We start from the raw sequence: 55,452 nt of genomic DNA on the forward strand, positions 1-55,452 counted from the left end.
GCGCGGCGGGCGGTAACGCTCCATTCCGTAGCCATCTACAAACTCAAGGCGGAGCGCCACGGCGCCCGCCGCGCCTCGGCTTCGCCTGGCGGAGCTGGAAGATGGATACCCGGATGGCGAGCGCCAGTCCGGCTTTGGGTGCTGAAACGAGAATCCACTCGGAGGAGACCTGTCGATGCCAAGACGTAAAGCCCGCCACCGCAACACGTTCCGTCGGAAATTCCAGCCGACCTATAATTTGCAAAGTCACCGGACCATCGTGAAGTATCTGCGGCGCATCACGAAAGACCGGGACTATCTGCACGCTGACGTGGATGCCTTCGAACAACGTCCTTTGGACAATCTCTATGGCCCCATACAGATCATGCACGCCCTCAGCCCTGAAGTGCTGGCAGCGCAAGAGGCGGAAACCATGCGGAGGCTCAACGCCCTGTCCGAGGAGTTCCGGGCACGCCGGCCCGCCGGAGAAACAGGTAAAACGCCCCCGAGCCCCCATGACGCGCATGCGCCTCTGAATAGCCCGACACAAGATGACTGGCCGACGGTCCCTGAACCCAATCCAGGAAATTCCGACGCAGAACCCCCTCGCCCCCGCGCCCTTTACCTGTAATCACCAACACACAGCGTGCGCCCTCGGCCCGGCTGCGCTGCAGGAAACTTCCCAGCATCGCTTCGGCAGACGCCTGAGTATGGCCGTGCAGGTCGATCTTTCCGGCAAGTTCCAGCCGCCCGCGTTTGACGCGTTTCTCGCCTTTTCGGTCGGCAGCCCGCGCCGTGACCTTGGATTTCTCGGGGGCCCGGCCCGCCGCAGCGATCAATCCGGCAGCGGAAGACTTGCGGGCGCGGTTTGGCGATACCGGCTCGCCGGCTTCCAGTGCGCGCTCGAACTCTTCAAGATTGTCTTTTGCCGGGCCTATCGGCTTGATCGTGCTGGCCACGCGCGACCATGCACGGGATTCTTCCGGGGTCAGGCGGCGTTTCGTCATGACCGCACTCTTACGGCGCGCCCGCATGGAACCCAAGCGTTGCCATGTCAGACGTGTGGATTCGCGCTGCCACGCCTTTGGGCAGGAACACCCACAACCGGCCCGGCGCATTCATCGTGCCGGCGCGCTCGCCCGCCTCCGGGCCCGTGCCGAAATAGAGGTCGCCGCGCACTGCGCCCTTGATCGCGCCGCCCGTATCCTGCGCAACCAGCATGCCTGCCCAGTCTCCGCCAAGGCCCGGCGCGGTTGTCTGCACATACATCGGCACGCCCAGCGGATGGATATCGGTATCCACAGCCATCGACGACAAAGGCGTCAGCGGCACGGCTTGCGCCCCTTCCGGTCCGAGCGCCGCATCCCCTTCCGGCAGGGCGCGGAAGAACACGAAGCGCGGATTCTGGTTCATTGCCATACGTGTCTCAACCGGCCCGGCCCGGTCCATCCAGGCACGTATGCCCTGCATGCTGGCCTCGCCCGCCGTGATCCGGCCGGTTTCCATCAGCCAGTTGGCTGTCGACCGGAACGGGTGGCCATTATGCGCCGCATAGGCTGCGCGCACGGTACGCCCGTCAGGGAACTGCAACCGGCCCGAGCCCTGAATCTGCAGGAAGAACACATCGGCCGGGTGGGCATAGGCAATCGCGCTGACGCCCGACGTCGTGATTTCAGCGCGGGAAGGATACGGCCTCAGCGCGCCATTGCGCAGGCGCTGTTTTGGACTTGCGCCATTCGGCACGAGATCGGCGGGCAGCGCAGGCACAGGCTCGGTAAAGGGCGGCGTCGGCGTGTAGCGCGCCTCGTAAAGCGGCTCGAAATAGCCCGTGAAACGGCTCTTGCCGGACGGATCGGAAATTTCGACCGGGGTAAACAGGGATTCCAGGATGCGCCTTGCACTCTCATCATCCTGCGCATCATTCACCGCATCACAGGCAGGCAGCCACTCGGCAACGTATCCGGCCCAGGGGGCGACATTGGCCATGAAGTCCCCGGCCGACCGGTCCTGCAGCTTCACGCACGACCGTTTGAACGCACTCAGCGGCAATTCGATGGGTGCCACATCCCAGTTCGGCAACTCCCGGAAGCTCGCCGGACGCTCAATCGCAGCTGGCGGCAACGGGCCAACATCCACAGGCCGGGTCGGCGACGGCTTGGGCGACGGAGCCGGCGGTGGCGGCGCAGACTGGCACGAGGCCAGAACAAGCGCGCTGGCAAACAGAAGGATACGGCGAAGCATGGCGCCATTTATGGAATGCTTTCGGGCGGGCTGTCACGCCCCGGATGCGCGCTTTGTGGTGGAAGACTGCCTATTTGGCTTCTTCGACATCATCGAGGATCCAATTGGGATCGTTTGCGGTCACATCATGCATGTAAGCCCACAGCTCACGCGCCGTGCGGGTCGTCTCACCATCGCCCAGTTCGGCTTCATAGCGCACCCAGATGCGCGCCATATTACCGTCCATCTCAGCGCTTTCGATTTCGGCTCGACGAATGCGCAGGAGGTCAAACGCCGAGGCGCCGGTCTTTTCGCGTTCCGCAATCGCGTGGTCCCAGGCCTCATAGACGTCATCATCCAGCAGAGGCCGCAGCGTATCTCGGTCACCTGCCGCAAAAGCGGTCACGATCATCGTGTAGGCCGCCTTCGCGCCACGCATGAACGTTGCCTCATTGAAGCTGTTGTCAGCATTGTAGATGTCTTCCAACCCGCCTGCTGCCGGGCCGGTAAAGATCGGACGGTCATTGTCGGCATTGGGCAATGGCAAGTCATTTGCGCCAGGATCAACCTGGCGTGGCTTGGCCGGCTGAGTGCGTTGCACAGGAGAATTGTCCTCACCGCGTCCGAGCACCGTATAGAGGCGGAACAGGACAAACAGCGCGATGGCCGCAAGGATCACAACTTGGATCACAGGATCAAACATGGACGCGTAACTTCCTCCGATGGATTGCGTAACACCATAAATAGGGCGAACAGCCCAATGATGCCAGTGATACGTTGCGCCTTAGGGGGCCACATGCTAGGCGCGCGGCTTCAGATTCAGGGAGGATCAGCATGACAGATGCCAGCGCACCGCAAAACCCCCAACCGCAGGGCACGCCGCCTCAGGCGCCCGCCATGCGCGTTCTTGGACAGTATATCAAGGACCTGTCATTCGAGAATCCCGGCGTCGGCCCGGTGCAAGCCCAGCCGAATATAGACCTCGGCATTGATGTCGGCGCGACCCCGCACGCCGACGGCAATGGCCTTTACGAAGTCTCGCTGAAGCTCTCTGCCAAGGCGACCGCTGAACAGGCTGTCCTGTTCATTTGCGAACTCGATTATGCCGGCCTCTTCCAGATCCAGAACGCCCAACAGGGCCAGATGGAACCGATGCTGCTGATCGAGTGCCCACGCCTGCTCTTCCCATTCGCGCGGCGCATCATTGCTGAAATCACCCGCGAAGGTGGTTTCCCACCGCTCCTGATCGATCCGGTCGACTTTGTGCAACTCTACCAGTCGCAATACCAGCGGGCCGCAGCCGAAGGCGGTCAGACGCCGCCTGCTGCGCCGACCGGCCAGGCCTGATCAGCCAAACTTTTTCCAGATTGAGTCTTCGCCCAGACTGTCGACAAAGGCAGAATGGGCGGCGCGCTCGTCGTCGGAAATCAAAGATTCCAGTGGCACTGGCCGTTGCCGGGCGGAACGTTTGCGCTCACCGCGGGTGAGTTCTTCTTCGCTCTCGAACGTGAAGGCATGCGCCCGCCCGCCAAGCAGCTCCAGATAGACACTGGCCAGCAATTGGCTATCCAACAGCGCGCCATGAAAGGTCCGGCTTTCCAGCGAGATTTCAAACCGGCGACATAGCGCATCCAGATTTGCCGGCGCGCCCGGATACTTTTTCCTGGCCATCTGCGCCGTATCGATCCAGCGAGGTTCAGGGATTGGTGGACGTCCGCATTTTTCCAGTTCCATGTTCAGGAAGTTCCGGTCAAATCCGGCATTGTGCGCCACTAGCGTGGCGTCGCCCAAGAATTCAAGGAACGCGTCTACAACCGACGGATGCTCAAAGAATGGGGCATCTCTCAGATCGTCATCCGTGATGCCTGTAATGCGCACCGTATCCTCTGATACAGAACGTTTTGGATTGATCAGGGTCCGGAACGTGCGACCTGTCGGGATGTGATTGATCATCTCGACTGCCCCGATCTCGATCACCCTGTCCCCTTCAAGGTGGTGCAAGCCGGTCGTCTCAGTATCGAATGCCAGTTCGCGAATGTCTTCACTCATGAATTTGCCTCTTCAACCAAACGATTCATCAGGGATACTATGGCGCGAACACAATCGGCAGCAAATTCGAAACCATGCGCTGTGGAGATGATGAAATCCGCCTTTGCACGCTTTTCTGCATCGGGCATCTGACGTGCCAGGATGGACTCGAATGTTTCCTCCGTCATGCCCGGTCGCGACAATACCCGTTCGCGCTGGACTTCCGCAGGCGCAGTCACCACCGCAACATAGTCGCAATACGCATAGCCGCCAGCCTCATACAGAAGAGGAATATCCAGCACGACGAAACGTGCGCCATCCTCGCGCGCCTTGTCCCGAAATTGCTTCTGGGCATCACCAGCAAGGGGGTGCACAATGGCCTCAAGCTTCCGCATCGCCTCGGCATCATCCAGCACATGTGTGCGCAAAGCCATCCGGTCGATCGCACCGTCGACCATCACCCCCGGAAAAGCCGCCTCGACCGGTGCAACGGCAGCCCCACCCTTGGCATAAAGTGCGTGAACAGCCGCGTCGGCATCGTAGACCGGAACACCCTCCTCGCGAAACAAATCCGCTGTTGCAGACTTACCCATGCCGATGGATCCTGTCAGCCCAAGGACGATCATGTGGTTGCCTCCACCAGTTTATGACAGCGAGCCATCGCAGACTCCATATCCGGCAGAACTCCGAACCAGAGTTCGAAACTGAATGCCGCTTGCGCGACCAGCATGCTCAGCCCATCCATTGGCTTCCACCCGGCCGTATCCGCCTGCGCCAATATCGCCTTGGCAGGCTTGCCATAAGAAATATCGTAAAACGTCCGAAGCTTACCTTCCGGTAGGTCAAGAGACTGGCCCGTCTGGCCAAGACTCAGCGTGTTGATCACCACGTCTGCCTTGCCCATCTCTGCTTCGGCATGCTCCAAGTCTCGGATATCAGCATCAATGTTCAAATGTTTCACAAGATCCTCTGCGCGGGATCGCGTTCGATTACAGATCGTCAGAGTTGCCCGCATGTCTGATAGTGCCAGCGCAACCGCTCGAGCGGCCCCCCCTGCTCCCAGCAGGCAGACATTCTGATCAGCTATTTCAATGTTCGCCTGGGCGAGGGATTCAGTAAAACCAGGGGCATCTGTGTTCTCCGCTAGCCAGCCACCAGACTTCAGCCGAACCAGAGTGTTCGCTGCTCCAATGCGGCGCGCAACGTCGCTTGTGCCTTCTGCCCGCGCTATGGCATCTTCCTTGTGAGGAGAGGTCACGTTCAGACCCATCGCCATCCGTTCTTCCAGAGACGACAGGCCATCCACAAACCCACCCTTCGGAATATGCATCGCCTCATAGGTCGCATCGATACCGTGCTCGCGTATCCACGCATTATGAATCACAGGTGACAGGGAATGACTGACTGGGTCGCCGACGACCCCATAGAGTTTGGTCATGACAACAACACTCCACGTGTCCGCAAATAGTCCAGCAACGGAAGAAGAGGCAATCCCAGGATTGAGAAGTAATCACCGTCGATCCGTGTGAACAATTGCGCGCCAAGCCCTTCAAGCTGGTAGGCACCGACCGTCGACAAGAGCGGTTCTCCGACCGCTTCAACATAGGTGTCGATGAAGGCATCACTCAGTGGGCGAACAGTCAATTTCGGCCTCGCCAGATAACGCCAGACAGGTTTCCCTTCTTCGCTGATAACAATCGCCGTTTCCAATGTGTGCGCCTTGCCGGACAGCTTCACCAGATGGTTCCGGGCATCGGCAAGGTCAACCGGCTTGTCGAACGCCTCTCCATCGAGTGAGAGCATCTGGTCACAACCGATCACCAGGCCCGGTTCGCGCATCGAAATCTTCACCGATTTCAGTTCGGCAAGTTGCATCGCCTGGTCGCGCACTTTCATGTCGCTCGCGCGGAAAGAGGCTTTGGCTGCGTCTTCGTCCACATTCGGCTTGATCGTGTCTGCCTCGATGCCGGCAGCGGTCAGCACGGCTCGCCGACTTTGACTGCCGGATGCTAGAATGATGCGCTGGCTCATAGTTGGGCGTTCCGCTCATTCAGCAAGTTCAGGATAGCGGCAGCAGTTTCCTCGACAGACCGGCGGGACACATCGATTGTCTTCCACTTGTTGCGCTGGAACAGGCGGTTGGCTTGGGTCACCTCATCACGCACGGCCGCTTCATCCGCATAGATTGTGTGTTCGTCTTCCTGCAGGGAAATCAATCTCTGGCGCCGAATCTGGACGAGCCGCTCAGCGCTGATTTTCAGACCGACGATCAGTGGGCCTTTCGGACCAAGTTCTTCCACGAATCCTGGAAGCGGAACACCGGGAACCAGCGGAATATTACCAGCCTTTACCTTGCGGTTCGCAAGATAGACACTGGTCGGCGTCTTGGACGTACGACTGACACCAAGCAGGATCACATCAGCATTCCGTAGCCCATCGACATTCTGGCCATCATCATGCGCGAGCGTGAAATTGATCGCTTCCATCCGCTCGAAATAGTCATCATCCAATGCGTGCTGTCCCGCGACGATCCGATTCGCCGACACACCGAGATGTCGGCCCAGCATGGCAACGGAGGCATCCAGTACGGGCAAAGTGGATACGCCCTTTTCGCGACAAAACGCTTCGAGTTTTGATCGCAGTGTCTCGTCGGAGATTGTGTACCAGACCACACCCGGTGCAGCTTCGATCTCCCTCATCACGCGCTCTAGCTGGCGTTCTGAGCGGACCAGATAATAGTTGTGCTCGAGGGGCTGAACATTCTTGAACTGCGCACAGGCAGCGCGCTGGATGGCATTCAGGGTTTCACCGGTACTGTCAGAGACCAGGTGAACATTGAAGTATATGCTTAGGCGGGCGAGTGGCTTGTTCATGGCCCCTGTGTTGCCGAGGTTGGCAAAACACACAAGACCTGTGAGTCCTCTGTGGATAGAGGATCTTCCCCAAATGGATTCACAATCGAGTCACAGCCTGCGAATTCGACTCCGGCAGAATCCCCTTTCGTTCGCACCTGTGACTCCAACTGGGGTGTTAACCCATCGTTAACCTCGGTAAAATCGACAGTTAACGAAACCTTACCGGGGTGCGACACCCTGTGACTCGCCTGTGGATTTAGCTGGACAATTCCTGTGTGTGGCCTTTCTCCACGAATTACACGGTCTAATAGTTATAAGCGCCCTGACGGGCTTTGTTTGATTTTGGGATGGAAGGGGGCCTGAGGCATGAATACCAAGCCTAAGCTGATTCAGGTACTTGAGGGACAGGTGGTCTCCCCGCCTCCGGTATGGATGATGCGACAGGCTGGTCGTCACCTTCCTGAGTATCTCGAGCTGAGGGCGCGCGCGAAGAACTTTCTCGATTTCTGCTACACGCCTTCAATGGCAGCGGAAGCGACGCTTCAGCCAGTACGTCGTTATGGCATGGATGCCGCCATCCTGTTTGCTGACATTTTGCTGATCCTCGACACGATGGGTCTGAGTGTGCGGTTCGAAAAAGGTGTTGGACCTATTGTTCAGCAAATCGATACAGCAGCTGATTTGGCAAAAGTCACACCCCAGAAAGCGGCTGATCGATTGTCTCCGGTTTATGAGACGGTTGCTCGTGTGAAAGCTGCCTTGCCCGACGACACAGCCCTGATTGGTTTTGCCGGATCACCCTGGACGGTCGGGCTCTACGCTATCGAAGGTCGCGGCAAGACAGACAAGTCGCTCGCCTGGCGATGGGCACATGGCAAGCCAGACGAATTGGCGAACGTGTTGGATCTCATCAGCGAAGCAACAGCGCACTATATGGCCGCGCAGGTGGAAGCCGGCGCGGATGCATTGATGTTGTTCGACAGCTGGGCCGAGGGTCTGCCCAATAACATCTTCCGGGAAGTCATCATTGCGCCTACGAAAAAACTGGTCGCACGACTGAGGGAAATGGGTGTCACGGTTCCCATCATCGGATTTCCGCGCGGCGCGTCTGCCATGCTGCCGGAATATGTTCAGGAGACGGGTATCACGGCCGTCGGTCTCGATACGGCAGCAGTGCCAGCCTTTGTGAACGCCGCCCTGCCCGCCGGATTTCCGGTACAGGGACATCTTGACCCACTCCTGCTGATTGAAGGGGGTCAGCGACTCGACGATCGGGTGCGCGAGCTTATCTCTGCCTATGAAGGTCGGCCGCATGTCTTCAACCTTGGACACGGAATCCGGCCGGAAACCCCGATCGCGCATGTTGAGCGCGTGCTGGAAATCATTCGGAAGGGCTAGGAAATTATGGGCCGAAAGATCGCCGTAGTTCTGTTCAATCTGGGAGGACCGGATTCGGACAAGACCGTGAAACCCTTTTTGAAAAACCTGTTCCGAGATCCAGCCATTATTGGTGCGCCGTTGCCCATTCGCTGGTTTCTCGCTCGGCTGATCTCCACGACCCGTGCGCCATCAGTGATCAAGAATTACGCCATGATGGATGCTGGCGGTGGGTCACCGCTTTTGCCTGAGACTCAAAAACAGGCGCATGCGCTTACGGCATCGCTGCAGGAAAAATTGCCTGAGGATGAGGTCAGGTGTTTTATTGCGATGCGCTATTGGCACCCTTTCACCGAAGAAGCCGCGACTGATGTAAAAGCCTGGGGCGCAGACGAAGTCGTCTTGTTGCCGCTCTATCCGCAGTTTTCCACAACGACGACAGGCTCGTCCCTCACGGCCTGGAACAAGGCTTACAAGGGTGTCGCCAAGACAATCTGCTGCTATCCCTTTGCCGAAGGCCTGATCTCCTCGCATGTCGACCTGATCATGAAGGCACACAAAGCTGCGGGTGAACCCGGCAATGTTCGTCTTCTCCTGTCAGCGCACGGTTTGCCGGAAAAAATCGTGAAGGATGGAGATCCCTACCAGTGGCAGTGCGAGGCCATGGCAGAGATGATCGCCGGGCGGGTGCCGACCGACTGGGAGATTGTGCCATGCTACCAGTCGCGCGTGGGACCGCTGAAATGGATTGGCCCGCCGACCGAGGACGAAATCGAAAAAGCGGCCAAGGAAGGCAAGAACATCCTGATTGCACCCATTGCCTTTGTCTCCGAGCATATCGAGACACTGGTGGAACTTGGCGAAGAGTACCGACTTGTGGCTGAAGAGCACGGCGCCGCGAGCTATACCCGCGTGGAAGCGCTGGGCGTGCATGAGGAGTTTATCTCCATGCTGCGCGATGAAGTGCTGAAGACAATGGGACAAGACTTGCCGATCCGATCATGCGCAGACTCCCGGCTTTGCCCTGGCGACTGGAAGAATTGCCCGAACCGCACAGCCCATCCGAAAGTCGGCCAACGCGCCAATCCCGTTCGCAAGGACGTCGCCTGATGCTGTATCTCTGGGTGAAGGCAGCGCATGTTGTGTTCGTGATTGCGCTGATGGGCGGCTTGCTCGTTTATCCCCGCTACAAAATTCATCAACTTTCCAGCCAGCCGGGCGAGCCTCTTTTCGAGACGATGAAAGAAGCATCGAACAAGTTGCGCATGATCATCTTGAATCCCAGCCTTATCCTCGTCTGGGTGCTTGGCGTTGCCATGCTTGTTATGAATCAAAGCTTGCTGAGCATGCCTTGGATGCATGTAAAACTCCTGCTCGTGCTGATCCTGTCCGGTCTGCACGGTTATTTCATCGGTGTCGGAAAGAAGATTGACCGAGGAGGCGACGGGATTCCCGCCAAGCGCCTACGGATGTTGAATGAAGTGCCCTTCCTGCTGATGATCGGCGTCGTTATCATGGTGATCGTCAGGCCGTTTTAGGCAGGCTCCGTGCCCAACCCCTTGACGATTTGACCATTCTGGCCCCATAAGCGGCAAAACCGCTGCGCAGTCCTTGCGCGGGCGAAGAACTCCCAATTTACCAAAATCCGGTTGCCGACACACATGACGGCGGCCCCTCATCCGGAATTCATCCATGGCCTCTTCCATGCTCGACGACATCACCAGTGTAAAACTCAGCGATCTCAAGGCAAAATCGCCAGAGGAATTGCTCTCCTATGCTGAAGAGCTGGAGGTCGAGAATGCCTCGTCCATGCGGACACAGGACATGCTGTTCGCAATCCTCAAGGAATTGGCGGATAGCGAAGTAGAAATCACGGGCCAGGGCGTGCTGGAAGTTCTGACTGATGGCTTCGGCTTCCTGCGCTCACCGGAATCCAACTATTTGCCCGGACCAGACGATATCTATGTCAGTCCGGAAGTTCTGAAGAAGGGTAACATCCGGACTGGTGATACTGTCGAAGGGCCGATCGTCGCGCCGCAGGACAATGAACGCTACTTCGCGCTGACGGATGTTTCGCGCATCAATTTCGAGGAACCGGACAAGGCCAACAAGAAGGTTCACTTCGACAACCTCACTCCGCTTTATCCCGAAGAGCGTCTGCGCATGGAAAGCCAGGATCCAACTCGCAAGGATCGTTCAGGACGTGTCATCGACATTGTCGCGCCCATCGGTAAGGGTCAGCGCGCGCTGATCGTTGCGCCTCCGCGGACCGGTAAGACGGTGTTGCTCCAGAACATCGCCTCCGCCATCGAGGAAAACCATCCTGAATGCTATTTGATCGTCTTGTTGATCGATGAGCGTCCCGAAGAAGTTACTGACATGCGACGTACGGTGAAGGGCGAAGTCGTGGCTTCGACATTTGATGAGCCGTCCACACGTCACGTCCAGGTCGCCGAAATGGTAATCGAAAAAGCCAAGCGCCTCGTTGAGCACAAGCGTGACGTCGTCATCCTGCTCGATTCGATCACGCGTCTTGGCCGTGCTTACAACACGACCGTTCCAAGCTCTGGTAAAGTGTTGACCGGTGGTGTGGATGCCAACGCGTTGCAGCGCCCCAAACGTTTCTTCGGTGCGGCGCGGAATGTCGAGAATGGTGGCTCGCTGACCATTGTTGCCACTGCCCTGATCGATACCGGTAGCCGCATGGATGAAGTAATCTTCGAGGAATTCAAAGGTACGGGTAACTCCGAAGTCGTGCTGGATCGCAAGATCGCCGACAAGCGGACCTTCCCGGCCATCGACATCATGAAATCTGGCACGCGAAAAGAAGAACTGATCACGCCAGCTGCCCAGCTGTCCAAGATCTACATTCTGCGTCGCATCCTTGGCCCAATGGGCACGAATGATGCAATTGACTTCCTTCTGGATAAATTGCGCCAGACGAAGAACAATGATGAGTTCTTCGAAGCCATGAAGAACTAGCGGAGCGAGCCTGGCCATGAGCGAGCGCGACACGATCTGCGCCCTCGCCTCGGGCCAGCCCCCAGCAGCTATCTGTATTATCCGGTTATCAGGAGACCGGATCTGGAAACTGGCAGGTGCCCTGCTCGATTGCGGCCTGCCGGAACCCCGTCATGCTACTCTGACGAAATTTCGCGACGAGGATGGAAATCTCATTGATGAGGGACTCGTCGTCTTCATGCCCGGGCCGCATTCCTATACCGGTGAAGATACGCTGGAGCTTTACCTGCATGGCGGTCCAGCCGTCATAACCCATGCAATCAGTACACTGACGAGTGAGCCTGGAGTGCGCTTGGCTGAGCCGGGTGAGTTCACGCGACGCGCCTTTGAAGCGGGCAAGATCGATTTGACCGAGGCCGAAGGCGTCGCTGACATTATCGAAGCAGAGACCAATGCACAGAAAGCCCAGGCTCTTCGGCAACTGACGGGCGGTCTGACCGAGCAGTACGACCAATGGCGGGCTGACCTGACGGGCATACTTGCCTTGATTGAAGTGGTTGTGGACTTTCCGGACGAAGAAGATGCACCCGAGGAAACCACGGCACCGGTCATCCGGAAGCTGACCCGATTGATTCACGAAATCGAGGAAGCGCTTGGCGACCGGGGGATCGGAGAGAAGATCCGGGATGGATTTCGCATCGCCATTATCGGCGCGCCGAATGCGGGCAAGTCGACCTTGCTCAACCGCCTTGCCGGACGCGACGCGGCGATTGTGACATCAACCCCAGGCACAACCCGCGATGTGATTGAAGTACGGCGCGTGATGGGCGGACAGGTAGTCTGGCTATCCGACACGGCCGGTTTGCGTGAGACCCAAGATGAGATTGAAGCCGAGGGCGTTCGGCGGGCAGAACGCGTGGCTGCTGAGGCCGACTTGCGCCTGTTTATGGTTGACGGGGGCGCACCTGAGCTGGGTGTGTTGAACTCGTTGTTCCGCCAAACGACAGATATAGTCGTGGTAAACAAGGCTGATACCGAGCTGGCCGCCGGGCTCCCAGAATACGACTACAAGATTTCCGCGAAAGATGGCGATGGCGTGCCCGAACTCGAAGCCGCACTGGCGGACTTCATTTCCAACAAGGCTGCATCTGTTGAAGCGCCGGTCATCACACGCGCCCGGCATCGCGCCCGATTGGTCGATGGACTCGCTTGCCTCATTGCTGCGCGGGATGCGCTGGAGCTTTGCACCGGTCCGGAACTCGCAGCGGAAGACGTGCGCCTGGCTATCCGGCATCTTGGAGCGGTTGTCGGCTCAGTCGGCGTAGAAGATGTGCTCGGTGCGGTGTTCTCCCAGTTCTGCATCGGCAAATGACCCCTAGGGTTTGAGGCAACGAGCCGCTATATAGCGGCTTTCTGAAATCCGGATCCGAAGTAGCGCCATGAGCGAGATGAAACAGTTTGATGTGATAGTGGTAGGCGGCGGTCATGCTGGCTGCGAAGCGGCCGCGGCCGCGGCGCGGACGGGCGCACGCACTGCTCTGGTCACACACAAGCGCGCAACCATCGGAGAGATGAGCTGTAATCCGGCAATTGGCGGCCTCGGCAAGGGTCACCTCGTGAGAGAGATCGATGCGCTGGACGGCCTCATGGGACGGCTGGCAGACAAGGCCGGTATCCAGTTCCGTATGCTCAACCGGTCCAAGGGTCCGGCTGTCTGGGGCCCCCGCTCCCAGATCGACCGAAAGCTTTACCGCGACGCCATGCAGGCGGAACTCGCGGACTATCCAAACCTGACCATCATTGAGGATGGCGCCGAAGACCTGATCGTGGAGGACAATCACGTCGCGGGCGTGATTGGTCTGAAGGGCGAGATCTATCGTGCGGCTTCTGTCGTGATCACGACAGGCACCTTCCTGAAAGGCATCATTCATATAGGTGCGAAACGTATCCCTGCCGGGCGTGTCGGTGAGGCCCCTGCGATTGGCCTGTCGGACCGGCTCTATGGGCTTGGTCTCCCGATGGGGCGTTTGAAGACTGGTACGCCGGCACGGCTGGATGGCCGGACGATCGCCTGGGATCGTCTTGAAATGCAGCCCGCCGATGAGCAGCCGATTCCGTTTTCGTATCTGACCGATGAGATTACGGTGCCGCAGGTCAAATGCGGCATTACATGGACGACGCCGGAAACCCACGCGATCATTGCCGAGAATATTGAGCAATCGGCCGTCTATTCCGGCGCGATTGCTGGCCGAGGTCCGCGTTATTGCCCGTCTATCGAGGACAAGGTTCACCGGTTCGCCGACAAGGATAGTCATCAGATCTTCCTGGAACCGGAAGCTCTCGACGATCACACCGTTTATCCAAATGGCATTTCGACATCGCTTCCAGAGGATATTCAGGAGCGTTTCCTTCGGACCATTCCCGGACTCGAGGATGCCAAGATCATCCAACATGCCTATGCAATCGAATACGATTACGTCGATCCACGTGCGCTTTCGTCCGCACTTGAGGTGCATGCGCTTCCAGGCCTGTATCTCGCCGGGCAGATCAATGGCACAACCGGATATGAAGAAGCCGGCGCGCAAGGTCTCGTTGCGGGCTTGAATGCGGCACGCGCCACGGGCGGAAAAGATCCGATTATCTTCGATCGCGCCGAAGCATATATTGGCGTCCTCATCGATGATCTCGTGACGCGCGGCGTGACGGAACCCTATCGGATGTTTACATCGCGCGCCGAATATCGGTTGGCACTACGCGCCGATAATGCCGACCAGCGTCTCACCGAAAAGGGTATTGCCGCCGGATGCGTCGGGTCAGACCGGGCAGACGTGTTTCACGTGAAACACCGAGCGCTTGAATCTGCCCGCCAACTTCTGAAGACATTGACCTTGTCGCCTGCAAAAGCGGCTCAAGCCGGATGGGCGGTCAATCAGGATGGCCGCGTCAGGACGGCATGGGAATATCTCTCCTACAAGGATATCGATCTCCATGCACTGTCCGCCATTTGGCCGGAAGTATCAGACATCTCCGAGGAGATCGGGACGCAGGTCGAGATTGAAGCCCTTTACTCTTCCTATTTGGAACGCCAGGCAGAAGATGTCGCTGCTTTGCGTCGCGATGAAGATCTGATGATCCCGGCAGATCTCGATTATTCGGGAATTGGCGGTCTCTCGAATGAGGTTCGCCAGAAACTGGAATCGGTCCGTCCTTCTACGTTGGGACAGGCCGGTCGTATTGAAGGCGTGACGCCCGGCGCTCTAACGGCCCTTTTGGGATATGTTAAGCGCCGGAAGAAAGCTGGTTAACACTCATGATGAATTCCGAAGATCGCGCGGCCTTTCTGGCCGAATTCGATGTTTCACGTGAAACATTGGAAAGATTGGACGCCGTGATCTTAACTCTCGACGCGTGGCGGCAACGCTCCAATCTGATTGGACCGCGTGAGTGGCCGCAGATATGGGGTCGGCATGTGGCTGATTCCTACCAGATTCTGCCGTTTATTCCGGAATCAACGCGGATCGTCGATCTCGGTTCGGGTGCGGGATTTCCCGGATTGATCATTTCTGCGGCCCGACCACAGAGTCATGTGACCATGATGGAAAGCGTCGGGAAGAAATGCGCCTTTCTCCGCGCCGCTATCGGCGGTGCTGGTCTCAGTGCGTCGGTTTATCAGGGCCGGATTGAGGCTGCGCCGAATTCCACCGCGGATATTATCACTGCGCGGGCGTTTGCGCCCCTTCCAAAACTGCTCGACTACGCCGCTCCCTGGATGGAAAACGGTGCAACAGGGGTTTTTCTAAAGGGCGAACGCTGGAAAGAAGAATTGACGGACGCCCAACAAAGATGGAACTTCGCCTATGAGGCGATTCCAAGTCGCACTGGTGGGTCAGGCGTGATTTTGATCGTGAGGGAGCTCAAGCGTGGTCAGCGGTAAACCTAGAATCTTTGCAGTCGTGAACCAAAAGGGCGGGGTCGGGAAGACAACGACGTCCATAAATCTCGGCACGGCGTTGGCGGCCGTGGGCCGGCGCGTCCTGATTGTCGATTTCGATGCGCAAGGCAACGCCTCCACAGGACTGGGTATTGAGCGCCAGGACCGGCATCAGACATCCTATGATGTTGTCGTGGACCGGATCCCGCTGGAAGAAGCGGTTCTGTCAACGATTGTGCCGCGTCTTGACATTGTTCCGGGCGATGAAAACCTCTCTGGTGTAGAAACCGAACTGGCCAATGACTCTCACCGGTCCTACAAATTGCGCGACGCGCTGCATGATTATGTTCAGCGGTCTGTCCAGGGCGGACTGGTCCAGTATGACTATATTCTGATTGATTGCCCGCCATCGCTGTCCTCGCTCACTTTGAACGCGATGACGGCCGCCGATGCACTTCTGGTTCCGCTACAGTGTGAGTTCCTGGCGCTGGAAGGCCTTAGCCAACTGCTCCGCACGGTGGAAGTTGTGCGCTCTGGCCTCAATCCCAATCTCGAAATCCAGGGCGTCGTCCTGACCATGTATGACCGGCGAAACAATCTGTCCGACCAGGTCGCCGACGAAGTGCGAGCCTTCTTTGGCGCCAAGGTCTACAATACGGTCATACCGCGGAATGTACGCCTTTCCGAAGCGCCATCTTTCGGCAAGCCGGCCTTGTTGTATGACTATCGCTGTCCAGGTAGCGAGGCCTATATCCGTCTCGCATCCGAAGTCCTTCAAAGAGAGAAAGCCCGCGCGGCCTGACCCATATGAGCGACGATACCAAGAGCAAACCTTCCCGTCTTGGACGCGGCCTGTCTTCCCTGATTGGGGAAGTGGAGGCTGTCTCTCCGCCTGAAGCACGCACTGCAGGTGGGAGTAAGGGCAGCTCCAACGAAATCGCGATCGACAAGATTCGCCGAAATCCGAAACAGCCTCGTCGGACCTTCGACGAGGCCGCCCTTCAGGAACTCGCGGAATCACTGAAATCCAAAGGCGTTCTCCAGCCTATTCTGGTCCGTCCGGATCCCAAGGAAAAGAACGAGTATCAGATCATAGCGGGGGAGCGTCGGTGGCGCGCCGCCAAGCTGGCCGGTCTGACCAGTATTCCCGCTGTTGTACGGGATACCGACGAGTTGGAACTACTCGAGATCGGCATCATCGAGAATGTTCAGCGCGCAGACCTCAACCCAATTGAAGAAGCTGAAGCCTATGAGGCGCTGATGAAGCGCTTCGGTCGAACTCAGGACAGTCTTGCCACAAGCGTCGGCAAAAGTCGGGTTCACATCACAAACACCCTGCGCTTGCTGCAATTGCCAGAAGGCGCTCGAGAGTATGTTCGTGATGGCAAGGTCACGGCGGGACACGCGCGCGCGGCGCTGGGTGCGCCCGATCCGGAAGCGCTGGTGGAGCTTGCTGTTGAGAAAGGTCTGACGGTTCGCGAGGTCGAAGCGCATGCCAAGGCTGCTCGCGAAGACACGCCCGTTGAAACCAAATCCGCCCGACTCAAGTCAGAGGAAAAGGATGTCGACACCGAAGCCCTCGAGGCGGATCTCTCCCGGTCCATCGGACTGGATGTAGACATCCGCCACGGCAAGAATGGCGGCGAGCTTCGCATCAAGTATCGCGACCTGGAACAACTTGACGACGTCTGCAGACGTCTGACCGCCAAGCGCAATATTCTCTGAACGTCAGCTTGCTATTTCGGCGGCGCGGGCGATTTCATTCATCAGTACACGGATTACTGGGTCCGCACTGCCTGAACCGGACTTGGCTTGTTGTTCTGCTTCATAGATCCGTTCCATCACCCGCATCAGCCGCTTGGTCGGCCACTTCCTGAGGCGCGCGCTGAACAGGCCCCATTCGCTTTGCCAAACGGGCGGCCGGAGTTTCATGCCGGGATTCGATTGGCCGGATGCAAGCCGAGACTGAGCGTCCAGCATGCGCATGGTTTCGAACTGAAGTGAACGCAGGATGGAAATCCCACTCGTGCCCGCAACAGCCAGTCGGTCGAGTGTGGTATGGACGAGCGCCGGTTTGCCATCGAGCGCTGCGCGAATGGCGGCTGAAAGATTGTGATCCACATCGGTAGCGGACAAGGACCGGATATCATCCACATCAAGCGGTCGGCCCAGACCGCGTGCATAGAGGGCGAGCTTCTCGATCTCCGAGTTGGCCAGATTGCGATGGCCCGGCAGGTCGCCCACAAACAGTGCGAGCGCCTCGGGTGTGATCTGGACACTTTCGGACTTCAGCGCATCCTGAACCCGTTTTTCAATATCGCCCGCTTCGTCGGCGAACAGTTGCAGGCAGGCGGTCAGTTGGGCGGTTTCTGCGGCGGCGCGCAATTTCGAGCGCTTCTGCAGGCTACCAGCTTCGATTATCAGGCGGGCGGAATAATAGCCCTCCTGCGATTCACCTTTCTGAATGGCCTCTATCAACAGGGCGGCAATCTTGTCGCCGCTTGTCCGAACGCGGATGACGCGAGGGTCTCCCAAGAGGGATACCGCTTCGAGTCCGTCGAACAGGAGTGATGGGTCCTTCTTGATGGAGTCATCATCCAGTGTGGTGACATCCATATTGGCGCCTTTCGGCGTCCAGGCTTTGATCAGGGAAATCGCGGCATCGGAGGCGAGGCCGGAATCTTCGCCGAAGGCCAGCACAGCCCAAACGGATGGTTTGGGCTTGCGGGCAAAATCACTCGCCTGTTTGCCCTTGAACAACATTATTCAACCGACAATTTGCGCCGCAGGTCGTCCACGATATTCTTCGCCAAGATGCCGGCCGCTCTCTCCGAGGCGCTCTTTTGGGCTGCTATGTCTCCATAAGTGCTGCTCGGTACCGCAAAACTGACTTCGCCAACAGCGTAGCCGGTCAACCGTTCTTGGCCTTGAGACAAAGCGTAACGGCCCGACAAGGTAACATTTGATCTCGCCGCTGCGCCGTCTTGCTGGAATGCCAACCGTGTCAGATTTTCTTTCACCGTAATCTGGAGCGAGGCAGCCTCTGTCACGTTTGGCAATCCGATCGCCAACTCTTCCTGCAAGGCCCGGCGCAAGATGTATCCCGATCGGCCATCGATGGGTTCGACCGTGATGGCGCCGCCATAAGTGGCGCCCGCGCCCGTCGCATAGACCGGTTTGAATCCGCACCCGGCTATGAGGGCGAAGGCGACAAGAGCGAAGAACTGTTTCATGCCACCACGATATTCACGATGCGGCCGGGCACGACAATGGTTTTCTTCACGGACTTGCCCTCAATGAAGCTGGCTACATCCGCATGGGTTTTCGCAACGGCTTCGACGGAATCCTTGTCCATACTCTTCGGCACGGTGATTTCCGCGCGGCGCTTCCCATTCACTTGAACCGCCATTGTGACCTCATCATCCGCCAGCAGGGCGGGGTCCGCCACGGGCCAGGGCGCTGAGGATACGAAGGCAGGTTGGCCCAGTCGTTCCCAACAGGCCTCGGCCAGGTGCGGTATGAACGGTGTCACACAGCGGGCCAGCATGGAGGCGCCTTCAATACGCGCGCCTAACACGGCGTCGCCAGCCGATTCAGCCTTTTTCAAAGTGGTGACCCATTCATGGATGGTGGCTACGGCAGAGTTGAACCGGAATTCCTCGATTGCCTTGTCGATGGCTGCGACGGCCTTGTGGTTCGCTTTCCGCAGCGCTGTGGAGTCGGCATCCTCGCCAGCGGCAGTGCTGGTATCCTCTGGCAGGGCATCGAACACGCTCCACAGGCGCTGGGCAAACCGCGACGCGCCTTCAACGCCGGACTGGGTCCACTCGACATCTCGTTCCGGCGGGGAATCTGACAGGACGAACCAGCGCGCGACATCCGCGCCGAACTGGCTGATGATAGCATCCGGGTCGACCGTATTCTTCTTGGACTTCGACATTTTTTCAATCGGACCTGCCGTCGCAATCGCGCCGGTGGCGGTCTCGATCCAGGTATCGCCATCGCGAGCGACTTCATTCGGCTCCAGCCACTTTCCGGCCGCTGACTTGTAGGTCTCGTGCGTCACCATGCCTTGCGTGAAAAGACCGGCAAACGGCTCGCCATTCGGCAAGTCCAGCAGGCCGACATCGCGCATCGCCTTGGCGAAGAAGCGCGCATAGAGCAGGTGAAGCACCGCATGCTCTACGCCGCCAACATATTGGTCGACCGGCATCCAATAGGCGCGCTCTTCCAGGTCGTTTGTGCTGGCAAAGCGGGAATAGTACCAGGAGCTGTCGACGAACGTGTCCAGCGTGTCTGTCTCGCGGCGGGCGGCCTTGCCGCATTTCGGGCAATCGACATGTTTCCAGCTTGGGTGGCGCTCCAGCGGATTGCCGGGCTGGTCGAAGGAAGCCTCGTCCGGCAGTTTCACCGGCAGATCGGCTTCCGGCACTGGCACGATGCCACAGTTTTCACAATGGATGACCGGGATTGGGCAGCCCCAGTAGCGCTGGCGCGAGACGCCCCAGTCACGAAGGCGATAGTTCACCTTGCCTTCACCGAGCCCCATGGATTCGATTTTTTCAATGGCGGCGCGCTTGGCGTCATCAATCGCCATCCCGTCAAGGAAGCCGGAATTGAAGATGCTGCCGGGGCCGGTATAGGCCTCGTTTTCAACATCGAACGTGGCAGCGTCAGCGTCGGCCGGCAGCACAACGGGCGTGACGCTCAGGCCGTATTTCCGGGCAAAATCGATATCGCGCTGGTCATGCGCCGGGCAGCCAAAAATCGCGCCGGTGCCGTACCCCATCAGCACGAAGTTCGCGACCCATACGGGCAGGGTCTTCGTGTCGTCGAAAGGGTGTTTGACGGTCAGGCCGGTATCGAAGCCAAGCTTTTCGGCCTTTTCGATGGCCTCTTCGCTGGTGCCGATCTGTGCGCATCTTGCGCGGAACGCTTTCAACTCATCCGATTGCTCCGCCATTTGGACGGTCAGCGGGTGATCTGGTGACAGGGCAATGAAACTCGCGCCGAACAACGTGTCCGGACGGGTCGTGAAGATCTCGATGCCTTCGCTAAATCCGGATGGCGCGGTGCCATCGAATTCGAACCGCATCTGGAGTCCTTCCGACCGGCCGATCCAGTTCGCCTGCATGGTGCGCACCTTTTCAGGCCAGCGCTCCAGCTTTTGCACTTCGGTCAGCAGGTCTTCGGCATAGTCGGTAATGCGGAAGAACCATTGCGTGAGCTCGCGCTGTTCCACCAGCGCGCCCGAGCGCCATCCGCGCCCGTCGATGACCTGTTCATTGGCCAGCACCGTATTGTCGACCGGGTCCCAATTCACTTTCGAGGCCTTGCGATAGACGAGGCCCTTTTCCAGGAATTTCAGGAACAGACCCTGCTGGGCGCCGTAATATTCCGGGTCGCAGGTCGCGAATTCCCGGCTCCAGTCGAGCGACAGGCCGAGCTTCGAGAACTGGGCCTTCATCGAGGCGATATTCTGATAGGTCCATTCGCCCGGATGAACATTGCGCTCCATGGCAGCGTTCTCGGCCGGCATCCCGAACGCGTCCCATCCCATTGGATGGAGCACATTATAGCCCTTGGCGCGCTTGTGGCGGGCAACAACATCGCCCATCGCATAATTGCGCACATGGCCCATGTGCAGCCGCCCGGATGGGTATGGGAACATCTCCAGCACATAGGCCTTGGGCGCATCGCCCGCCTCTGCTGGAGATTTTGCGTGAAAGAGTGCGGCCTTTTCCCAAGCTGCACGCCATTTCTGTTCCGCGATTTGCGGATCGTAACGGGTCGCCATGCCCCTGACCTTTCCGGATTATTGGTTCAGCCGGAGCTTAGCCCAGCTGGGAGTTCTTCAGCAGTCGTGCCCGATCCAGAATCTTGTTCTCAAGCTGGAGTGCGGTTTCCGGATCAACGACAGCATCGGTCCACTCGCCGGCTTCGCTCTTTTCCTGACGGAACACGGAAACTTTCACGCCATCTGCACGCAAACGCGTATCAAGGATGTAGACCGTGACTTTGACGCGTTCGTTTGGCGCGGCGGCATATGCCTTCCAGTCATACGTGATCAGGCCACCGATAGGGTCGGCCGTTGCCACCGGAAGATCATCGAACGTGTCGAGCGAGGCGCGCCAGAGATATGGATTCACGCTGCCGATATTTTGCTGGATCACGCGGGCTTCGGCGTTGCCGCCCGATTTGGACTGGCAGCCTGAAACCATCAGCATGCCGGCAATCGCCGCAGAGAAAACATATTTGACCATGAAGAAAGTTCCTGAGTGCAAGACCTTGTTGACGGCGGTTTGTATAACAAGGGGTTTACGGGCTCGCCAGTGCTGATCTGCGTGTCGCCCCCATGGAGGACCGGTATGAAATTCGCCCAAATCTCCGTTCTCGCTTTGGCGCTTGCCGGCCCCGCCGCGCATGCGCAATGGGAGGACGACTGGAATCCGTGGGAAACCGAAACCGATCTGGGTGCCAGTCTGGTAATGATGCCGGAGGCTGACGAGCAAATTCTGGCGCGTACCTGGGCTGGCGTATCGACCAATCGAATCCTGGATAGCGGCCTTGAAATCGGCGCTGCCGGTCGGGCTGAACTTCAGAAGGACCACTCCCAACGGGCCGGATTCAGCGGTGTACCGGTCGGTATGGAGGGGAGCGGTCTGGGGTTGCAGGGCGCGTTCACTGGGCTGGCAGTCGGCGTTCCGCCAAATGACACCGAAACCCGAGCCGAAATTGAAACGGCTTACATATATGTCGAAGGTGGCTATGGGCAGCTCCGGTTGGGGCGGGACCTGGGCGTTGCGGCGCGTTTTCAGGAAGGCGCACCCTCCGTTTTTGATACGCTTGCCAGCGGTCGTCAGGTGTTGGACCCAACAGGGTTGGACATGGTTACGACACGGCATGACCTGACGGGGCCGTCGGTGAAGCTTTCTTACGCGACACCTCGTCTGGTGGGAGTGCGCGCGGGTGTCAGCATCACGCCCAAGGCGGATGTCCGCGGCCTCGACCGGGATGCTGACCGTAATCTGCCTGGCGCTGCACCCCTCACAATCACCAATGCGGTTGAAGGGTCCATCAATGCCTCGCGCCTTTTGCGCAGCGCGGGCGTAAGGCTGAGCGGTGCCCTTGCAGCAAGTACCGCAGAGATTGAGACGCCGCCCTACGCATCGGATTTGTATGACCGGGTCACGACCTGGTCAGTGGGGACAAAGGCGGAATTTGACACGATATCCATCGGTGCAACGTGGCTCGTCTCCGACAATGGCATCAAGACGGGGGGTGACTATGAAGCGTGGACTGTGGGTCTGACCAAGTCGGTGGGCGATTACCTGATAGGGGCCGAATACGGATTCGCGGAAGATGATCTGGCAGGCCTGGAGGGAGAAGCATGGAAATTGGGCGTCTCGCGAAATGTCACAAAACATGCAAGATTCACCCTTGGATACGCGGACAACGGCCTGAACCTGTCGCCAACTAACGCTTTTGGCGTTTCGGCGGGTAAAAATTCCCCTGAGGGGATTGTGATAGAAATCACACTATCGGACTAGAATAGCGGGTCTTTCAGATTCTTAATCTTCTCTTTACCTGCCCCTCCGACTATTTCTGGGAGCAGAGGTAAATTCGATGAAGCTGGGCTTTGCAACTTTCGTGATCGCGCTAACCGCGCTGGCTTTGCCAGCCGCGGCGCAAGATGACGTGTCTGCACCCGCCATGGAAATGGCAACGCCCAGTATATCTGAAACCTCCGCCGCGCAGTCCGAATGGTATCGTCAATTCGCTCAGGCCAAACCCGCTAGCACCGAATCTGTCTGGCAGGCCCAACCTGACCGCGAATTCTCAATGCAGTTTGGCGGCAATGCCCGTTGGCAACTGAACCTCGACAAGGTCTCCCGTACAGACCTTTCTCCGCTACCGCGTGAAGAAATGCAGGCGGGTGCGACCTTCAAGATTACCCCGCGATTCTCGGTTGGCGGTGAAGTCAGTGTTGGCACGGACGAGTTGAATGACACCTCCACATGGGAGTCTCGCGAAGTCGAAGCGGGTATCCGGCTGAAGTCTGCCTTCAAATTCTAGGATCTGAACGGGTCCCTTATTCCTTCAATCGCTGCCAGGCCTGCTGCATCGCTTATGCTGGCGGCATTGCGCGAATTGATTCCGCCCAACCCGTAGATTGGTAACGCGCTTTGCCGCGACAGGCAGCGTAACGTGTGTGGCCCCATGGGCGCCGCGGCGGAGGGACTATTGGATGGGAACACTGTAGACACCAGTGCCGCATCGAACACGCTTGCATCAATCTTTTGCAATTCGGCGCGGCCATGAGCGCTTATGCTCATCAGATCGAACCGGTCGCGCCATTTGCGGGCCTCGTGTCGCCGGGCATACGGCCAATGCACGCCCGCTGCGCCAACTTCGATTGCCAGGTCCGGATCGGCCGAAACCAGCAAGGCAAGTCCGCGCTTGTTTGCGATGTCTGCAAGTTGGCGCGCCTGCCATACACTGTGCCGTGCCCCGAAGTGACGGTAAAGAATGCCCCAGCCTGCGGGAAGGTTTTCTGCAACTGAAACCGGGTCCGGTGTCCGTTGCGGATCGGTCAGGAAAAGGGCGGGTGGCAACCAGGATGGCAAATGCCGCCGCGAGCGTCTCGCCGCAGAGATCAGCTTGCGTCTTGGCTCGTCTTGGGGTTTCTGCGCCATCAAGATGACTGATACGGACTTCCCCGGAATTGCCAAGCGCCGCGCCGAGATCCTCGGCGATCTTGCTGCTATTGCTGAAACACCGCCCATGCTTGTGGCTGTGACGAAAACCCAATCCGATGCGGCACTGGAAGAGATCCTCGCGGCAGGGCACCGCGTCTTCGGAGAAAACCGCGTACAGGAAGCATTCCAGCATTGGGAAACAAGGCGGGCGGATTATCCGGATCTGGAATTGCGGCTGATTGGCCCTTTGCAATCGAACAAGTCCGAAGACGCGGTAAACCTGTTTCATGTCATAGAGACGCTCGACCGACCAAAGCTTTGCCGCGAACTTGCCAAGGCCGAACAGAAGTCTGGTTTGAAACGGACTTATCTGATCCAGGTGAATACCGGCGAAGAGCCGCAGAAGGCCGGGGTTGCCCCAAGAGACGTCGAAGCGCTGCTCCGCGTGGCGCGGGAGCAAGGACTGGATGTGACTGGTCTGATGTGCATCCCCCCGGTTGATGAGCCGGCTGGTCCCCACTTTGCCCTGCTGGCCAAGATCGCCAGGCGTCTCGAACTCCCCCAGCTCTCCATGGGCATGAGCGCAGATTATGACATCGCTACGCGCTTTGGAGCAACGCATGTGCGGGTTGGGTCTGCCCTGTTTGGCCCGCGTGCCTCTTCTGCCTAGAAAGAGATTTCGATCTCGGCGCCCGGCACCATTAATTCCAGCAAGGTGAGCAAGTCATTCTGCTCGAGCGCAATACAGCCTTCGGTCGGCTCGAAATTCGGCCGGGCCAGATGCATGAAGATCGCGCTGCCAAGGCCCGGCTTCACCGGATCATCATTGTAGCCAAGTTCGACAATCACATCATAGACATGATCGTCGCGCCATAATTTTTCATGGCTTGCCGAAAATGGCAGGGATACAGGCCGGTTGTAGAGGCGGTGATCCGGCGCATCGCACCACCCATCATAAGGTTTCAACGGCACCAGGGGGAGGCTGGTGACGGGCGGGTCCAGACGGTCCGGCCTGAAGAAGACATTCCGCACCGGCCATGTGCCAGCCGGAGAGGCCCCGTCGCCCTCGCGCTTTTGCGATGCCTTCACCACGCCGCCTTTGCCCAGGACGCACCGGGCCGTAAAGCCCGGCCCCGAAAACTTGCCGGTTTGCGTTGCGGTGAATTTCATGCTCACGGACTGCTCCCACACTTGTGATTGCGCGTTAGGCAAAGTCATATGGCATTTGACAGCAGCCGCAATACACAGCGACGACCGAAATTAGGAGACGCCCGTGACAGGTAACAAGACGATCCTGCTGGTTGACGATGACCAGGACCTGCGCGAAGCGCTCGCCGAGCAATTCGACTTGCACGATGGCTTCACCACATTGCAGGCCGCCAATGCGAACGAGGGCATCACTCACGCGCTAGCCCAACGAATCGACCTGATCCTGCTCGATGTCGATATGCCGGACATGGATGGCCGCGAAGCCTGCAAGCAAATGCGCCAAAAGGGCGTGCGTGCACCGATCATCATGCTGACGGGACAGAATGGCGATGCAGATACGATACTCGGCCTCGAATCCGGCGCGAATGACTATGTCACCAAGCCCTTCAAATTCTCTGTTCTGCTGGCGCGGGTACGTGCGCACCTGCGCAGTTTCGAACAGTCTGAAGACGCGACCTTCCAGGTCGGGCCTTACGAGTTCCGCCCATCCATGAAATTGCTTGTCACGGAAGATGGCCGAAAGGTGCGCCTGACGGAGAAAGAAACCAACATCCTGAAATATCTCTACCGCGCACAGGGCAAGCCGGTCGCACGGGACGAGTTGCTGTCAGAAGTCTGGGGCTATAACGCGACGGTCACCACGCACACGCTGGAAACCCATATCTACCGCCTGCGTCAGAAGGTCGAGCCTGATCCGGCACACGCACGCCTGTTGCTGACTGATGCTGGCGGATACCGCCTTCAGCCCTAGACTTTCATCTCAACGCTGATGGGCGCGTGATCTGAGGGTTTCCAGCCGCCGCGCCAGGCAAGATGGACGCGGTATGTGTCCAGCTGCGTGTCTGGCAGGGCAGCCGGGTTCATCCAGATATGATCCAGCCTGCGGCCCCGATTGCTCTTGGCCCAGTCTTTCGCGCGATAGCTCCACCAGGAATACAGTTTCTGATGATCATCAACGGCCAGTCGGCCGATGTCAGCGAACCTCGCCTGACTGCGCGAATCTTCCAGGCGTTCTGTCTCGCCCGGCGTGTGCGAGATGATCTTCAACATCTGTTTGTGTGACCAGACGTCATTCTCGTGCGGCGCGACATTGAGATCGCCGACCAGAACACGCGGTGTTGTGGTCTGCTTCTTATAGCCAGGTCCAAGCCGCTCAAGGAAATCCAGCTTGTGCGCGAACTTGTCGTTCGTGTCTGCATTCGGTTCGTCGCCGCCAGCCGGCAGGTAGATATTGTGGATTTCGACGCCTGCCACTTTTGCTGCGATCACACGGGAATGCCCGTGGCGGCACAGATCTGGGGCCTCGATACGTTCGATCGGCAGGCGCGAAGCAATGGCCACGCCGTGATGACCGCCTTTCTGACCGTTCAGGACCAGATGTGGCAGACCCATTTCCCGAAAAGCCTTTTCAGGAAATTCCCCGTCCTGGCATTTGGTTTCCTGCAGACAGATTACGTCCGGCTGCTCAGCGGCGACGAAGGCTTCCACATTGGGGGCGCGCAGGCGGACCGAATTGATGTTCCAGCTGACGATCTTGAGTGAATTTGACATTCAGGCTGCGTAACAGTGTTTCCAGAAACGTCAACGCGCCCGAGCGCGGGGAAGCTCGGACGCGTCAGACGCTTGCTTTGCACGTCTCGCCGGGAGGGGAAGGCTCCGACGGTGACAACGCATCTGGTCGCAGCGGGGGGTCAATTGCTGCGCGGGGTAGCTGCGTCGTCCACAGTTGCAAAGATGTCACTCTCACAATTAAATTCAAGTGAAAATTGTGTTATATGCTTGGCTGTGTCGTCTGGGGTCCAGTTTTCCGGCGCCAGCGGTCAAGTTCGACCTCAATTCTCGTCAAAATCCTTCATTACGAATAGGCGTGGGTTCAATCGTTTGCCCGATTCCACATTCGTCAGTTGTACGGAGGTGGGGTTTCCGCCGCTATCCATCGTGCGCCATCCGGTCAGCGACATATCACTTTCCATCAACAGCAGGGTCAGCGTGCCGTCCATTTCACCGGACTTGTCCCGAAGTGTGATTTCGACCCGACCATTGCGGTTTTGCACGTCGAGCACGTCGGCTTCGGTGGCAAAATCGATGTCGTCATCCAGCAACAGGGCGAGCGGGGTCGTGCCGAGGGGGACGCGATCCGTGGTTTCCAGTTCGGAATCCTGAAGCGCCACAGTTGTTCCATCGCTTACGACGAGAAGCGGGCTTGGGGCGTCATATTCAAACCGCACCTTGCCAGGTCGCGAAAGGGCGAACCGTCCAGTTGATTCAGTATAGTCAGGCGCAAGTTGTTCAAACGTACCGCTTGCGGTCTCCACAGCGGCCAGCGCGGCCGAGGCGCGTTCCAGCAGGTCGGCGCGTTGTTTGTCTGTCAGGCCAGCAGGCTGAGCGACTTGCGGAGCAGGGGCTGCGGCATCGGTGATCTGCAGGCCCATTGCGAAGGGGGACGTGGCGATCGCGGTGATTGCGCCAAGGCTTGCCAGGAAATTCAACATTGTGCGGTCTCCTCAATTCGTTGACCAATGGACCTACACTTAAGCGCGACAGGCTTGCAGAAACAGGGCGCGAAAAAGGTATTTTCGTCGCTTTTCGTTGCACCGCATTCAGCTTCACCCAATCGCATGTCCAGATTGACTGCCAGATGAACGCGCACAGCCTGTTTGGTGTCAGGACCGCGCCTTGCGAAAAGCGGGTCTCCAGCCCATGTTCCCTGCAGATATTCAAGGAACACGCTCACATGACTGAAATGGCTTCGCTTCATACCAAAGACACAACCGACCAGGATTTCATGGCCGATGTTGTGGAGGCGTCCGAGCAACAGCCCGTAATCGTGGATTTCTGGGCGCCGTGGTGCGGACCGTGCCGGACGCTTGGGCCGATCATCGAAAAGGCGGTCGAGTCCCGCAATGGCCAGGTCAAGCTGGTCAAGATCAATATTGATGAAAACCCGGCCTATGCCGGGCAGCTTGGCGTACGTTCCATTCCGGCCGTCTATGCGTTCGACAAGGGCCGCCCGGTCGATGCCTTCATGGGCGCACTGCCGGAAAGCCAGATCAATGCGTTCGTCGAGAAGCTGCTGAGCGGAACCGATGCCGGCAAGATGATTGCCGAGGCATTGGAACAGGCTGAAGCGGCTAGCCAGGCAGGCGATATTGGCACAGCGGCGCAGATCTATGCGGCTGTCATTCAGCAGGAGCCAGAAAACGTCACAGCGATCGCCGGGCTCGCTCGCTGTTACCTCGCCAATGGCGACAAGGAACGCGCCACAGTGACGCTCGATATGATCCCCGAGGACAAGCAGAATGACAGCGCCGTCAAAGGCGTCCGCACCGCCATTGAAATGATGGGCGATTCGGCGGCTGAACCAGACGAGTTCGAAGCGGCGCTTTCAGCCGTCCTTGCCAATCCCGATGACCATGACACGCGGTTTGAGTTGGCAGAGAAGTATGGCGCGGCTGGCCGGTTCGGGGATGCGATTGATCATCTGCTGATCATTCTCGGACACAAGCTCGACTGGAGCGAAGGCAAGGCCAAGGAAAAGCTGCTACAGATGTTTGAGGCGGCAGGCGCGACAGACCCGGCAACCGTCAGCGGTCGCCGTCGTCTTGCATCGCTGATGTTTGCCTGAGGGAGCATTCGCTCCACATCTCTTTTCAGGCCGATCCAGAAAGAGACGCAATCCGATGACCCAGCCGAGCTTCACGCGTATTTCCGAACTGCCGGAACAGCTGGCGATCTTCCCCCTGCCCGGCGCGCTCCTGTTTCCGCGCTGGCAGTTGCCGCTGAACATTTTCGAACCGCGTTACCTCAACATGATTGATGATGTCATTCAGGGCGACCGCATGATCGGCATGGTCCAGACTATCGGGGGCACACGAGCTAAGCCGGATATTGCGCAAACCGGGTGCGCGGGACGTATTACGGCCTGGTCTGAAACAGGGGATGGTCGCTATCTGATCACGCTGTCGGGAATTGCGCGGTTTGATGTCTCCAAAGAGCTTTCGGTGATGACGCCCTATCGGCAGGTGACGCCCGATTGGACGCCCTATGCCGAAGACCTGAAAGATGTCCCGCCTGCGCGCTTGCCGGACCGCAAGCGTCTCGTCGGTGCGTTGCACGACTATACCGAGACACACGACATGGCGACGGACTGGTCTGCAGTGGAAGAAGCCCCGCTCGAAACTCTGGTGAACGCGCTTTGCTCGGGATGTCCATTCTCCGTGATGGAGAAGCAGGCGCTCGTTGAGGCGCCCACCTTGAAAGATCGCGCGGAAACGCTCATCACCCTTCTGGAAATGGATGTGTCCGGCCAGGATGGCGGCACGCTGCAATAGGGGCGTTCATGTCTGAAGATACCGGGAAAGAAATTGGCGCGCCGCGCAAGGGCCCGTCCGGGGTTGATCCTCGCTTGCTGGAAATCCTGATTTGCCCGGTCAGCCGCCAGCCGTTGAGCTATGACCGCGCCGCCGACGAGCTGGTCTCGCCAAAGGCGCGGCTGGCCTATCCGATCCGCAATGGCATTCCGATCATGCTGGCGGACGAGGCGCGCGATCTGGACGAAACCGCTCCTCACGATGAGCCCGGCGCATGAGCGATCCATCCTGGCCTGCTCGTCTGGCTTTCCGGAAATCCGCACAGGAATTATTTATCGAATTCGACGACGGCGTATCCGGCGTCATCGGCTACAAACGCCTGCGCGAGGAAAGCCCGTCAGCGGAGGTCCGCGGTCATGGCAGCGGTCCACGCCCTCCCCAGCCGCCGGTGCCGGACGACATCTCCGTGCTCGGCGCCGAACCGGTCGGGCGCTATGCCGTGCGCATCCAATTCTCTGACGGACATGATTCCGGGCTGTATACGTGGAAATTCCTGCGGGAACTGGCCGTGCCAGCCTAACGCATCAGGCTTGGCAGGTGATCCTGATCCGCGCTGGCCTGGCGGGCCATGGCTCGCCTGAGTGGAGTCACCCGTTGCGCCAGTGTCAGGGCCAAGCCCCGCAGAGGCTTCAGCAGATTACTGTCATTGGTAAAGGCCCGGTCAATCCCATCCATGAACATCGCCGCGGCCGTTGCATCAAACCGGCGCCATTTTTCATAGCGCTCAAGGCTGACATCCGATCCCGGATCAAGGCCGACGTCGCGAGCGTCGCACATAACATCAATCAGCGCGCCGACATCCTTGAAGCCGAGATTCAGTCCCTGCCCGGCGAGCGGATTGATCCGGTGCGCGGCATCGCCCACGAGCGCTGTACGCGGGCCAACCATGCGCGTTGCCAGCTGCATGACGAGTGGATAGGCCGAATACGGTCCGTCGATCTCCATGGGGCCCGCAAAATCTGCAAAGCGCGCATTCAGTTCGGCATTGATGTCCTCGACAGACATGGCCGCGATGGCTTCGGCCGCGCCGCGTTTCATGTACCAGGCAAGATTCGCCCGATTGTCCGGCATCGGCAGGGTCGCAAAAGGTCCTTCCGGTGTGAACAGCTGGCGCGCAATGCCTCCATGAGGGCGGTCCAGCTTCACATTGGCGGCGAAGACGGACTGATTGTAATCATGCCCTTCGGTCTGGATCCCGACGGCGCTTCGCACGGATGATTTCATCCCGTCACATGCGGCAACCAGCCGGGCGTGGATTTTGCGCCCATCAGAGAGAGTCAGGCTGGCACTAGCGGGACCGATCTCCATCGACTCGAACAGCTTGCCCTGCACCCACTCTATTTCACCCGCCTTCTCGCAGGCATCGTCCAAGGCGGCCTGAAGGTCAGCGGCCGGAACCATCTGTCCAAGGGGCTGGCCATCGGGATCATCCGGCAGGTCGTCATTGCCAAACAGCACTCCGGGCACGCCGAACCAGTGGGTTCCGCCGTCGATCGCTTCCAGTCCGTTCAAAGGCTCGGTTGATCCGCGCATTGCGTTGGTCACACCTGCCGCGTCCAGCAGCCGCCAGCTGCCGCGTACGATGGCAAAGGTCCGGGTGTCCTTGCGTACCGGAGCATTCGGGTCCCGAGCGTCAACAAGTATTACAGAAAAGCCCCGTTGCGCGGCCAGAATGGCCAGTGTGGTGCCGACCGGTCCGGCCCCCACAATGGCAAGGTCATACACGCGGTCAGACTGAGCAGCTGTTTTGGTCATGGTCTTTAGCTAAGTGCCCTCCTGCCAATCGTCCAGCGATGATGGAGATTTAGGCGATTCGCCGCATCACTGCCCATGCTTTGACCATGCCTTACCTGAAAAACCGGTCTGCCCCCATGGTGGTGCGACATTCCCTCAAGCTCACAATCATATCGGTTCTGGGAGAGCACGGGGGGTCCCGAGCTCTGCAGTCTCGTGACGAAGGAGGGGCCAGATGGGCCAACTACTAAAAAATACCATACGCGGAGCAGCGCTGCTGCCAGCCGCACTATTGGCGGGGGCAGCCGCCTACGCTCAGGATGCAGACATCGAGGCGCGGCTTGCCGCGCTGGAAGAGGGCGTAGCGGGAAGCGCCAGCGCCTATGTCGACAACAGCTACCTGTTTCTGATCGGCGGTATCATCGTGATGCTGATGGCAGCAGGTTTCTGCATGCTCGAAGCAGGGCTTGTGCGTTCCAAGAACGCCGCCATGCAGTCCACCAAGAACGTCGCACTCTATTCCATTGCCGGTCTCATGTTCTGGGTCGTCGGCTACAACATGGCCTATCCGGCTGAATCGATTGGCGGCCTGCTCGGCACCACACCCGGACCTTGGGATGGTGGCGATCTGAGCGTCGAAAGCGACGCAGGCTATGCCCCGGCCTCCGACTGGTTCTTCCAGATGGTGTTTGTCGCAACAGCTGCGTCCATCGTATCCGGTACAGTGGCAGAGCGCGTGAAGCTCTGGCCTTTCCTGATCTTCACCGCAATTCTTACTGCTTTCATCTATCCGGTCGTCGTGTCCTGGGAATGGGGTGCAGGCTACCTCGATTCCGCATGGGGCTTCTCTGACTTCGCTGGTTCTACGCTGGTCCACTCGACCGGTGGCTGGGCAGCGCTCGCAGGTGCCATCATCATCGGGCCTCGCATCGGCAAGTATTTCGGCAAGCAGGTCAATCCGATGCCGGGCAACAACATCCCGCTCGCCGCACTGGGTACATTCATCCTGTGGTTCGGTTGGTTTGGCTTCAACGGTGCGTCCCAACTCGCAGCCGGTACGGCCGCAGACATCAACTCCGTGTCGCAGATCTTTGCGAACACAAACCTCGCAGCAGCGGGCGGCGTGATGGCGGCGATGTTCACGACTGCCATCCTCTACAAGGGCAAGGTCGACGCGACCATGGTGTTCAACGGTGCTATCGGTGGCCTCGTGTCCATCACGGCAGAACCGCTTGCACCAAGCATGCTGGCTTCGGTCCTGATCGGTGGTGTGGGCGGCGTCCTGGTCGTGATCTTCGTGCCACTGCTCGACAAGCTGAAAATCGATGATGTGGTCGGCGCTATTCCGGCTCACCTCGTTTGCGGCATCTGGGGCACGATGATCGTTCCATTCTCCTACACGAACGCCATCGCGCCGAATGAAGCGGGTGACCCAAGCTATCTTGGCCAGCTGGTTGGTGTGGTTCTGACCGGTGTCTTCGTGATGATCGCCTCTTCGATTGTCTGGTACATCCTGAAACTCACCATCGGCGTGCGTCCGACGGCCGAGGAAGAAGAGATGGGCCTCGACAAGGCAGAAATCGGCCTCGAAGCCTATCCGGAATTCGCGAACTAGGTTCATAAGAGTACCCAACGAAAAGCCCCGGCAGAGCAATCTGTCGGGGCTTTTTATTGGTCTTTGCGGGGCAGGATCAGTCCTTAGGACTCATCATCCGGCATGATCACTGTATCGACGGCGTGGATAACACCGTTGGAAGCCTGGATATCAGCCGCCACAACCGTGGCATTGTCGATCATCACGCTGTCGTCCGTCTTCGTGACGGCGACGTCAGAGCCAGCCAGCGTAGCGACATTCATTTCGCCATTGGCGATATCGCTGCTCAGGGTTTCGCCTTCGACCACGTGTGCTTTGAGGATTGCGGTCAGTTTGTCATTTGCTTCACCGGATTTCAGCTTTGAAACCAGCTCGGGGTCGAGCTTTTCAAAAGCCGCATTGGTCGGCGCAAACACTGTGTATTTGGTGTCGCTATCCAGTTCACCGGTCAGGCCAGCCTGCTCTACAAGAGCGACCAGGGTTGTGAAGCGAGGATCTTCCGAGGCGATATCGGAAATCGTGCCCTTCATGGCGAGATCAGCCATGGCCTCGGTCTCTGACGCATAGTCCGGGCCGCCCATACCGATTTCGGGCTCTACTTCCATATCAGTCTCTGCGGTTACCGAAGCGTCCATATTTGCTTCAGCGGAGCCATCAGTCGTCACGTCAGCAGATTGCGTCTCGTCCCACTCATAGGATTTCGTGTCGCCTGCCGGGTCTGTCTGTTCCGGATTGGTAATAGCGGGATCATATGTTTCTGTGGCACCGGTCGTCTGCTCAGCCTCCATTTCCGCGTTCGTGGTCGTGTCAGCCTGTGCCATCACCATTGTGTCGTCGGATTCAGCAGAAGTCTCTTCAGGTACATCCATATCGGACTGGACAGTGAAGAGGACATCGCTGGTGGCGTCGGATGCCGCCGGATCTTTCAGAACCTTCAGTTGAAGTGCGTTCAATTCGTCAATCGACAGCTCGTCAATGTTTTGAACATCAGAACTTTCTTCCATTTCGGCGGAGGCGTTAACGTCCATGTCGGTTGTGTTAGGTTCCTGCGCGGTTGCGGCCATACCCGTTAACAGGGCGATGGTTGCGGGGATAATCAGTGTGCGTTTCATATCGAGCTCTCCTTTGGTGTTGGTCTCACGCAATCAATGAGGCCGTGGAGGCTCTGGTTCCTTATATTACGGAGAATACATACGCGTGCGGATACGGGATCAGCCTGGCTGATTCAGATCAAATCGCGACGGTTTGCTCGTTTTGAGCCCGTTTTCGCGAGGTCCAAAAGATTAACAGCCTTCCTGCAGAAGTTTTACCGGCATTTGCCGGGCGTTAAGCGTATTGGGTCAAAGTGAGGGCTCCCGCGACACAAGTGGAGCAGCCCCACCTCATGACAGACTATGTTTATACCGAAGACGATATCCCGAGCGTCAGCGACCCGGTCTGGCGGATTCTCACAGGGGCAGCGGCATTCGGAATAGGCGTCTTCATATGTGGTAGCGTAGGGTCCTACATGCCAAGCGATCCGAGCTGGAACGCCGCCACAGATGCAGAAGTCCAGAATCTGTTCAGTGGCCCTGGTGCCATCTTCGCGGACTTGTCCCGTCAAATGCTTGGCTGGTCTGCCTGGGCAGCGGGTCTTGCCATGATGATCGGCGGCGCCATGCGCACCGTGCTGATCGGCGTGCCGCGCGTGCGCCGCTGGATGACGGGCCTCGCTTTCGTTCCACTGTCGGCCGCCTTCTTTGCCGCCTGGCCTGTGCCGGAAAGCTGGCCATTGTCGGCGGGTCTTGGCGGCGTCGTGGGTGATGCGCTCTTCTATTATGCCTCCATGCCGTTCCGCGCGCTGCTGCTGCCATCTCCGAACACATGGGCGGGCGCCGTCCTGGGCGCGGCCTCCGCTTGGGCCGCCCTGTCGGCACTGGGTTTCCGACGCCGCGACGCACACCTTCTTCATCAGGCCGCGACCAAGTCCGGACGCCATGCCGCACGTCAGGCCACCGGCATTGGTGGGTTCCTGGTTTCGGTTGTGTCCTTCCTCAAGCCGAAGCCGCGCGATCTGGATGACGAAGAGCTGGACGCAGATCGCGATACGGGACGCGCACGCGTCATCAAGGGCGACGACGAATATGTCGACGCAGACTCCTATGATGTCGACTATGATGACGAAGACGAAGTCTATGATGAGGAAGACGAGACGTCATTTGATGATGAAGACCTGTATGAAGACGAAGATGACGGGATCGCGCCGATTCAAACGCGTCGCCTGTCCGTACCCGTCTCCAAGCCGAAACTGCCAAGCCAACCCCGTGTGACGAAATCGGACCGCCGCCGCAAGTCCACGCGCCTGCCCTCGATCGACTTGCTCCAGATGCCGGAAGAGCGCGGCGATACGGTGGACGAAGATGCACTGCTCGAGAAGGCTGCGCGCCTGACCGATGTTCTGAAGGAATTCGGTGTACGCGGCCGCATCAAGGAAGTGCGTCCCGGCCCAGTCATTACACTGTTCGAAATGGAACCAGCTCCGGGCGTCAAATCTTCCCGTGTGATTTCCCTGGCGGACGACATTGCCCGCTCGATGAGCGCGATCTCTGCCCGTGTGGCGGTGGTTCCCGGCAAGAATGCGATTGGCATCGAGCTGCCAAACGAAGACCGTGACACGGTTTACCTGCGCACGCTGCTTCAGGCCGAAGCCTATGTCGGCACACGGGCCAGCCTGCCAATGGCGCTCGGCGAAGACATTGGCGGCGTGCCAACCGTGGTCGACCTTTCCAAGATGCCTCACTTGCTGATCGCGGGTACGACGGGTTCGGGTAAGTCGGTTGGCGTCAACGCAATGATCCTGTCCCTGCTCTATCGTCACTCGCCGGAACAGTGCCGTTTTATCATGATCGATCCGAAAATGCTCGAACTGTCGATCTATGAGGGCATTCCACACTTGCTGGCGCCGGTTGTGACGGATCCGAAGAAGGCCGTGAACGCCCTGCAGTGGACCGTCCGCGAGATGGAAGGCCGCTATGAGCTGATGTCAAAAGCGGGCGTCCGTAACCTCGCTGGCTTCAATGACAAGGCCGCCAAGTACCGTGCCAATGGCGACGAACTTGTCCGCAAGGTCCAGACCGGATTTGATGAGCGCGGCAAGCCAATCTACGAAACAGAATCTCTGCCAACGGATCATATTCCGAATATTGTTGTTGTCATCGACGAGATGGCCGACCTGATGATGGTCGCAGGCAAGGAAATTGAAGGCTGTGTCCAGCGCCTCGCTCAGATGGCCCGTGCGGCTGGTATTCACTTGATCACGGCAACACAGAGACCATCCGTAGACGTTATTACGGGTACGATCAAAGCGAACTTCCCGACACGGATCTCCTATATGGTCACGACCAAGATCGACTCACGGACGATCCTGGGCGAACAAGGCGCCGAACAGCTGCTCGGTATGGGCGACCTGCTCTATCAGGCCCCCGGCAAGAAATCCCAGCGCCTTCATGGCCCGTTCGTGTCAGATGAGGAAGTCGGCTCGGTCGTTGACTGGCTCAAGGAACAAGGCGAGCCCGACTATGTCATGGATGTGCTCGAAGCGCCCGAAGATGGCTCAACGGGGTCTGCCGTCATGGATGCCATGCTCGGGACGAGCACCGGCGACGAAGACGACGATCTCTATTCCCAGGCGCTTGCCATCGTCGTCCGCGACCAGCGCGCCTCGACCTCCTATCTGCAGCGCCGCCTCAAGATTGGCTACAACAAGGCTGCAGGCGTAATCGATCGCCTCGAAGAAGAAGGCGCGATCTCTGCGCCGAACCATGCCGGCAAGCGCGAAGTTCTCGCAAGCGCGCGGCCAAGCCCCGAATAGATCCCACGAGCTTTGGTGGGAAACAAAGGACGAGCCTCCATCCGACGCAGAAGCGGGTGGGGGCTCATTTCATTTGCGGGCCCTAGCCCATTGGATACATCTGGTCTTTGGTGACGGCATCGCACGCCTTCATCACGTCTGCGGAGAGTTCCAGGTCTGCGGCTGCGAGAATGTCGGCCAACTGATCGAATTTCGACACGCCGACAATGGTGGAGGCGACGAAATCATGTTGTTTCGACCATGCTGTGGCCAGCGTCACGGGTGCCATGCCCGCATCCTTCGCGATGTCCATGAAGCGCCGCGTGGATTCCAGTGACTTTTCGTTGACGAACCGCCCGGCCATTAAGGTCTGACGCCCGCCATGTTGCAAATAGGCTGAGAAACGCGCGCCTTCGGGCAGGGCACCATCCTGATACTTGCCGGACAAGACGCCCCCTGCCAACGGCGAATAAGGGATAAGGCTGACACCTTCGCGGCGACACACTTTGGCCAATGCATCTTCAAAGCGGCGATTGTTCAGGCTGAAATTGTTCTGAATCGTGTGATAGCGCACCGTACCGAGCCGGTTGGAGGTCTCGATACTCTTCATCAGGCCCCAGGCATCTTCATTGCTACAGCCGACGATGCGCACTTTTCCTTCGCGAACGAGATCATCAAGGGTCTCCATCGTTTCGTCGAAGTCCGTGCCATGATCTGGCCAATGGGTCTGGTAGAGATCCACATAGTCGGTTTGCAACCGGGTCAGGCTGGCATCGATGGCGCGGCGGATATTGTGCCGGTCCAGCGCCGTCATCTCGCCGCGCTGCGATCCCTTGATCCAGCCATGCGACGGCCCGCACACTTTCGTCGCCACGATGAGGCGGTCGCGGTCTTTGGTCTTCATCCAGCGGCCAAAGATTTCCTCGGTTCGCCCAGCCCATTCAAGCTTTGGCGGCACCGGGTAGTTCTCGGCGGTGTCATAGAAATTGATCCCGGCTTCGAAACAGGCATCAAGAACCTTGTGGGCTTCGGCTTCGTCCGTTTGGGCGCCGAAAGTCATCGTGCCCATGCAGATGTCGGATACGTAAATGGCGCTCTTGCCAAGGCGGCGGTGTTTCATGGCGGTGACTCCCTCTTATCGGGAAGACACTAATGCGTCGGGCCGGAATGGCCAGCATTGCCCTAGGGGATATCCCGCTCTGCGGCATCGATGCAGCCAGCCGCTTCCAATGTATCGAGTGCCGGGGTGAGCTGCGCCTCGTACCGCTTCCATCGGGCCAGCGCCCGGGTATAGAGCGGCTCGCGCACCTGCGCGGAACTGGCGGTCGCAACCGGCGCGGCATTCTGGTGAAATTCCAGGCATTGGGCCTCAAATGACAGGCCGCAGAACTCGAGCAATCTCCGTGTCTGGGCCTCGATGTCGCCCACCACGTCTTCATAATGAACCTGTGTGAACCGGCCTGCCGGAAGCGTCTCGCTGTAATGCCGGATCATGCGGTCAAAGCCGACATAATAGTGCGCCGTGGTTTCCAGGTTCAGGGCGTAGTCGTAATAGGGAAACTGCGTCGCAAACAATTGCCTGTAATTGCTGAGCACTGTGTCCGCCGGATGCCGCCTGAGGCAGATGATCCGCGCTTCCGGCAGGGCCGCCAAAATGATGGGGGCGTAAATCGCATTCAGTGGCAGCTTGTCGATGAACCGCCCAGTCAGGCCGAGCGTGGCTTCAACGCGTTGCATGTACATCCGGCCAAGCTCGTCCTGGTCTACCTGCCCGGCTGCCGCCAGCGTTTCGACATCCAGCACGTATTTCGATCGGGTACCTGACAGGTGTTTCAGGCTGATCCCGAAATCGGCGAGTTCTCCGGCCGAAGTCACCTCGCTATGGCTCGACAGGATCCGGTCGACCAGGGTGGTTCCCGTCCGGGGCATGCCGACAATGAAAATGGGTTGCGCGCTGGTATGGCCACCCATCATTGGCAGGTGTGTCGTCGCTTTCGCCGCGTCGAAAATGGCGTCATCAAACGCCGTATCGTGCTGCACAGCGGCCCATTTGGCTGATTTGGCTTTGGCCAGCCAGCCCATCGCTTCGGCTGGTTGGTTCAAATCTTCATAGGCCTTGGCGAGGGCATGGCCGACGCGGAGCGCGTCATCGGCTTTATGGGCGACCGAGGGAAACACAGCTTTCAATTCGGCAATCTGGTTGTCGGCCTCGGTCTGCTTCGTGATCTGGACGATTGCGGCCAGAGCGCGGGTCTCGCCCGGATCCAGTATTAAGCATCTGCGATAGGCTTCCCGCGCTTCGTCCATGTGTCCGACAAACTGAAGCGCCGCTCCGAAATTGTAATGGTAGGCAGAGACATCTGGGGCGGTCGCCGTGGCCCGCTTGTAGAATTCCAGAGAACGGTCATGCAGTCCGGCGCGGCTGTAGACGACCCCCAGCGTGTCGAGCGTCAAGGCGTCGTCTGGCGCAAGCGCGGCGGCGGCATCCGCAGACCGTACAGCCGATTCGCGCCTGAGAAGTGCCATTTCACTGCGCGCTTTTTGGGCGAGCACTTCAGGGTGTTGTGGGCTGAGTGTCAGCGCACGATCAAACAGGTCTATGGCCTTGGCATGATTGGCGTGATCCGCGGTCAGGATGCCCAGTAGATAATACGCGCGCGGCTCGCCGGGGTCGCGTTTCAGCGCCTCCATGCAGTCGGCATGCGCATGCCTGTAAGCCTTCTTTTCCAGATGGCTCGCCGCCCGGTCCAGTAGCCCAATATTTGGCGAAGATGCCCAATTTTTGATCAGTCCATTGTTCCTTCATTCTACAACTGAGCCGTATAGGCGCAATTCTGTGCCAAAAATATTACGCCAAGGACATAAATGTGCTGCCGTGTGGGACGGTCGCTTGTGCCAAATTCTTCCCTGCTTCCTAATGTTGGAGGTGAGGTAGGAACTATAGGAGTTTCTACAAATGTCTAAATCCAGTCTACTACGGCAGACCAGTCTTGTCGTGCTTGCGACAGGCCTTGCCATGGGTGCCAGCGCCCAGGAAGAACCGTCCAGCGACAGCGAATTGCGCGCCCAGACCATTACGGTCACCGCCACCCGCCGCGCCGAAAGCGTCCAGGATATCCCTCTGAACATCGCGGCCCTTGGCGGCGAGCAGATCGAAGAGCAAGGCTTTGACGAACTGGCAGATGTGCTGGCTTATGTACCGGGTATCAACGTCGTTGATCGCGGTGGCCGTCAGGGCAACCCCGTTATTGTTCGTGGTCTGAATGCAGATGGCCTCGGCTCCGGTGACGGCAACAATGATGGCGGCGGCACGGTTGCCACCTATCTCGGCGAGATCCCGCTTTTTGTGGATCTCAAGCTGAATGACCTTCAGCGCGTGGAAGTCCTGCTTGGGCCACAAGGTACGCTCTACGGCGCCGGTACGCTTGGCGGCGCAATCCGTTACATCCCGAACAAGCCGGATTTTGATGGCGACCTACTGGAAGTGCGGTCGGAATTCTCAAAATATTCCGAAGCAGCATCGCTCAGCTATGAAACCGGCTTGACCTTCAACAAGACGTTTGCGCCAAACTTTGCGATCCGTGGCTCGGTCGACTACGAAGACGATTCCGGTTTCATCGACTATCCATACATCGTGCAGGAAATCGGTGTATCTGATCCGGACCCGGACTTTTCTGACCCGACTGATGTTGCGTCCAATTTGCGCGGCGTCACGGATGCGAATGGCGAGCGGACCGTTTCCGGCCGCCTCGCTGCGCGCTGGGAGCCAACTGAGTGGCTCGATGGGACGGCGACCTATTATTACCAGAAGTCCGAAATCGATGGCCGCCAGGGCTCCAGCTGGCGCAACACGCTCCAGACCGGGAAATACGAACTGGCCAAACGTGTCGAAGAACCGAACGAGATTACCAACCAGTTGCTGGCGCTTGAGCTGACAGCCGATCTCGGCTTTGCGGAGCTGACCTCCGCCACCGGCTATTCCCGGTTCGACGACAATGGCCAGCGCGACCAGACCGACCTCCTGATCTCGCTCGAATACAGCTATGAACTGTTCCCGACCTTCACCTCCTTCACGCATGAGAAGGGCCGCGAGAACACATTCAACCAGGAAGTCCGTCTCGTTTCGACGACTGACAGCCGGTTCAACTGGATCGTTGGTGCGTTCTACAACAATTCCGATGTGACCTCTTACTCGCAGGAGTACACGCCGGGATATGCGGACTATGTCGGCTTCGACCGCCCGGATGACCTGGAATACTATTCCCAGTTCTATTCTTCACTGGAAGAAGCAGCGCTGTTTGGGGAAGTTGGATTTGACATCACCGATCGCTGGACCGTCACGGTCGGGGGGCGCTATTATGAGTATGATCTGGAATCGTTCAGCGATGTCGATTTCCCGCTGTTCGATAGCGGTCCGAACTATCTCCAGCCCGTTGGCATCAGCGACATGGAAGACAGCCTGAAGTCTGACTTCGCAGCCGGCAGCCCGAATGGCACAGAGCGGACCAGCCAGTCCGATGACGGAACCCTGTTCAAGTTCAACACCTCTTATCAGGTGACAGATGATGTTCTCGGTTACTTCACGGTCAGCGAAGGCTACCGGATTGGTAACTCGAACGGTATTGGCGTTTGCCCGGCCTATGATCCGACCAACAACCAGCAAGGCGCATGTGCACTGCTGCCGGGACAGCAATTCGGACCGGGCGCTGGCGACGTTTCCACGCGGGACGAATCGCAATTCGGTCCTGACACGACCACCAATTATGAGCTTGGCTTCAAGTCGACCCTGATGGATGGGCGGGTCACTCTGAACGGCGCAGTCTACTATATCGAATGGACCGATCCGCAGCTGAGTTCTGCCACGATCAACGCCTCCATTCCGATCACGGTCAATGCCGAAGGCGCTGAGTCCAAAGGCTTTGAGGTCAATGGCGCCTGGGCAGTCAATGAGAACCTCTCCGTACGCGGCAGCTATAGTCATTCCGAGGCAACGCTCACCGCGGATGCACCGGGCCTTGTCGGCACGATCTCGCCTCCGGGCTTCGGATCGGTCTTGCTGGACGGCAGCGACGGCGACCGCCTGCCCGGCTCTCCGGAAGATCAGTTCGCAGTCTTCGGAACCTATGTCATGCCGCTCGAAAATGGCGCGGAAGTTGCCTTCAATGCCGGCTACACATGGCAGGGCGATGTGCTCAGCCGCACGGGTGGCCTCGGCGATGGTTTGACGCTCGATTCCTTCGGGCTGGCCAATGTCTCTGCCGTATATGACACGGGCGACTGGCAGGCGACCTTCTTCGTCAACAACCTCTTTGACGAGTTCTACGAGACCGGCGTCGTCGGCACGAATCTCTACAATCAGGTTCTGTCTGATGATGCGGGCGGCCCGGTCTATCAACGGACCTACTACACCCATGTCGGCGCGCCGCGTTCGATCGGTGTACGGTTCAAATATACGTTTGAATAGTCAACTTCCTGACTGTTCCAAAGGTCAATCCCCGGGGTCGCCTGTCATGGGCGGCCCCTCCCTGTTTCAGGCCTCATCCAGCAAAACGGCAAAGTCCACCACTTCAAACCCATGCCCCGTCGCGCGGGCAAACCGCTCCAGATCATCCCGCGCAATCGCCGTGGTCCCGGTATTGGTCAGTGGGTGGAAATTCACCGGATCGTGATCCAGCAGCGCGGCATCGACCAGGAAACGCACGCGCCCGCCTGTATCATTCATCAGGGCAAATGCCGTCACCGATCCCGGTGTCACGCCCAGCACTTCGTCCATCAGATCGGGTGAACCAAACGACAGCCGCCGCGTGCCGATCAGGCGATGAAGCCGGTTCAGCTTGAGCTCTGAATGTGCCTCCGCCGCGATCAGGATGATCGCGCCATCCTTGTCGGTCAGGAACAGGTTCTTGGTGTGTCCGCCGGGCATGGAGGCTTTCAGCTCCCGCCCCTCATCCACCGTAAACACGGCATCATGCCAATGTGTTGTGTGGGCGACGCCCAATTCATCCAGATAGGCAAAGAGATCATCAGGGGTTGCGGTCATGGCGTCCTTTGGGCCAAGACTTTAGCCTCCCGTCAAGCACTGCTCTGGATACCGCTTCATGCATCTCGATTGCTACAAGATCTACGACGTCGCGCCACAAATGGTGCCTGCGCGCTCCAATCGCGACTGGATGGACGCCTTCACAGATCGCCATCCCTATCGCTGCCTGCCGCTGACCATGGCCAATTCCACCGGCTGGGAATTGCTCTGCCCGATGGACATCAAGATCAAATGGAATGGCGGCACGCGCAATGAAGACATTCAGATCCTGACGCGCGGCGATCCGAACGCAATTTCCAGCTTTGCCGATGCGCATTTCATGCGCGGCATCGTCACCTTCCATACCGGCCACCTGTTCCGCACGCCGCCCGGCTGGGGCGTCTGGGTCACGGGTCCGCCAAACTGGCCAAAGGATGGCATCTATCCGCTGACGGGCCTGGTCGAGACCGACTGGCTGCCCTTCCCGTTCACAATGAACTGGCAGATGACGCGCCCCGGCGAAGTGATCTTCGAAAAGGACGAGCCCTTCGCCTTCATCACGCTGATGGAGCACAAGAAGCTGGAAGAGATCGAACCGGAGCGGAAGCTGCTGCGCTCGAACACGGAATTGGTGAAGGAATATAATGCCTGGACCGAAAGCCGGTCAGACTTCAACAAGCGCCTGAAGACAGGCGAAGAAAACGCTATGAAGGAACGCTGGCAGCGCCACTATATGCGCGGCGAAAAACCCACGGGCGACAAAGCCGATACCCACCAAACCAAACGCCGCCTGAAAGCGCCGAAAGAGGTCTAGAGGTGCAGAGCAGGCGCGCCTCTCGCCCAGCCCCGGCTCCCTCCACTTCCACAAACGCTTCGGCTTCGAAGAAATCGGCGAGAACATCTTCGTGCCAAGTGAGAAGGAAGTGATCTATATGGAGCGGGTGATATGAGTCAGGAATTCAGGGGTCTCACTTCAGAAGAACGCGCGGCATTGGAAAGTGGCCTTTCTCTTGCGTCGAGACTGGCGGACGCTGCCCCGCCTCTTACCGCTGCGCATGTACAAGACCTCTACGACACGCTCTCGAGCCAGTATCCGGAATATGGTGAAGGCATCATCGCGGCGGGACTGGCATTCGGGGAACTGTTGGCCCAGAAGGTTCCGCTTGAATGGGTGCGGGTGAAGGACGAGTTCGGAGAGGAAACAGGCCTGGCCATACCTGACCTGAAGATATTTTGTTCTCCAGTCAGCATGATTCAGAAGCGGGTAAGGGAGTCCGCGCGGGTCAGCATCACTGACCTTTGCAATGCGATGGCGAGCGAGCTGCAGCGCATGGCGGACTCTGGGGAATACGACAGCCGACCGTAGGTAGCTCTAACCTTTTCGCCCGGCCTTCTCGTCAATCCCACTGATGCCTTGCCGTTTCTCCAGCGCGGCGGCCACCGCATCGAGGCTCACCCCCCGCGAGCGCAGTGCGACAAAGGCATGATAGAGCACGTCGGCCGCCTCGCTTGCCACATGCGCATCGCTCTCGCGGCGCACGGCCTCGGCCAGCTCCATGCCTTCCTCATGCACTTTCTCCGCGCAGGCTTCCGGCCCCTTGGCCAGCAGTTTTGCGGTCCACGAACTGGCTGCGTCGCCTTCCTTGGCGCGTGCGTCGATCGTGGTGCCGAGATGGGCGAGGGCCGCAGCCAGGCGGTCAGGGGAGCCGAGATCTGTCATGGCCTTGGCTTAGCGCACTTACGCGACGTGAGGAAGCGCGGGCGCTTGACGCGAGGCCTTACTGGCGCACTTTAACCTCAGGAAACGCCACCAGATCAGGAAGAATGTCATGAAAGACCGGGTCTCCATTACCATGCTGGACGACGGCATCGCCGACGTTCGCTTCATCCGCACTGACAAGATGAACGCCCTCGACCCCGCCATGTTTGACGGCATCAATGAGGCGATTGCCCAGCTGAAAGAGACAAAGGGCCTGCGCGCCGTGGTCGTCTCAGGTGAGGGCCGCGCCTTCTGCGCCGGGCTGGATCTCTCCAGTCTCGGCAGCGATTCCGGCAGCGACGAGTCCAAGAGCGTCACCGGCAGCAAGAACACCTTGTCCGACCGCACGCACGGCATCGCCAATCGCGCGCAATATGTCGCCTGGGGATGGCGTGAGATTCCGGCGCCGGTCATCGCCGCTGCGCATGGTGTGGCCTTTGGGGGCGGCTTCCAGATTCTCTCCGGCGCCGATATTCGCTTTGTCCATCCAGACACACGTTGCGCCATCATGGAACTGAAATGGGGCCTCGTGCCCGACATGGCGGGTTTCCCGCTCTGGCGCGGCAATGTCCGTGACGATGTGCTGCGCGAACTGACCTATACCAACCGCATCTTCAACGGCACCGAAGCGCAGGAAATGGGTTTTGCCACCCATGTCTCCGACAATCCGCTGGATGATGCGATGGCGCTCGCCAAGCAAATCGCGCTGAAGAACCCGGACGCGATCAAGGCCTCCAAACGCATCTTCAATTCCATGCAGGATGCCACCGACGCGGAACTCCTAATGGCGGAATCGGTCGAGCAGGACAAGATCATCCGTACACCGAACCAGATGGAAGCGGTGTTCGCCGAGATGCAAAAGCGCAAGCCGGCCTTTACCGACTAGTCGCTCTCGCCATTTGCGGCCTCAAACGCGGCAAAGGCTTCTTCGCCCGTCAGCATCGGCGTGTCATTGGCCAGATCATAATAGGCGGCTTTCTCGTCGATGAAGATCTGCTGCGACAGCTTTGACAGGTCGGCCTCCTGAAACAGGCCGGCCGACAGGGCGAAATGGTCGTGGAATTTGAGGTGGTAGTAGAGATGGCTGCCACAGGTCTTGCAGAAGGCCCGCTCGGCCCAGTCCGAGGACTGGTAGTCGGCGATATGGTCCTCGCCTTCGATCTCCAGCTTGCCGTCATGGTCGACCGTGAACAGCGGCCCGCCGCCCCAGCGTCGGCACGTCGCGCAATGGCAAACTGCCACCTCATTGATGTCCGGCACCGTGATCGTCACCGCGCCGCATAGACAATGGCCTTTCATGATCGCTCCCTCCTGTTTGTATAAGGAGGCCAGCCTACGCCAATGCGGCCATATCTCAATTGAAGGCTTTGTGACGATTTCGTCAGAGGGGGCGGACAGGCGCTCCGGCGGCAGCCAGTGCGGCGCGGGCCTCGGCAATCGTCGCTTCGCCGAAATGGAAGATCGAGGCAGCCAACACCGCCGTCGCCCCGCCCTCGATCACGGCGGGGGCGAGGTCTTCCACCTTGCCTGCCCCGCCACTGGCGATGACGGGAATGTTCACCGCGCCGGTGATCGCCTTCAGCAGCGGCAGGTCGTAGCCTGATTTCGTGCCGTCCCGGTCCATGCTGGTCAGCAGGATTTCTCCGGCGCCCCGCGCTTCGGCTTCCTTGGCAAAGGCCACCGCATCAATGCCGGTTTCCTTGCGGCCACCATGGGTGAAGATCTCCCAATGGTCGCCCACGGCCCGCGCATCGATTGCCACGACGACCGCCTGCGATCCGGCTTTCGCGGCGCAGCGCGAAATCACGGACGGGTCAGCCACGGCGGCGGAATTGATCGCCACCTTGTCGGCGCCCGCACGCAACAGCGCTACCAGGTCTTCCGCGCTGCGCACCCCGCCGCCCACGGTTAGCGGCATGAAACATTGCTCCGCTGTTGCCGAAACAATGTCCATCAGCGTGCCCCGGCCCTCATGCGTGGCGGAAATGTCGAGAAAGCACAGCTCGTCCGCCCCCTGCGCATCATAGGCTTTCGCCAGCGCCACCGGGTCGCCCGCGTCTTTCAGGTCAACGAAATTGACGCCCTTGACGGTGCGGCCGTCCTTCACGTCGAGACAGGGAATGATGCGGGTCTTCAGGCTCATGAGGTGGGCTTTAGCGTCCACGCGCCCGGAAGGGAAGCGCCTTGCAGGTATGTAACGGAACAGGGGGCCGGGGCCACGCATTGATTGGGGGAATGCGATGGCAATTCTGCCGCGCATGAATAACGCGAACCACAGGAGACCCACCTATGAAACGCCGCAACCAATTGATGATCGCTGCTGGAGTCCTGAGCGCTGCAGGGGCCGCCTTTGCCGGCCAGAAATACGGCCGCAAATTCCTCCGCGAGCGCCGTCAGGATGAAAGCAACACGCAAGCCACGAACGGCGCAGACACATCCAGCCAGTTCCGCCAGCACAAGGGTGTCTCCAGCCCTCATGGCGACCCGGTCACCGCGCACTGATAGGCCAGATCGACAGATGAAACAGGGGCCGCAGCCTATGCGGCCCTTTTTCATGCATGCCATCCTGACAAGGGTTTCACTCAAGTCGCTGCGCCTCCTGTGCTATACTTCCTTCATGGCGGGCCTCCGCCCGCCCTCGCACCACAAAGCAAGGGAGACACGATATGAATCTTTCCAAAACCATGCGCCGGGCCGCCGACGCGGCCGCAACGCACCCGAAAGAAACCTTCCTGCGTCAGGGCATGCGCCATGCGCGTCTCGGCGATAGCGAGTTTGATCGCGCCCCCGATGCGCCCGCGCTCTCGGACATCGCCCATGCCCTGCGCACACGCCGCATGATGCCGCCCGTGCTGGGCCGTCGCTAGGTGACATCGCGGAACCGGCAGGCGGTCGCGCGCATTGATAGGGTAATCCCATAACGCACAAGGAGCCCGCCCATGAAACTCTGGAAACAAGCCGCCATCGCCGCCGCAACCGCCGCCCTCACGGCTGGCGCTGGGCAAGTCGCCAAACGCGCGGCCCTGAACTTCATGGGCCGCCGCTCCCATAATGGCCCGCGCCTTATTCCGGCGGTGTCCGAACACGTCACCAGCGTGGCCAACAAGCCACGGCGCGCGGTGCGCTGAGCCCCCCTGTAATAACGACAACAGACCGGCCCCCCAACAGGGCCGGTCCTTTTTGTCCGCCCCCATCCTGTTGCTTAGCAGGGTCTTAACGGGACCGGCGCAATTTACGCGCCCAGTGAGCGGCAATCTTAACAGCGTTCTGCGAAAGGTCTCGTGTGGGAGGGGCGCTGTTGCGGATGCCTGATAGAAATATTGCCTGGGCCATACGGCTCGGCGTGCTGGTCACACTTCTGGTCTTGATGTGCGTTGTCACGCCCGTCTATCTCTGGATCCAGGCCTATGGCTCGATCAGCGGCCCGGCGGCGATGGCATTTGCCACGATCCTGCCTTTGATCATTTGCCCCACGCTCAGCTTCATCATGTTGCGCACCCGGCTCAGGATCTATCGTCTGGCCGAACAGAATTACAAGATCGCGCACAAGGACGAATTGACCGGCCTGCCCAATCGCCGCGCCTTTTTCGAGGCCGCGCGCCAGCTCCAGACCCGCGCGCATTTCGTCGGGCGGCCCTTCTTCTGTGCCATTGCCGACATCGACAATTTCAAGCGCGTGAATGATTCCCACGGCCATGATGTGGGCGACCATGTCCTGCGAGAGATCGCGGTCAGGCTGAACGCAAAAGTGCCAGAGGATTGCCTTGTCGCCCGTCTGGGCGGGGAAGAGTTTTCCATTGCGGGCATGTTCTCCAGCGAGGTCGTGGCCTATCGCGCGCTCGGTCGGCTGGTGCGGGATGTGGCCGCCGAACCGATCCAGACTCCGATAGGTGAGCTGACCGTCACGATCAGCCTCGGCTATTGCAAGGACCATGACAGCCGCGAAATCTCGACCCTGCTATCGCGCGCCGACAAGGGGCTCTACGCCGCCAAACGCTTCGGCAAGAATCGCGCAATGAGCTTTGACCACCCCGACAGCGACCCGGAAATGTTCGCGGCCTAGGCTGCCTTTCCAAGCGCAGAAGCATTCCCACATTTCCAGTCCCCTCCCCCACTTCTCCGGCGCATGCCGGGGTTTCGTCCGGCTGGCTCCTTCTGGCTTCGGCAGGAGACGCCGGCCTGCGCCGAGGATACGGTTTGTGGGATAGAGATCATTCTCCTCCGATGACCCCTGCGCAGGCAGGGGTCCATCTCGGGACTTCCCCCTTCGCACATGAGGTAGCTTCAGGAGATGGATACCTGCCTACGCAGGTATCTTCGGAGCTGGGATTTTGCGCTCCCTATCCGTCTGAGAACTCCCCGCCCCATACTAAGCATCTGCTCTCACAGGAGCCGGATCAGGTACCGTTCTGGTTGTGGGTTGCAGGGTCAGGATGGTGCGGGTCGGAGCGACGGTCTGATGCGCGCCTAGGCAGGTCAGGCCAGGGTGAGCCGAGGAAGCTCGGTTGGGAATCCGCCTCGTCCGGTCGCACGGGAGAAATCCCCGGATGAGCCATGCGTGTGAAAGCACGGTGGAATCGTTCGCGCGGCGCCGGTAACGAAGACCCGGGACCATGGGCCCCCATGAGGGTGCTCGCCGAAACTCCTGTCCGGCGCGGCGGGCGGTAACGCTCCACTCCGTAGCCATCTACACAATCAAGGCGGAGCGCCACGGCGCCTGCCGCGCCGACGGCTCTGTGAGGGGCCGGCTACGAGATATCCGGATGGTTCGCGCCAGTCCGGCTTTGGGCGCTGCCCTCTCCTCCCGATGATACCTGCGCAGGCAGGTATCCATGGACGAACAATTCGGCAGGCGCGAGGGGAGCGGTCTTACCATGCTTACCCGCCTGCGCGAGCATCTCCTGAACTTTGAAATGAGGAGACCTCATTGGTTGAGCGTAAAGAACAAATCCTTCCAGTCCGGATTGGTCTCTTCGATCAGGCGAATCTTCCAGGCGCGTTTCCATTTCTTGATCTGGTATTCCCGCGTCTTCGCCGCCTCTCGCGTATCGTGCGCTTCCATCCAGACAAGTCGCTTGATGTCATGCTTGCGGGTATGGGCCGCGCCGCGGCCTTCCCGATGGGCCAGCACACGGGCCCCAAGATTATCCGTATGGCCCGCATACAATGCGCCATTCTTCCGATTGGCCATGATGTATGTATAGAACGCCACGCGAGCCCCCCTGAAACCGCAGCGCTTGAACCCTACCTGCCTCAGGCTAAGAGGAAAAGACTTGCCCCCTCCCTCACCTCCGAAGATACCTGCGCAGGCAGGTATCCATCTGCTGACGCTGCCTCATGCACCATATGGAAAGGGTCCGAGATGGCCCCCTGCCTCCGCAGGGGGCTGCGGCAAGTGGGGTGCGATGGAGAGAAGGCAACTCAAAAAGGGAGACCGATCTATCAGAAACTATCTCCAAGTGAAACTAGTCTAAATCTTGGTTTGGGTCAAAACCAACACGAGTCACTAGTTCGTTCATGGCGTAGTGTACAAATTCACGCCCCAGCCCGGTTAGCTCATATTGTTCTAAGTCGTCGAATGCAGATTTTATTTGGCCGCCACCAGAGCCTCGTGTCGGCTTTTTCTTTATAAAGTTGCCAGCATAGTCAGTCTCCCTATGCTGACGAATTATGCTGCCTGTAGAAAGATCGCGAATAAGTAGTTTGTAAAGATCTGCATCAGCCGAGTCCTCCCGTACTTCGGGACGCCCCAATTCTCTCCAAATTTCCCCTCTCGTAATGCCGGTGGTATTATAAATTGCTGAAATGACTTCAAAGTGGAATTCTGAGTAGGTGTTTATCCAATCCAAAAACATAGAAACGACGTCATCTGAGCTCGTGTTTGCGGCAGCCGCGTTCGCCAAAATGTTCCGTACTATGCGTTGCTTTTTCTCACTCTCTGCCCCACTCCAGTTTCTGAATGCCTTTCTCATTAATGACTTGTATTCCGGGCTTTCGACTCTTTCAGCAACGTCATCATTACCTAAATCCAACCTTGCCAAAACTTCAGCTAATACTCGCTGCTTTTCTCTCATTTCCGCTTGGAGCATTTTAAACCAAGCAAGGAAGGCGGTATTTGCTCGTTCCTGTTCTTTTCCGCTCCATTCGCCGGCGATCCAAGACGATAGGCCACCCAAGAAAGGTACGGCGCCGCCTACAACAGAGAGGCCAGCTTGGCCAGCTTTGGATATCCCCTTGGTTTCAACATCCGAAAACTCTTTATCCAGATCAATATTGGAAAAATCATTTCCACTTTCAAATTCGTCTGTCATTACACATCCAATTGTGTGATGGCGGCGGGGCGCATTTGCCCCGCCACTCTTTTAGAAGCCACTACAAATTATGCGTAGCGAATCAACCGCCAGTACACCGCATTTCCCTTGTAAGGGGGCATACGATTACCTTTTGCGATCGGGGCTTCTGCGTCTGACGAGACGTATCCGTCCGCCTTCCACACACCGGACTCGGGACAAACCGAACCCGTCTTCACTTTTGTGCCAATAGGCACCTTAGTTTTGGCATACATTTGGTATGCTCCTTTAATTAAAGGGCTTTACCAATGTTAACGACTCTTGTAGTACTGCTGAGTCGAATCAAAACGACAACGTCTGTTTCCGAGGGACCCTTAGAACCCTCAGGTCAAGGCGCTCGGGGGCGGTGCGTGCGAGCGCCGTCCCCGAATCGTGCGTTAACCGAATGAATCTGTCTGTGTTCGCAAGAATTTGCAAGCACTCATTCGTTGAGAGTGCTAAATAGTTTCCTCAAGGGAAATGACCTCACCCGCCACAATATCCCCATCATAGAGCGCCCGCCCGAGGATGGACCCCGCAATCGGCGCGTCGGCGGCGATCAGGGCGCGGATGTCGTCCACGCTGGCAACACCGCCCGATGCAATGATCGGGATGCTGACCGTATTGGCAAGCTCTGCCGTAAACGGAACATTGACGCCGGTCTTCAGGCCGTCGCGGCCAATATCGGTCGCGACGATGGCGGCGACGCCGCAGCCTTCAAACGCTTTCGCAAGTTCGGTCGCCTTTATGTCGCTGGTCTCGGCCCAGCCCTCGACCGCGACCATGCCGTGCTTCGCATCAATGCCAACCACGACCTGCCCCGGCAGGGCGCGGGCGGCTTCCTTGACCAGTTCCGGGTCGCGCAGCGCCGCCGTGCCGAGAATGACGCGTGAAATGCCGGCCTCCAGCCAGGCATCGATCTGGGCGCGGGTGCGGATGCCGCCGCCGAGCTGGACCGGCGCATCGGTGGCTTTCAGGATCGCCTCGACCGCGTCGCGGTTGACCGCCTTGCCCTCAAAGGCGCCGTTCAGGTCGACGACGTGAAGATGCGTGAACCCCGCCTCGCGGAAGGCTTTCGCCTGGTCGGCCGGGCTGTCGGAAAACACCGTCGCCTGGTCCATCTCACCGCGCAGCAGGCGCACGCACTGGCCGTCTTTCAGATCGATGGCGGGATAGAGGGTAAAATTCATGTTGTCTCCTTAGCGCTCATCCTGGGCGAAGTCGAAGGAGAGCGCGGGCTGGGAGCGGCTCGCCCTTCGACTTCGCTCAGGGTGAGCCGGGTCATGGGGTCCATGTCAGGAAATTGGAGAGGATGCGCAGGCCGACGCCTTGCGATTTCTCGGGGTGGAATTGCGTGCCGAACAGATTGCCCCGCGCCACCGCTGCCGTGATCGCCTGCGCGCCATAGCTCGCCGTGGCGGCAATATCGGCGGGGTCTGTCACGGTAAACGCGTAGGAATGGGTGAAATAGACATGCGGCTCAGCCCCGAGCCCCGCCAGGACGGCGTGCGGCGCGCCGGAAAAGCTGAGCCCGTTCCAGCCCATATGCGGCACACGAAGGCCCTCGCCCGGCTGGATGCGGGAAACCTCGCCGCCGATCCATTCGAGCCCCGGCGTCGCGCCGTCTTCACGGCCGGTCTCGGCCAGCAGCTGCATGCCCACACAGATGCCGAGGAAGGGGGTGTTGCCATTCAGGCAGGCGGCTTCCAGCGCCTTGACCACGCCCGCCTGCGCCCGCAGGCCCGCTGCGCAATCGGCAAAGTGCCCCACGCCCGGCAACACAACCCGCTCGGCGGCGAGGATGTCTTCGGCGCGGTTCGTGATGCGGATCTCATGCCCGCTGCCGGACAGGCGCGCGGCTTCGCGCAGGGCGCGGCCGGCCGAGTGCAGGTTTCCGGATCCGTAGTCGATAAGGGCAACAAGGCTCATGGCCGCGCTCTTAGCCTCGCCGCGCCCGTGAGGGAAGGGGCAAGCCTCCCTTGCGCCCAGGGGCAAGGTGCCGCAATCTCGACAGGAAACGACCTCACACGGAGCCTGCCCATGCGATCCATCCTGCCCGCCCTGTCCGCCTGCCTGCTCATGGCCTGCGCCGCCACCCCCGCCTGGCCCGATGCAGCCGAGTCTGCTGCGCTGGAAGAGGCGCGCAATCAGGCGGAGCTGACCAGCGAATTGTCGAGCAAGCTCTGGGAATGGGCCGAGGTCGGGTATCAGGAAGAGAAATCCTCCGCCCTGCTCCAGCAGACGCTCGCGGATGAAGGCTTCACGGTCACGCCCGGCGTCGCTGGCATCCCCACCGCCTTCATGGCCGAGTACGGCTCTGATGGCCCGGTCATCGCCCTGCTCGCGGAAATGGACGCCCTGCCGGGTATCAACCAGGCGGCCTCACCGGATCGCGAAGAAGTCGACGGCAAGGGCGCAGGCCACGCCTGTGGCCACAACCTGTTCGGCGCGGGCTCTGTCTCTGCGGCGGTCGCGATCCGCCACTGGCTGGAAGACACCGGCACGCCGGGTCGCATCCGCGTTTATGGGACGCCCGCAGAAGAGGGGGGCTCTGGCAAGGTCTACATGGTCCGCGCGGGCCTCTTCAACGATGTCGACATTGCCATGCACTGGCATCCTGGCGACCGGAACTCAGCGGCAGCCAACACGTCGCTTGCCAACCGGTCGGCGAAATTCCGCTTCTCCGGGATTTCCGCTCACGCCGCTGGCGCGCCGGAGCGGGGGCGTTCCGCGCTTGATGGGGTCGAGGCGATGAACATGATGGCCAACATGATGCACGAGCACATCCCCCAGGATGCGCGCATGCACTATGTCATCACGTCCGGTGGCTCTGCCCCCAATGTCGTGCCGGACTTTGCCGAAGTCTTCTACTATGTCCGCCACCCTTCACCGAAGGGCGTTGAAGCCATCTGGACCCGCCTCGAAGACGCGGCCCGGGGCGCCGCGCTGGGCACGGGCACTGACGTGGAATGGGAAATCATTCACGGCAACAATCCGCTGCTCGTGAATGAGAAACTGGCCCGCATGATGGACGAGAAACTCCGGCTGGTTGGCGGGGTGGACTACACGCCAGCTGAGCGCGAATTTGCCGAGACCATCGCCTCGACCTTTGACAACCCGGCACGCGATATTGCCTCAGCCGCTGAAGTGCAGGATTTCGAAGTCTCCATGGGGTACGGCTCCACCGATGTGGGCGATGTGTCCTACGCGGTCCCGACGGTCGGCCTGCGCACAGCGACTTGGGTGCCGGGCACATCGGCGCATTCCTGGCAGGCAGTTGCGGCCAGTGGCACGTCGATTGGTCATAAGGGCACACAGGTCGCCGCGGAGACGCTGACGCTGGCGGCAGTGGAGCTGTTCACCAATAAAGGCCTGCGTGTTGAAGCCCGCGAGGAATTCGACGCGGCCCGGGGTCCGGATTACGAGTACAAGTCGCTGCTCGGTGACCGTGAGCCGCCGCTTGATTATCGGAAATAAGACCCCTTAGAGGCTACCCTTGGTGCTCGCCGGCTTGCCGCCCAGTTTCGGGTCGACCGCAATTGCCGCGCGGAGCGCCCGGGCGGTGGCCTTGAAGCAGGACTCGGCGATGTGGTGGCAGTTCTCGCCATAGAGGTTCTCTATGTGCAGGCACATGCCACCATTTCCGGCCAGGGCATGAAAGAACTCCTTGAAGAGTTCGGTGTCCATTTCGCCGATCTTGTCGCGACTGAAATCCACTTTCCAGATCAGGTAAGGCCGCTTGCATAGGTCCAGCGCGGCGCGGGACAGCGTCTCATCCATCGGCACATAGGCGTGGCCAAATCGCGTGATTCCTGCAAAGTCGCCAAGCGCCTTCATGATCGCCTGTCCGATAACAATTCCTGTATCTTCAACGCTGTGGTGCATGTCGATATGAAGATCGCCCTTGCACCGCACAGTCAGGTCGATAGCCGAATGCTTGGAGAAGCTCTCCAGCATATGATCGAAAAAGCCGATCCCGGTTTCGATGTCGGACTTTCCAGTGCCATCCAGATCAACGGTTACCGAGATATCGGTTTCCTTGGTGGTACGGGTAACGGTGGCGGTACGATTATTGGTCATCTAGGCCCATATAGTGGTTTGAATGTCTTACAGCTAGCGCGTTTTGTTCACTGATTCCTAAACATATTCCGGAAAACATAGTTACCGCACACATAGGTGGCGAGTGGTGAGGAATATCTAAGCGTGGACAAACAGAGTTTCATCTCGAGACTTCTGGGCCGGATGACCATTCCCCGGTTTGCCGCGTGGTGCGCAGCGGTCGCAACGATTATCATTTTTGTCGGCGTATGGACGATTGAGCAGGCCTATGGTGCGCTCATCGAAGGTAAAGCATGGACAGACATGTCTTTGCCGATCTGGGCGATCATGCTGTTGCTGCTGTCTTCATCGGTCGTGGCCGCCATTACAGCCTGGTTTTTTGCCCGGGAATTCCAGAACGTCCTGGTTGATTTCACGCGATATCTTGAAGTGGCGCAGGTTGATCCGTCGGCGCGCTTGTCCAATGTTTCGTTTGTCGAGCTCCGCCGGTTGCGGTCGGT

Annotated in this window: 59 protein-coding genes (1 of these 59 cut by a window edge); 30 read left to right on the top strand and 29 right to left on the bottom strand. The window is 58.9% G+C overall.

Annotation, left to right across the window (positions count from 1 at the left end):
• Positions 1-422: 422 nt before the first annotated feature.
• The 3 genes from B3527_RS13845 to B3527_RS13855 all read right to left on the bottom strand — a co-directional run bounded on the left by B3527_RS13845 (position 423) and on the right by B3527_RS13855 (position 2,902).
• Positions 423-986: a Smr/MutS family protein gene (locus tag B3527_RS13845; protein WP_290480254.1), complete on the bottom strand. Its 564-nt coding sequence runs from the start codon at positions 984-986 to the stop codon at positions 423-425.
• Positions 987-996: 10 nt separating this feature from the next.
• Positions 997-2,220 carry a murein transglycosylase A gene (locus B3527_RS13850; protein ID WP_290480255.1) on the bottom strand — a complete coding sequence of 408 codons (1,224 nt, stop codon included), beginning with the start codon at positions 2,218-2,220 and terminating at the stop codon, positions 997-999.
• Positions 2,221-2,290: 70 nt separating this feature from the next.
• Entirely contained in the window at positions 2,291-2,902 is a 612-nt protein-coding gene (locus B3527_RS13855; RefSeq protein ID WP_290480256.1) for a Tim44/TimA family putative adaptor protein, read from the bottom strand.
• A 131-nt stretch (positions 2,903-3,033) separates the two neighbouring features.
• Between B3527_RS13855 and secB the strand changes: the two genes are divergently transcribed.
• On the top strand, positions 3,034-3,546 hold the full coding sequence (gene secB, locus B3527_RS13860) for a protein-export chaperone SecB (RefSeq protein WP_290480257.1): 513 nt from the start codon (positions 3,034-3,036) through the stop codon (positions 3,544-3,546).
• Here secB and dnaQ read toward each other — a convergent pair whose 3' ends face one another.
• Genes dnaQ through B3527_RS13885 form a run of 5 tightly spaced genes read right to left on the bottom strand, consistent with a single transcriptional unit; the run spans position 3,547 to position 7,100 of the window.
• Entirely contained in the window at positions 3,547-4,248 is a 702-nt protein-coding gene (gene dnaQ, locus B3527_RS13865; protein ID WP_206991707.1) for a DNA polymerase III subunit epsilon, read from the bottom strand. It lies immediately after the preceding gene.
• The gene (gene coaE, locus B3527_RS13870) at positions 4,245-4,853 is read right to left on the bottom strand and encodes a dephospho-CoA kinase (RefSeq protein ID WP_206991708.1); all 609 of its coding nucleotides are present in this window, start codon (positions 4,851-4,853) and stop codon (positions 4,245-4,247) included. The genes dnaQ and coaE overlap by 4 nt, the downstream gene beginning before the upstream one ends.
• Positions 4,850-5,665: a shikimate dehydrogenase gene (gene aroE, locus B3527_RS13875; RefSeq protein WP_290480258.1), complete on the bottom strand. Its 816-nt coding sequence runs from the start codon at positions 5,663-5,665 to the stop codon at positions 4,850-4,852. The genes coaE and aroE overlap by 4 nt, the downstream gene beginning before the upstream one ends.
• Positions 5,662-6,258, bottom strand: a complete 597-nt coding sequence (locus B3527_RS13880; RefSeq protein WP_206991710.1) for a Maf family protein — start codon at positions 6,256-6,258, stop codon at positions 5,662-5,664. The genes aroE and B3527_RS13880 overlap by 4 nt, the downstream gene beginning before the upstream one ends.
• Positions 6,255-7,100, bottom strand: a complete 846-nt coding sequence (locus B3527_RS13885) for a pyruvate, water dikinase regulatory protein (RefSeq protein WP_206991711.1) — start codon at positions 7,098-7,100, stop codon at positions 6,255-6,257. Before B3527_RS13885 ends, B3527_RS13880 begins: the two co-directional genes overlap by 4 nt.
• Before the next feature lie 348 nt (positions 7,101-7,448).
• Between B3527_RS13885 and hemE the strand changes: the two genes are divergently transcribed.
• The 9 genes from hemE to B3527_RS13930 all read left to right on the top strand — a co-directional run bounded on the left by hemE (position 7,449) and on the right by B3527_RS13930 (position 17,076).
• Positions 7,449-8,480 (top strand): uroporphyrinogen decarboxylase, encoded by a 1,032-nt coding sequence (hemE, locus tag B3527_RS13890; protein WP_290480259.1) that lies wholly within the window; start codon positions 7,449-7,451, stop codon positions 8,478-8,480.
• A 6-nt stretch (positions 8,481-8,486) separates the two neighbouring features.
• Positions 8,487-9,569 (top strand): ferrochelatase, encoded by a 1,083-nt coding sequence (gene hemH, locus B3527_RS13895; RefSeq protein ID WP_290480260.1) that lies wholly within the window; start codon positions 8,487-8,489, stop codon positions 9,567-9,569.
• Complete coding sequence (locus B3527_RS13900; RefSeq protein WP_290480261.1) at positions 9,569-9,997, top strand: CopD family protein; 429 nt, start codon at positions 9,569-9,571, stop codon at positions 9,995-9,997. The genes hemH and B3527_RS13900 overlap by 1 nt, the downstream gene beginning before the upstream one ends.
• 154 nt (positions 9,998-10,151) lie before the next feature.
• The gene (rho, locus tag B3527_RS13905; protein WP_369794153.1) at positions 10,152-11,441 is read left to right on the top strand and encodes a transcription termination factor Rho; all 1,290 of its coding nucleotides are present in this window, start codon (positions 10,152-10,154) and stop codon (positions 11,439-11,441) included.
• Between the two features lie 16 nt (positions 11,442-11,457).
• Entirely contained in the window at positions 11,458-12,792 is a 1,335-nt protein-coding gene (gene mnmE / locus B3527_RS13910; RefSeq protein WP_290480262.1) for a tRNA uridine-5-carboxymethylaminomethyl(34) synthesis GTPase MnmE, read from the top strand.
• Between the two features lie 67 nt (positions 12,793-12,859).
• Positions 12,860-14,725, top strand: a complete 1,866-nt coding sequence (mnmG, locus tag B3527_RS13915) for a tRNA uridine-5-carboxymethylaminomethyl(34) synthesis enzyme MnmG (RefSeq protein ID WP_290480263.1) — start codon at positions 12,860-12,862, stop codon at positions 14,723-14,725.
• A gap of 5 nt (positions 14,726-14,730) precedes the next feature.
• Positions 14,731-15,354 (top strand): 16S rRNA (guanine(527)-N(7))-methyltransferase RsmG, encoded by a 624-nt coding sequence (gene rsmG, locus B3527_RS13920; protein ID WP_290480264.1) that lies wholly within the window; start codon positions 14,731-14,733, stop codon positions 15,352-15,354.
• Positions 15,341-16,153 (top strand): ParA family protein, encoded by an 813-nt coding sequence (locus tag B3527_RS13925; RefSeq protein WP_034813061.1) that lies wholly within the window; start codon positions 15,341-15,343, stop codon positions 16,151-16,153. Before rsmG ends, B3527_RS13925 begins: the two co-directional genes overlap by 14 nt.
• A 5-nt stretch (positions 16,154-16,158) precedes the next feature.
• Complete coding sequence (locus tag B3527_RS13930) at positions 16,159-17,076, top strand: ParB/RepB/Spo0J family partition protein (protein ID WP_206991718.1); 918 nt, start codon at positions 16,159-16,161, stop codon at positions 17,074-17,076.
• A 3-nt stretch (positions 17,077-17,079) separates the two neighbouring features.
• Here B3527_RS13930 and holA read toward each other — a convergent pair whose 3' ends face one another.
• The 4 genes from holA to B3527_RS13950 are packed head-to-tail and all read right to left on the bottom strand — an operon-like array spanning position 17,080 to position 21,614.
• Positions 17,080-18,114, bottom strand: coding sequence for a DNA polymerase III subunit delta (gene holA / locus B3527_RS13935; protein WP_290480265.1), 1,035 nt, complete (start codon positions 18,112-18,114; stop codon positions 17,080-17,082).
• Positions 18,114-18,584 (bottom strand): LPS assembly lipoprotein LptE, encoded by a 471-nt coding sequence (gene lptE, locus B3527_RS13940; protein ID WP_206991720.1) that lies wholly within the window; start codon positions 18,582-18,584, stop codon positions 18,114-18,116. Before lptE ends, holA begins: the two co-directional genes overlap by 1 nt.
• Positions 18,581-21,148, bottom strand: coding sequence for a leucine--tRNA ligase (leuS, locus tag B3527_RS13945; RefSeq protein WP_290480266.1), 2,568 nt, complete (start codon positions 21,146-21,148; stop codon positions 18,581-18,583). The genes lptE and leuS overlap by 4 nt, the downstream gene beginning before the upstream one ends.
• A gap of 37 nt (positions 21,149-21,185) precedes the next feature.
• The gene (locus tag B3527_RS13950) at positions 21,186-21,614 is read right to left on the bottom strand and encodes a DUF3576 domain-containing protein (RefSeq protein WP_034813069.1); all 429 of its coding nucleotides are present in this window, start codon (positions 21,612-21,614) and stop codon (positions 21,186-21,188) included.
• Between the two features lie 105 nt (positions 21,615-21,719).
• On the opposite strand from B3527_RS13950, the gene B3527_RS13955 reads away from it, so the two are divergent.
• Positions 21,720-22,901, top strand: a complete 1,182-nt coding sequence (locus B3527_RS13955) for a porin (protein WP_290480267.1) — start codon at positions 21,720-21,722, stop codon at positions 22,899-22,901.
• Positions 22,902-22,977: 76 nt separating this feature from the next.
• Entirely contained in the window at positions 22,978-23,427 is a 450-nt protein-coding gene (locus B3527_RS13960) for an NtrZ family periplasmic regulatory protein (RefSeq protein WP_206991723.1), read from the top strand.
• Here the strand turns inward: B3527_RS13960 and B3527_RS13965 are convergent.
• Entirely contained in the window at positions 23,424-24,047 is a 624-nt protein-coding gene (locus B3527_RS13965) for a thiamine phosphate synthase (RefSeq protein ID WP_290480268.1), read from the bottom strand. The genes B3527_RS13960 and B3527_RS13965 overlap by 4 nt on opposite strands.
• Before the next feature lie 4 nt (positions 24,048-24,051).
• Here B3527_RS13965 and B3527_RS13970 point away from each other — a divergent pair, with 4 nt between their 5' ends.
• Positions 24,052-24,720 (top strand): YggS family pyridoxal phosphate-dependent enzyme, encoded by a 669-nt coding sequence (locus B3527_RS13970; protein ID WP_290480269.1) that lies wholly within the window; start codon positions 24,052-24,054, stop codon positions 24,718-24,720.
• Here the strand turns inward: B3527_RS13970 and B3527_RS13975 are convergent.
• On the bottom strand, positions 24,717-25,220 hold the full coding sequence (locus B3527_RS13975) for a L,D-transpeptidase family protein (RefSeq protein ID WP_290480428.1): 504 nt from the start codon (positions 25,218-25,220) through the stop codon (positions 24,717-24,719). The genes B3527_RS13970 and B3527_RS13975 overlap by 4 nt on opposite strands.
• A 103-nt stretch (positions 25,221-25,323) precedes the next feature.
• Between B3527_RS13975 and B3527_RS13980 the strand changes: the two genes are divergently transcribed.
• Positions 25,324-26,010, top strand: a complete 687-nt coding sequence (locus B3527_RS13980) for a response regulator transcription factor (protein ID WP_290480270.1) — start codon at positions 25,324-25,326, stop codon at positions 26,008-26,010.
• Here the strand turns inward: B3527_RS13980 and B3527_RS13985 are convergent.
• Both B3527_RS13985 and B3527_RS13990 read right to left on the bottom strand, forming a co-directional pair.
• Entirely contained in the window at positions 26,007-26,810 is an 804-nt protein-coding gene (locus B3527_RS13985; RefSeq protein WP_206991728.1) for an exodeoxyribonuclease III, read from the bottom strand. The two genes, B3527_RS13980 and B3527_RS13985, sit on opposite strands and share 4 nt — an antisense overlap.
• A 281-nt stretch (positions 26,811-27,091) precedes the next feature.
• Positions 27,092-27,751 (bottom strand): LolA family protein, encoded by a 660-nt coding sequence (locus tag B3527_RS13990; RefSeq protein WP_290480271.1) that lies wholly within the window; start codon positions 27,749-27,751, stop codon positions 27,092-27,094.
• A 242-nt stretch (positions 27,752-27,993) separates the two neighbouring features.
• Between B3527_RS13990 and trxA the strand changes: the two genes are divergently transcribed.
• The 4 genes from trxA to B3527_RS14010 are packed head-to-tail and all read left to right on the top strand — an operon-like array spanning position 27,994 to position 30,149.
• Positions 27,994-28,884, top strand: a complete 891-nt coding sequence (gene trxA / locus B3527_RS13995) for a thioredoxin (RefSeq protein ID WP_290480272.1) — start codon at positions 27,994-27,996, stop codon at positions 28,882-28,884.
• 55 nt (positions 28,885-28,939) lie between these two features.
• Positions 28,940-29,590 carry an LON peptidase substrate-binding domain-containing protein gene (locus B3527_RS14000; RefSeq protein ID WP_290480273.1) on the top strand — a complete coding sequence of 217 codons (651 nt, stop codon included), beginning with the start codon at positions 28,940-28,942 and terminating at the stop codon, positions 29,588-29,590.
• 8 nt (positions 29,591-29,598) lie between these two features.
• Entirely contained in the window at positions 29,599-29,847 is a 249-nt protein-coding gene (locus B3527_RS14005) for a Trm112 family protein (protein ID WP_206991730.1), read from the top strand.
• The gene (locus B3527_RS14010; protein WP_290480274.1) at positions 29,844-30,149 is read left to right on the top strand and encodes a DUF971 domain-containing protein; all 306 of its coding nucleotides are present in this window, start codon (positions 29,844-29,846) and stop codon (positions 30,147-30,149) included. The genes B3527_RS14005 and B3527_RS14010 overlap by 4 nt, the downstream gene beginning before the upstream one ends.
• Here the strand turns inward: B3527_RS14010 and B3527_RS14015 are convergent.
• Positions 30,146-31,384, bottom strand: coding sequence for an FAD-dependent monooxygenase (locus B3527_RS14015; protein WP_290480275.1), 1,239 nt, complete (start codon positions 31,382-31,384; stop codon positions 30,146-30,148). The two genes, B3527_RS14010 and B3527_RS14015, sit on opposite strands and share 4 nt — an antisense overlap.
• 214 nt (positions 31,385-31,598) lie before the next feature.
• Here B3527_RS14015 and B3527_RS14020 point away from each other — a divergent pair, with 214 nt between their 5' ends.
• Entirely contained in the window at positions 31,599-32,978 is a 1,380-nt protein-coding gene (locus tag B3527_RS14020; RefSeq protein ID WP_290480276.1) for an ammonium transporter, read from the top strand.
• A gap of 83 nt (positions 32,979-33,061) precedes the next feature.
• Here the strand turns inward: B3527_RS14020 and B3527_RS14025 are convergent, their stop codons facing one another.
• Entirely contained in the window at positions 33,062-34,069 is a 1,008-nt protein-coding gene (locus tag B3527_RS14025) for a fasciclin domain-containing protein (RefSeq protein WP_290480277.1), read from the bottom strand.
• Between the two features lie 272 nt (positions 34,070-34,341).
• On the opposite strand from B3527_RS14025, the gene B3527_RS14030 reads away from it, so the two are divergent.
• Entirely contained in the window at positions 34,342-36,807 is a 2,466-nt protein-coding gene (locus B3527_RS14030) for a DNA translocase FtsK (protein ID WP_290480278.1), read from the top strand.
• A gap of 82 nt (positions 36,808-36,889) precedes the next feature.
• On the opposite strand, the gene B3527_RS14035 is transcribed toward B3527_RS14030, so the two are convergent.
• Both B3527_RS14035 and B3527_RS14040 read right to left on the bottom strand, forming a co-directional pair.
• Positions 36,890-37,906 carry an aldo/keto reductase gene (locus B3527_RS14035; RefSeq protein WP_290480279.1) on the bottom strand — a complete coding sequence of 339 codons (1,017 nt, stop codon included), beginning with the start codon at positions 37,904-37,906 and terminating at the stop codon, positions 36,890-36,892.
• Positions 37,907-37,968: 62 nt separating this feature from the next.
• Positions 37,969-39,477: a tetratricopeptide repeat-containing sulfotransferase family protein gene (locus B3527_RS14040; protein ID WP_290480280.1), complete on the bottom strand. Its 1,509-nt coding sequence runs from the start codon at positions 39,475-39,477 to the stop codon at positions 37,969-37,971.
• A 265-nt stretch (positions 39,478-39,742) separates the two neighbouring features.
• Here B3527_RS14040 and B3527_RS14045 point away from each other — a divergent pair, with 265 nt between their 5' ends.
• Positions 39,743-42,250, top strand: a complete 2,508-nt coding sequence (locus B3527_RS14045; RefSeq protein WP_206991738.1) for a TonB-dependent receptor — start codon at positions 39,743-39,745, stop codon at positions 42,248-42,250.
• A 66-nt stretch (positions 42,251-42,316) separates the two neighbouring features.
• Here B3527_RS14045 and B3527_RS14050 read toward each other — a convergent pair whose 3' ends face one another.
• Positions 42,317-42,826 carry a prolyl-tRNA synthetase associated domain-containing protein gene (locus B3527_RS14050; RefSeq protein WP_290480281.1) on the bottom strand — a complete coding sequence of 170 codons (510 nt, stop codon included), beginning with the start codon at positions 42,824-42,826 and terminating at the stop codon, positions 42,317-42,319.
• Positions 42,827-42,884: 58 nt separating this feature from the next.
• On the opposite strand from B3527_RS14050, the gene B3527_RS14055 reads away from it, so the two are divergent.
• Both B3527_RS14055 and B3527_RS14060 read left to right on the top strand, forming a co-directional pair.
• Complete coding sequence (locus tag B3527_RS14055; protein WP_290480282.1) at positions 42,885-43,619, top strand: DUF6065 family protein; 735 nt, start codon at positions 42,885-42,887, stop codon at positions 43,617-43,619.
• 132 nt (positions 43,620-43,751) lie between these two features.
• Positions 43,752-44,171, top strand: coding sequence for a DUF3806 domain-containing protein (locus B3527_RS14060; protein WP_290480283.1), 420 nt, complete (start codon positions 43,752-43,754; stop codon positions 44,169-44,171).
• Positions 44,172-44,177: 6 nt separating this feature from the next.
• On the opposite strand, the gene hisE is transcribed toward B3527_RS14060, so the two are convergent.
• On the bottom strand, positions 44,178-44,525 hold the full coding sequence (gene hisE, locus B3527_RS14065) for a phosphoribosyl-ATP diphosphatase (protein WP_290480284.1): 348 nt from the start codon (positions 44,523-44,525) through the stop codon (positions 44,178-44,180).
• Positions 44,526-44,634: 109 nt separating this feature from the next.
• Between hisE and B3527_RS14070 the strand changes: the two genes are divergently transcribed.
• A complete protein-coding gene (locus tag B3527_RS14070) occupies positions 44,635-45,450 on the top strand; it encodes a crotonase/enoyl-CoA hydratase family protein (RefSeq protein WP_290480285.1) in 816 nt (271 codons plus the stop codon).
• On the opposite strand, the gene B3527_RS14075 is transcribed toward B3527_RS14070, so the two are convergent.
• Together B3527_RS14075 and hisF are read right to left on the bottom strand one after the other, a co-directional pair.
• Positions 45,447-45,863 (bottom strand): GFA family protein, encoded by a 417-nt coding sequence (locus tag B3527_RS14075; protein WP_206991743.1) that lies wholly within the window; start codon positions 45,861-45,863, stop codon positions 45,447-45,449. The genes B3527_RS14070 and B3527_RS14075 overlap by 4 nt on opposite strands.
• A gap of 82 nt (positions 45,864-45,945) precedes the next feature.
• The gene (hisF, locus tag B3527_RS14080) at positions 45,946-46,707 is read right to left on the bottom strand and encodes an imidazole glycerol phosphate synthase subunit HisF (RefSeq protein WP_290480286.1); all 762 of its coding nucleotides are present in this window, start codon (positions 46,705-46,707) and stop codon (positions 45,946-45,948) included.
• Between the two features lie 146 nt (positions 46,708-46,853).
• On the opposite strand from hisF, the gene B3527_RS14085 reads away from it, so the two are divergent.
• The 4 genes from B3527_RS14085 (at position 46,854) to B3527_RS14100 (ending at position 48,627) form a co-directional block, all read left to right on the top strand.
• Complete coding sequence (locus B3527_RS14085) at positions 46,854-47,066, top strand: hypothetical protein (protein WP_206991745.1); 213 nt, start codon at positions 46,854-46,856, stop codon at positions 47,064-47,066.
• Positions 47,067-47,230: 164 nt separating this feature from the next.
• Positions 47,231-47,431, top strand: a complete 201-nt coding sequence (locus B3527_RS14090) for a hypothetical protein (protein WP_206991746.1) — start codon at positions 47,231-47,233, stop codon at positions 47,429-47,431.
• A gap of 72 nt (positions 47,432-47,503) precedes the next feature.
• Positions 47,504-47,692, top strand: a complete 189-nt coding sequence (locus B3527_RS14095; RefSeq protein ID WP_034813151.1) for a hypothetical protein — start codon at positions 47,504-47,506, stop codon at positions 47,690-47,692.
• A 176-nt stretch (positions 47,693-47,868) separates the two neighbouring features.
• Positions 47,869-48,627 (top strand): GGDEF domain-containing protein, encoded by a 759-nt coding sequence (locus B3527_RS14100; protein WP_051607648.1) that lies wholly within the window; start codon positions 47,869-47,871, stop codon positions 48,625-48,627.
• Between the two features lie 861 nt (positions 48,628-49,488).
• Here B3527_RS14100 and B3527_RS14105 read toward each other — a convergent pair.
• From B3527_RS14105 to hisH, 4 genes are all read right to left on the bottom strand, one after another.
• A complete protein-coding gene (locus tag B3527_RS14105) occupies positions 49,489-49,776 on the bottom strand; it encodes a GIY-YIG nuclease family protein (protein WP_290480287.1) in 288 nt (95 codons plus the stop codon).
• Positions 49,777-50,029: 253 nt separating this feature from the next.
• Positions 50,030-50,875 (bottom strand): hypothetical protein, encoded by an 846-nt coding sequence (locus B3527_RS14110; RefSeq protein WP_290480288.1) that lies wholly within the window; start codon positions 50,873-50,875, stop codon positions 50,030-50,032.
• 476 nt (positions 50,876-51,351) lie between these two features.
• On the bottom strand, positions 51,352-52,083 hold the full coding sequence (hisA, locus tag B3527_RS14115) for a 1-(5-phosphoribosyl)-5-[(5-phosphoribosylamino)methylideneamino]imidazole-4-carboxamide isomerase (RefSeq protein WP_290480290.1): 732 nt from the start codon (positions 52,081-52,083) through the stop codon (positions 51,352-51,354).
• 91 nt (positions 52,084-52,174) lie between these two features.
• The gene (gene hisH, locus B3527_RS14120; protein WP_290480291.1) at positions 52,175-52,822 is read right to left on the bottom strand and encodes an imidazole glycerol phosphate synthase subunit HisH; all 648 of its coding nucleotides are present in this window, start codon (positions 52,820-52,822) and stop codon (positions 52,175-52,177) included.
• Between the two features lie 111 nt (positions 52,823-52,933).
• Here hisH and B3527_RS14125 point away from each other — a divergent pair, with 111 nt between their 5' ends.
• Positions 52,934-54,370: an amidohydrolase gene (locus tag B3527_RS14125; RefSeq protein WP_290480292.1), complete on the top strand. Its 1,437-nt coding sequence runs from the start codon at positions 52,934-52,936 to the stop codon at positions 54,368-54,370.
• Between the two features lie 6 nt (positions 54,371-54,376).
• Here B3527_RS14125 and hisB read toward each other — a convergent pair whose 3' ends face one another.
• Entirely contained in the window at positions 54,377-54,973 is a 597-nt protein-coding gene (gene hisB / locus B3527_RS14130) for an imidazoleglycerol-phosphate dehydratase HisB (protein ID WP_206991751.1), read from the bottom strand.
• A gap of 123 nt (positions 54,974-55,096) precedes the next feature.
• On the opposite strand from hisB, the gene B3527_RS14135 reads away from it, so the two are divergent.
• Positions 55,097-55,452 carry the start of a putative bifunctional diguanylate cyclase/phosphodiesterase gene (locus B3527_RS14135; protein ID WP_206991752.1) on the top strand. The gene runs 1,396 nt beyond the window's last position, so only the first 356 of its 1,752 coding nucleotides appear in the window; the start codon lies at positions 55,097-55,099; its stop codon lies off the right edge, out of view.

The sequence above is a fragment of the Hyphomonas sp. UBA4505 genome (genome assembly GCF_002388685.1).
Lineage (GTDB): Bacteria > Pseudomonadota > Alphaproteobacteria > Caulobacterales > Hyphomonadaceae > Hyphomonas.

Coding starts and splice junctions, on each gene's coding strand:
- B3527_RS13845 (WP_290480254.1), bottom strand. CDS start 986: ATGACGAAACGCCGCCTGACCCCGGAAGAATCCCGTGCATGGTCGCGC.
- B3527_RS13850 (WP_290480255.1), bottom strand. CDS start 2,220: ATGCTTCGCCGTATCCTTCTGTTTGCCAGCGCGCTTGTTCTGGCCTCG.
- B3527_RS13855 (WP_290480256.1), bottom strand. CDS start 2,902: ATGTTTGATCCTGTGATCCAAGTTGTGATCCTTGCGGCCATCGCGCTG.
- secB (WP_290480257.1), top strand. CDS start 3,034: ATGACAGATGCCAGCGCACCGCAAAACCCCCAACCGCAGGGCACGCCG.
- dnaQ (WP_206991707.1), bottom strand. CDS start 4,248: ATGAGTGAAGACATTCGCGAACTGGCATTCGATACTGAGACGACCGGC.
- coaE (WP_206991708.1), bottom strand. CDS start 4,853: ATGATCGTCCTTGGGCTGACAGGATCCATCGGCATGGGTAAGTCTGCA.
- aroE (WP_290480258.1), bottom strand. CDS start 5,665: ATGACCAAACTCTATGGGGTCGTCGGCGACCCAGTCAGTCATTCCCTG.
- B3527_RS13880 (WP_206991710.1), bottom strand. CDS start 6,258: ATGAGCCAGCGCATCATTCTAGCATCCGGCAGTCAAAGTCGGCGAGCC.
- B3527_RS13885 (WP_206991711.1), bottom strand. CDS start 7,100: ATGAACAAGCCACTCGCCCGCCTAAGCATATACTTCAATGTTCACCTG.
- hemE (WP_290480259.1), top strand. CDS start 7,449: ATGAATACCAAGCCTAAGCTGATTCAGGTACTTGAGGGACAGGTGGTC.
- hemH (WP_290480260.1), top strand. CDS start 8,487: ATGGGCCGAAAGATCGCCGTAGTTCTGTTCAATCTGGGAGGACCGGAT.
- B3527_RS13900 (WP_290480261.1), top strand. CDS start 9,569: ATGCTGTATCTCTGGGTGAAGGCAGCGCATGTTGTGTTCGTGATTGCG.
- rho (WP_369794153.1), top strand. CDS start 10,152: ATGGCCTCTTCCATGCTCGACGACATCACCAGTGTAAAACTCAGCGAT.
- mnmE (WP_290480262.1), top strand. CDS start 11,458: ATGAGCGAGCGCGACACGATCTGCGCCCTCGCCTCGGGCCAGCCCCCA.
- mnmG (WP_290480263.1), top strand. CDS start 12,860: ATGAGCGAGATGAAACAGTTTGATGTGATAGTGGTAGGCGGCGGTCAT.
- rsmG (WP_290480264.1), top strand. CDS start 14,731: ATGATGAATTCCGAAGATCGCGCGGCCTTTCTGGCCGAATTCGATGTT.
- B3527_RS13930 (WP_206991718.1), top strand. CDS start 16,159: ATGAGCGACGATACCAAGAGCAAACCTTCCCGTCTTGGACGCGGCCTG.
- holA (WP_290480265.1), bottom strand. CDS start 18,114: ATGTTGTTCAAGGGCAAACAGGCGAGTGATTTTGCCCGCAAGCCCAAA.
- lptE (WP_206991720.1), bottom strand. CDS start 18,584: ATGAAACAGTTCTTCGCTCTTGTCGCCTTCGCCCTCATAGCCGGGTGC.
- leuS (WP_290480266.1), bottom strand. CDS start 21,148: ATGGCGACCCGTTACGATCCGCAAATCGCGGAACAGAAATGGCGTGCA.
- B3527_RS13950 (WP_034813069.1), bottom strand. CDS start 21,614: ATGGTCAAATATGTTTTCTCTGCGGCGATTGCCGGCATGCTGATGGTT.
- B3527_RS13955 (WP_290480267.1), top strand. CDS start 21,720: ATGAAATTCGCCCAAATCTCCGTTCTCGCTTTGGCGCTTGCCGGCCCC.
- B3527_RS13960 (WP_206991723.1), top strand. CDS start 22,978: ATGAAGCTGGGCTTTGCAACTTTCGTGATCGCGCTAACCGCGCTGGCT.
- B3527_RS13965 (WP_290480268.1), bottom strand. CDS start 24,047: ATGGCGCAGAAACCCCAAGACGAGCCAAGACGCAAGCTGATCTCTGCG.
- B3527_RS13970 (WP_290480269.1), top strand. CDS start 24,052: ATGACTGATACGGACTTCCCCGGAATTGCCAAGCGCCGCGCCGAGATC.
- B3527_RS13975 (WP_290480428.1), bottom strand. CDS start 25,220: ATGAAATTCACCGCAACGCAAACCGGCAAGTTTTCGGGGCCGGGCTTT.
- B3527_RS13985 (WP_206991728.1), bottom strand. CDS start 26,810: ATGTCAAATTCACTCAAGATCGTCAGCTGGAACATCAATTCGGTCCGC.
- B3527_RS13990 (WP_290480271.1), bottom strand. CDS start 27,751: ATGTTGAATTTCCTGGCAAGCCTTGGCGCAATCACCGCGATCGCCACG.
- trxA (WP_290480272.1), top strand. CDS start 27,994: ATGACTGAAATGGCTTCGCTTCATACCAAAGACACAACCGACCAGGAT.
- B3527_RS14000 (WP_290480273.1), top strand. CDS start 28,940: ATGACCCAGCCGAGCTTCACGCGTATTTCCGAACTGCCGGAACAGCTG.
- B3527_RS14005 (WP_206991730.1), top strand. CDS start 29,599: ATGTCTGAAGATACCGGGAAAGAAATTGGCGCGCCGCGCAAGGGCCCG.
- B3527_RS14010 (WP_290480274.1), top strand. CDS start 29,844: ATGAGCGATCCATCCTGGCCTGCTCGTCTGGCTTTCCGGAAATCCGCA.
- B3527_RS14015 (WP_290480275.1), bottom strand. CDS start 31,384: ATGACCAAAACAGCTGCTCAGTCTGACCGCGTGTATGACCTTGCCATT.
- B3527_RS14020 (WP_290480276.1), top strand. CDS start 31,599: ATGGGCCAACTACTAAAAAATACCATACGCGGAGCAGCGCTGCTGCCA.
- B3527_RS14025 (WP_290480277.1), bottom strand. CDS start 34,069: ATGAAACGCACACTGATTATCCCCGCAACCATCGCCCTGTTAACGGGT.
- B3527_RS14030 (WP_290480278.1), top strand. CDS start 34,342: ATGACAGACTATGTTTATACCGAAGACGATATCCCGAGCGTCAGCGAC.
- B3527_RS14035 (WP_290480279.1), bottom strand. CDS start 37,906: ATGAAACACCGCCGCCTTGGCAAGAGCGCCATTTACGTATCCGACATC.
- B3527_RS14040 (WP_290480280.1), bottom strand. CDS start 39,477: ATGGAGGCGCTGAAACGCGACCCCGGCGAGCCGCGCGCGTATTATCTA.
- B3527_RS14045 (WP_206991738.1), top strand. CDS start 39,743: ATGTCTAAATCCAGTCTACTACGGCAGACCAGTCTTGTCGTGCTTGCG.
- B3527_RS14050 (WP_290480281.1), bottom strand. CDS start 42,826: ATGACCGCAACCCCTGATGATCTCTTTGCCTATCTGGATGAATTGGGC.
- B3527_RS14055 (WP_290480282.1), top strand. CDS start 42,885: ATGCATCTCGATTGCTACAAGATCTACGACGTCGCGCCACAAATGGTG.
- B3527_RS14060 (WP_290480283.1), top strand. CDS start 43,752: ATGAGTCAGGAATTCAGGGGTCTCACTTCAGAAGAACGCGCGGCATTG.
- hisE (WP_290480284.1), bottom strand. CDS start 44,525: ATGACAGATCTCGGCTCCCCTGACCGCCTGGCTGCGGCCCTCGCCCAT.
- B3527_RS14070 (WP_290480285.1), top strand. CDS start 44,635: ATGAAAGACCGGGTCTCCATTACCATGCTGGACGACGGCATCGCCGAC.
- B3527_RS14075 (WP_206991743.1), bottom strand. CDS start 45,863: ATGAAAGGCCATTGTCTATGCGGCGCGGTGACGATCACGGTGCCGGAC.
- hisF (WP_290480286.1), bottom strand. CDS start 46,707: ATGAGCCTGAAGACCCGCATCATTCCCTGTCTCGACGTGAAGGACGGC.
- B3527_RS14085 (WP_206991745.1), top strand. CDS start 46,854: ATGAAACGCCGCAACCAATTGATGATCGCTGCTGGAGTCCTGAGCGCT.
- B3527_RS14090 (WP_206991746.1), top strand. CDS start 47,231: ATGAATCTTTCCAAAACCATGCGCCGGGCCGCCGACGCGGCCGCAACG.
- B3527_RS14095 (WP_034813151.1), top strand. CDS start 47,504: ATGAAACTCTGGAAACAAGCCGCCATCGCCGCCGCAACCGCCGCCCTC.
- B3527_RS14100 (WP_051607648.1), top strand. CDS start 47,869: ATGCCTGATAGAAATATTGCCTGGGCCATACGGCTCGGCGTGCTGGTC.
- B3527_RS14110 (WP_290480288.1), bottom strand. CDS start 50,875: ATGACAGACGAATTTGAAAGTGGAAATGATTTTTCCAATATTGATCTG.
- hisA (WP_290480290.1), bottom strand. CDS start 52,083: ATGAATTTTACCCTCTATCCCGCCATCGATCTGAAAGACGGCCAGTGC.
- hisH (WP_290480291.1), bottom strand. CDS start 52,822: ATGAGCCTTGTTGCCCTTATCGACTACGGATCCGGAAACCTGCACTCG.
- B3527_RS14125 (WP_290480292.1), top strand. CDS start 52,934: ATGCGATCCATCCTGCCCGCCCTGTCCGCCTGCCTGCTCATGGCCTGC.
- hisB (WP_206991751.1), bottom strand. CDS start 54,973: ATGACCAATAATCGTACCGCCACCGTTACCCGTACCACCAAGGAAACC.